This is a genomic window from Klebsiella sp. C283 (assembly GCF_048822555.1).
GTDB lineage: Bacteria > Pseudomonadota > Gammaproteobacteria > Enterobacterales > Enterobacteriaceae > Klebsiella > Klebsiella quasipneumoniae.
In genome coordinates this window covers 573011-628486 of record NZ_JBMEZS010000001.1, presented here as the reverse complement: position 1 = coordinate 628486, position 55476 = coordinate 573011, and the positions used below count along the sequence as shown (strand labels likewise).

55 protein-coding genes, 1 tRNA gene and 1 pseudogene (1 of these 57 running past the window's edge) are annotated in these 55476 nt (G+C 57.3%); 28 read left to right on the top strand and 29 right to left on the bottom strand.

The window, feature by feature from the left end:
- Positions 1-266: 266 nt before the first annotated feature.
- Together ACOI7Z_RS02890 and ACOI7Z_RS02885 are read right to left on the bottom strand one after the other, a co-directional pair.
- Positions 267-1205: a DMT family transporter gene (locus ACOI7Z_RS02890; RefSeq protein ID WP_087849009.1), complete on the bottom strand. Its 939-nt coding sequence runs from the start codon at positions 1203-1205 to the stop codon at positions 267-269.
- A 165-nt stretch (positions 1206-1370) separates the two neighbouring features.
- Positions 1371-1544 (bottom strand): general stress protein, encoded by a 174-nt coding sequence (locus ACOI7Z_RS02885; RefSeq protein WP_002898708.1) that lies wholly within the window; start codon positions 1542-1544, stop codon positions 1371-1373.
- A gap of 435 nt (positions 1545-1979) precedes the next feature.
- Here ACOI7Z_RS02885 and wrbA point away from each other — a divergent pair, with 435 nt between their 5' ends.
- Positions 1980-2576: an NAD(P)H:quinone oxidoreductase gene (wrbA, locus tag ACOI7Z_RS02880; protein ID WP_002898704.1), complete on the top strand. Its 597-nt coding sequence runs from the start codon at positions 1980-1982 to the stop codon at positions 2574-2576.
- A gap of 20 nt (positions 2577-2596) precedes the next feature.
- Entirely contained in the window at positions 2597-2824 is a 228-nt protein-coding gene (locus tag ACOI7Z_RS02875; protein WP_008805934.1) for a YccJ family protein, read from the top strand.
- 66 nt (positions 2825-2890) lie between these two features.
- Here the strand turns inward: ACOI7Z_RS02875 and agp are convergent, their stop codons facing one another.
- A complete protein-coding gene (gene agp / locus ACOI7Z_RS02870; RefSeq protein ID WP_077271457.1) occupies positions 2891-4138 on the bottom strand; it encodes a bifunctional glucose-1-phosphatase/inositol phosphatase in 1248 nt (415 codons plus the stop codon).
- A 152-nt stretch (positions 4139-4290) separates the two neighbouring features.
- Here agp and ACOI7Z_RS02865 point away from each other — a divergent pair, with 152 nt between their 5' ends.
- Positions 4291-4740: a winged helix-turn-helix transcriptional regulator gene (locus ACOI7Z_RS02865; protein WP_048334647.1), complete on the top strand. Its 450-nt coding sequence runs from the start codon at positions 4291-4293 to the stop codon at positions 4738-4740.
- 115 nt (positions 4741-4855) lie between these two features.
- A complete protein-coding gene (locus tag ACOI7Z_RS02860; RefSeq protein WP_044522002.1) occupies positions 4856-5644 on the top strand; it encodes an SDR family NAD(P)-dependent oxidoreductase in 789 nt (262 codons plus the stop codon).
- A gap of 1 nt (position 5645) precedes the next feature.
- Here the strand turns inward: ACOI7Z_RS02860 and ACOI7Z_RS02855 are convergent, their stop codons facing one another.
- A complete protein-coding gene (locus ACOI7Z_RS02855) occupies positions 5646-5867 on the bottom strand; it encodes a hypothetical protein (protein WP_023289090.1) in 222 nt (73 codons plus the stop codon).
- A 255-nt stretch (positions 5868-6122) separates the two neighbouring features.
- Here ACOI7Z_RS02855 and ACOI7Z_RS02850 point away from each other — a divergent pair, with 255 nt between their 5' ends.
- Positions 6123-6245, top strand: coding sequence for a small membrane protein (locus tag ACOI7Z_RS02850; RefSeq protein WP_002898600.1), 123 nt, complete (start codon positions 6123-6125; stop codon positions 6243-6245).
- 118 nt (positions 6246-6363) lie between these two features.
- On the opposite strand, the gene ACOI7Z_RS02845 is transcribed toward ACOI7Z_RS02850, so the two are convergent.
- The 3 genes from ACOI7Z_RS02845 to ACOI7Z_RS02835 form a co-directional block, all read right to left on the bottom strand.
- Positions 6364-7755, bottom strand: a complete 1392-nt coding sequence (locus tag ACOI7Z_RS02845) for an APC family permease (RefSeq protein WP_023289089.1) — start codon at positions 7753-7755, stop codon at positions 6364-6366.
- Positions 7745-7927: a hypothetical protein gene (locus ACOI7Z_RS02840; RefSeq protein ID WP_418887452.1), complete on the bottom strand. Its 183-nt coding sequence runs from the start codon at positions 7925-7927 to the stop codon at positions 7745-7747. Before ACOI7Z_RS02840 ends, ACOI7Z_RS02845 begins: the two co-directional genes overlap by 11 nt.
- A 181-nt stretch (positions 7928-8108) precedes the next feature.
- A complete protein-coding gene (locus ACOI7Z_RS02835; RefSeq protein WP_002898595.1) occupies positions 8109-9530 on the bottom strand; it encodes a glutamine synthetase family protein in 1422 nt (473 codons plus the stop codon).
- A 225-nt stretch (positions 9531-9755) separates the two neighbouring features.
- On the opposite strand from ACOI7Z_RS02835, the gene puuD reads away from it, so the two are divergent.
- The 4 genes from puuD (at position 9756) to ACOI7Z_RS02815 (ending at position 14182) form a co-directional block, all read left to right on the top strand.
- Positions 9756-10508 carry a gamma-glutamyl-gamma-aminobutyrate hydrolase gene (puuD, locus tag ACOI7Z_RS02830; protein ID WP_072199196.1) on the top strand — a complete coding sequence of 251 codons (753 nt, stop codon included), beginning with the start codon at positions 9756-9758 and terminating at the stop codon, positions 10506-10508.
- Between the two features lie 25 nt (positions 10509-10533).
- A complete protein-coding gene (gene puuR, locus ACOI7Z_RS02825; protein ID WP_420701947.1) occupies positions 10534-11091 on the top strand; it encodes an HTH-type transcriptional regulator PuuR in 558 nt (185 codons plus the stop codon).
- A 320-nt stretch (positions 11092-11411) separates the two neighbouring features.
- The gene (puuC, locus tag ACOI7Z_RS02820; protein ID WP_032455303.1) at positions 11412-12899 is read left to right on the top strand and encodes an aldehyde dehydrogenase PuuC; all 1488 of its coding nucleotides are present in this window, start codon (positions 11412-11414) and stop codon (positions 12897-12899) included.
- Between the two features lie 2 nt (positions 12900-12901).
- On the top strand, positions 12902-14182 hold the full coding sequence (locus ACOI7Z_RS02815) for an NAD(P)/FAD-dependent oxidoreductase (protein ID WP_023289085.1): 1281 nt from the start codon (positions 12902-12904) through the stop codon (positions 14180-14182).
- Here the strand turns inward: ACOI7Z_RS02815 and ACOI7Z_RS02810 are convergent.
- The gene (locus ACOI7Z_RS02810; protein ID WP_168380164.1) at positions 14179-15141 is read right to left on the bottom strand and encodes a LysR substrate-binding domain-containing protein; all 963 of its coding nucleotides are present in this window, start codon (positions 15139-15141) and stop codon (positions 14179-14181) included. The two genes, ACOI7Z_RS02815 and ACOI7Z_RS02810, sit on opposite strands and share 4 nt — an antisense overlap.
- Positions 15142-15223: 82 nt before the next feature.
- Between ACOI7Z_RS02810 and ACOI7Z_RS02805 the strand changes: the two genes are divergently transcribed.
- Positions 15224-16357 carry a tartrate dehydrogenase gene (locus tag ACOI7Z_RS02805; protein WP_087849011.1) on the top strand — a complete coding sequence of 378 codons (1134 nt, stop codon included), beginning with the start codon at positions 15224-15226 and terminating at the stop codon, positions 16355-16357.
- 21 nt (positions 16358-16378) lie between these two features.
- Here ACOI7Z_RS02805 and ACOI7Z_RS02800 read toward each other — a convergent pair whose 3' ends face one another.
- The 5 genes from ACOI7Z_RS02800 to ptsP all read right to left on the bottom strand — a co-directional run bounded on the left by ACOI7Z_RS02800 (position 16379) and on the right by ptsP (position 23434).
- Positions 16379-17206, bottom strand: a complete 828-nt coding sequence (locus ACOI7Z_RS02800) for an IclR family transcriptional regulator (RefSeq protein WP_170927826.1) — start codon at positions 17204-17206, stop codon at positions 16379-16381.
- Positions 17193-18056 carry an IclR family transcriptional regulator gene (locus ACOI7Z_RS02795; protein ID WP_137916177.1) on the bottom strand — a complete coding sequence of 288 codons (864 nt, stop codon included), beginning with the start codon at positions 18054-18056 and terminating at the stop codon, positions 17193-17195. Before ACOI7Z_RS02795 ends, ACOI7Z_RS02800 begins: the two co-directional genes overlap by 14 nt.
- Positions 18057-18080: 24 nt before the next feature.
- Positions 18081-18836, bottom strand: coding sequence for an SDR family NAD(P)-dependent oxidoreductase (locus ACOI7Z_RS02790; RefSeq protein ID WP_023289080.1), 756 nt, complete (start codon positions 18834-18836; stop codon positions 18081-18083).
- Positions 18837-18921: 85 nt separating this feature from the next.
- Positions 18922-20658, bottom strand: a complete 1737-nt coding sequence (locus ACOI7Z_RS02785; RefSeq protein WP_087849014.1) for an FAD-dependent oxidoreductase — start codon at positions 20656-20658, stop codon at positions 18922-18924.
- A gap of 274 nt (positions 20659-20932) precedes the next feature.
- Positions 20933-23434, bottom strand: coding sequence for a phosphoenolpyruvate--protein phosphotransferase (gene ptsP, locus ACOI7Z_RS02780; RefSeq protein WP_087849015.1), 2502 nt, complete (start codon positions 23432-23434; stop codon positions 20933-20935).
- Between the two features lie 309 nt (positions 23435-23743).
- Here ptsP and ACOI7Z_RS02775 point away from each other — a divergent pair, with 309 nt between their 5' ends.
- Genes ACOI7Z_RS02775 through ACOI7Z_RS02755 form a run of 5 tightly spaced genes read left to right on the top strand, consistent with a single transcriptional unit; the run spans position 23744 to position 28707 of the window.
- Complete coding sequence (locus ACOI7Z_RS02775) at positions 23744-24820, top strand: PTS fructose transporter subunit EIIC (RefSeq protein WP_087849016.1); 1077 nt, start codon at positions 23744-23746, stop codon at positions 24818-24820.
- 20 nt (positions 24821-24840) lie between these two features.
- Entirely contained in the window at positions 24841-25161 is a 321-nt protein-coding gene (locus ACOI7Z_RS02770) for a PTS fructose-like transporter subunit IIB (RefSeq protein WP_023289076.1), read from the top strand.
- Between the two features lie 50 nt (positions 25162-25211).
- A complete protein-coding gene (locus ACOI7Z_RS02765; protein WP_087849017.1) occupies positions 25212-27509 on the top strand; it encodes a formate C-acetyltransferase in 2298 nt (765 codons plus the stop codon).
- Positions 27475-28350, top strand: coding sequence for a [formate-C-acetyltransferase]-activating enzyme (locus ACOI7Z_RS02760; RefSeq protein ID WP_087849018.1), 876 nt, complete (start codon positions 27475-27477; stop codon positions 28348-28350). The genes ACOI7Z_RS02765 and ACOI7Z_RS02760 overlap by 35 nt, the downstream gene beginning before the upstream one ends.
- A 15-nt stretch (positions 28351-28365) precedes the next feature.
- Positions 28366-28707, top strand: a complete 342-nt coding sequence (locus tag ACOI7Z_RS02755) for a PTS fructose-like transporter subunit IIB (RefSeq protein WP_023289073.1) — start codon at positions 28366-28368, stop codon at positions 28705-28707.
- A 13-nt stretch (positions 28708-28720) separates the two neighbouring features.
- On the opposite strand, the gene ACOI7Z_RS02750 is transcribed toward ACOI7Z_RS02755, so the two are convergent.
- The gene (locus ACOI7Z_RS02750) at positions 28721-29488 is read right to left on the bottom strand and encodes a phytanoyl-CoA dioxygenase family protein (protein ID WP_023289072.1); all 768 of its coding nucleotides are present in this window, start codon (positions 29486-29488) and stop codon (positions 28721-28723) included.
- Between the two features lie 115 nt (positions 29489-29603).
- Here ACOI7Z_RS02750 and ACOI7Z_RS02745 point away from each other — a divergent pair, with 115 nt between their 5' ends.
- Both ACOI7Z_RS02745 and ACOI7Z_RS02740 read left to right on the top strand, forming a co-directional pair.
- On the top strand, positions 29604-29753 hold the full coding sequence (locus tag ACOI7Z_RS02745; RefSeq protein WP_158238152.1) for a hypothetical protein: 150 nt from the start codon (positions 29604-29606) through the stop codon (positions 29751-29753).
- Entirely contained in the window at positions 29750-30583 is an 834-nt protein-coding gene (locus ACOI7Z_RS02740) for a helix-turn-helix transcriptional regulator (protein ID WP_087849019.1), read from the top strand. The genes ACOI7Z_RS02745 and ACOI7Z_RS02740 overlap by 4 nt, the downstream gene beginning before the upstream one ends.
- Positions 30584-30600: 17 nt before the next feature.
- On the opposite strand, the gene ACOI7Z_RS02735 is transcribed toward ACOI7Z_RS02740, so the two are convergent.
- From ACOI7Z_RS02735 to ACOI7Z_RS02720, 4 genes are all read right to left on the bottom strand, one after another.
- A complete protein-coding gene (locus ACOI7Z_RS02735) occupies positions 30601-31500 on the bottom strand; it encodes a GGDEF domain-containing protein (RefSeq protein ID WP_087849020.1) in 900 nt (299 codons plus the stop codon).
- Positions 31501-31744: 244 nt separating this feature from the next.
- Positions 31745-32773 (bottom strand): ABC transporter ATP-binding protein, encoded by a 1029-nt coding sequence (locus tag ACOI7Z_RS02730; RefSeq protein WP_023289069.1) that lies wholly within the window; start codon positions 32771-32773, stop codon positions 31745-31747.
- A gap of 1 nt (position 32774) precedes the next feature.
- Entirely contained in the window at positions 32775-34349 is a 1575-nt protein-coding gene (locus tag ACOI7Z_RS02725; protein ID WP_168380165.1) for an ABC transporter permease, read from the bottom strand.
- Positions 34350-34370: 21 nt separating this feature from the next.
- The gene (locus ACOI7Z_RS02720) at positions 34371-35387 is read right to left on the bottom strand and encodes an iron ABC transporter substrate-binding protein (RefSeq protein ID WP_065881796.1); all 1017 of its coding nucleotides are present in this window, start codon (positions 35385-35387) and stop codon (positions 34371-34373) included.
- A gap of 402 nt (positions 35388-35789) precedes the next feature.
- Here ACOI7Z_RS02720 and ACOI7Z_RS02715 point away from each other — a divergent pair.
- Both ACOI7Z_RS02715 and ACOI7Z_RS02710 read left to right on the top strand, forming a co-directional pair.
- Positions 35790-36401, top strand: a pseudogene (locus tag ACOI7Z_RS02715) (CSS-motif domain-containing protein); the annotation flags it as partial.
- A gap of 114 nt (positions 36402-36515) precedes the next feature.
- The gene (locus ACOI7Z_RS02710) at positions 36516-37325 is read left to right on the top strand and encodes an EAL domain-containing protein (protein WP_223822591.1); all 810 of its coding nucleotides are present in this window, start codon (positions 36516-36518) and stop codon (positions 37323-37325) included.
- Between the two features lie 44 nt (positions 37326-37369).
- On the opposite strand, the gene ACOI7Z_RS02705 is transcribed toward ACOI7Z_RS02710, so the two are convergent.
- The 4 genes from ACOI7Z_RS02705 to ACOI7Z_RS02690 form a co-directional block, all read right to left on the bottom strand.
- On the bottom strand, positions 37370-37711 hold the full coding sequence (locus ACOI7Z_RS02705) for an STAS domain-containing protein (protein ID WP_065881799.1): 342 nt from the start codon (positions 37709-37711) through the stop codon (positions 37370-37372).
- Positions 37712-37774: 63 nt separating this feature from the next.
- Complete coding sequence (locus ACOI7Z_RS02700) at positions 37775-40201, bottom strand: glycogen/starch/alpha-glucan phosphorylase (RefSeq protein ID WP_087849022.1); 2427 nt, start codon at positions 40199-40201, stop codon at positions 37775-37777.
- 322 nt (positions 40202-40523) lie between these two features.
- Positions 40524-40611, bottom strand: a tRNA-Ser gene (locus ACOI7Z_RS02695).
- Positions 40612-40730: 119 nt separating this feature from the next.
- Positions 40731-42383, bottom strand: coding sequence for an ABC transporter substrate-binding protein (locus tag ACOI7Z_RS02690; RefSeq protein WP_087849023.1), 1653 nt, complete (start codon positions 42381-42383; stop codon positions 40731-40733).
- A 268-nt stretch (positions 42384-42651) separates the two neighbouring features.
- Here ACOI7Z_RS02690 and yccA point away from each other — a divergent pair, with 268 nt between their 5' ends.
- Positions 42652-43311, top strand: coding sequence for an FtsH protease modulator YccA (gene yccA / locus ACOI7Z_RS02685; RefSeq protein WP_002898458.1), 660 nt, complete (start codon positions 42652-42654; stop codon positions 43309-43311).
- 87 nt (positions 43312-43398) lie between these two features.
- Positions 43399-43728 carry a sulfurtransferase TusE gene (gene tusE / locus ACOI7Z_RS02680; protein ID WP_004201447.1) on the top strand — a complete coding sequence of 110 codons (330 nt, stop codon included), beginning with the start codon at positions 43399-43401 and terminating at the stop codon, positions 43726-43728.
- Here the strand turns inward: tusE and yccX are convergent.
- From yccX to ACOI7Z_RS02665, 3 genes are read right to left on the bottom strand one after another with little or no spacing between them, the layout of a single operon-like run.
- Positions 43725-44006 (bottom strand): acylphosphatase, encoded by a 282-nt coding sequence (gene yccX / locus ACOI7Z_RS02675; protein ID WP_004201446.1) that lies wholly within the window; start codon positions 44004-44006, stop codon positions 43725-43727. The two genes, tusE and yccX, sit on opposite strands and share 4 nt — an antisense overlap.
- A gap of 48 nt (positions 44007-44054) precedes the next feature.
- Positions 44055-44843, bottom strand: a complete 789-nt coding sequence (locus ACOI7Z_RS02670) for an AraC family transcriptional regulator (RefSeq protein ID WP_023289061.1) — start codon at positions 44841-44843, stop codon at positions 44055-44057.
- Positions 44844-44860: 17 nt separating this feature from the next.
- A complete protein-coding gene (locus ACOI7Z_RS02665) occupies positions 44861-45415 on the bottom strand; it encodes a YbhB/YbcL family Raf kinase inhibitor-like protein (protein ID WP_086075744.1) in 555 nt (184 codons plus the stop codon).
- A gap of 190 nt (positions 45416-45605) precedes the next feature.
- On the opposite strand from ACOI7Z_RS02665, the gene rlmI reads away from it, so the two are divergent.
- Positions 45606-46808: a 23S rRNA (cytosine(1962)-C(5))-methyltransferase RlmI gene (rlmI, locus tag ACOI7Z_RS02660; RefSeq protein WP_023289059.1), complete on the top strand. Its 1203-nt coding sequence runs from the start codon at positions 45606-45608 to the stop codon at positions 46806-46808.
- A 59-nt stretch (positions 46809-46867) separates the two neighbouring features.
- Positions 46868-47185 carry a heat shock protein HspQ gene (gene hspQ / locus ACOI7Z_RS02655; RefSeq protein WP_023289058.1) on the top strand — a complete coding sequence of 106 codons (318 nt, stop codon included), beginning with the start codon at positions 46868-46870 and terminating at the stop codon, positions 47183-47185.
- A 28-nt stretch (positions 47186-47213) separates the two neighbouring features.
- On the opposite strand, the gene ACOI7Z_RS02650 is transcribed toward hspQ, so the two are convergent.
- Positions 47214-47627: a CoA-binding protein gene (locus ACOI7Z_RS02650; protein ID WP_004201441.1), complete on the bottom strand. Its 414-nt coding sequence runs from the start codon at positions 47625-47627 to the stop codon at positions 47214-47216.
- A gap of 154 nt (positions 47628-47781) precedes the next feature.
- Between ACOI7Z_RS02650 and mgsA the strand changes: the two genes are divergently transcribed.
- Positions 47782-48240 (top strand): methylglyoxal synthase, encoded by a 459-nt coding sequence (mgsA, locus tag ACOI7Z_RS02645; protein WP_004201439.1) that lies wholly within the window; start codon positions 47782-47784, stop codon positions 48238-48240.
- Positions 48241-48251: 11 nt separating this feature from the next.
- On the opposite strand, the gene helD is transcribed toward mgsA, so the two are convergent.
- Positions 48252-50306, bottom strand: coding sequence for a DNA helicase IV (gene helD, locus ACOI7Z_RS02640; RefSeq protein ID WP_087849024.1), 2055 nt, complete (start codon positions 50304-50306; stop codon positions 48252-48254).
- Positions 50307-50430: 124 nt separating this feature from the next.
- On the opposite strand from helD, the gene ACOI7Z_RS02635 reads away from it, so the two are divergent.
- On the top strand, positions 50431-50877 hold the full coding sequence (locus tag ACOI7Z_RS02635) for a YccF domain-containing protein (RefSeq protein WP_004201437.1): 447 nt from the start codon (positions 50431-50433) through the stop codon (positions 50875-50877).
- Between the two features lie 17 nt (positions 50878-50894).
- Positions 50895-53030 carry a YccS family putative transporter gene (yccS, locus tag ACOI7Z_RS02630; protein WP_087849025.1) on the top strand — a complete coding sequence of 712 codons (2136 nt, stop codon included), beginning with the start codon at positions 50895-50897 and terminating at the stop codon, positions 53028-53030.
- Between the two features lie 10 nt (positions 53031-53040).
- Here yccS and ACOI7Z_RS02625 read toward each other — a convergent pair whose 3' ends face one another.
- Both ACOI7Z_RS02625 and ACOI7Z_RS02620 read right to left on the bottom strand, forming a co-directional pair.
- A complete protein-coding gene (locus ACOI7Z_RS02625) occupies positions 53041-53637 on the bottom strand; it encodes a TfoX/Sxy family DNA transformation protein (RefSeq protein ID WP_087849026.1) in 597 nt (198 codons plus the stop codon).
- A gap of 17 nt (positions 53638-53654) precedes the next feature.
- Positions 53655-53960, bottom strand: a complete 306-nt coding sequence (locus ACOI7Z_RS02620; protein ID WP_170927824.1) for a hypothetical protein — start codon at positions 53958-53960, stop codon at positions 53655-53657.
- A gap of 25 nt (positions 53961-53985) precedes the next feature.
- On the opposite strand from ACOI7Z_RS02620, the gene sulA reads away from it, so the two are divergent.
- A complete protein-coding gene (sulA, locus tag ACOI7Z_RS02615) occupies positions 53986-54495 on the top strand; it encodes an SOS-induced cell division inhibitor SulA (protein ID WP_023289052.1) in 510 nt (169 codons plus the stop codon).
- A 353-nt stretch (positions 54496-54848) separates the two neighbouring features.
- A protein-coding gene (ompA, locus tag ACOI7Z_RS02610; RefSeq protein WP_044521956.1) for a porin OmpA crosses the window boundary here: on the top strand, positions 54849-55476 show its 5' portion. It continues 443 nt past the right edge of the window; 628 of the gene's 1071 nt are visible here — the first part of the coding sequence; it begins with the start codon at positions 54849-54851; its stop codon lies beyond the right edge, outside the window.

Below are 55476 nucleotides of genomic sequence, written 5' to 3'. Positions count from 1 at the left end.
CATCCATGCGGGCTGCCCCGGCCTTCCGGGAACGTCTCAGCGATTTTGAGGCCGCCAGCACCGGCAGTTTCAGTCGCGCAAGTGGTTAAATTAATAACAGGTCGTACGGACGTAGGCCGGGTAAGGCGCAACCGCCACCCGGCATAAAAGCGACGCCGTGCCTGATGCCATCGCCCGGCGGCTCTGCGCTTGCGCGGGCCTACAGACAATCAGAGCCGGACGAGTACCAGCCAGAATAAGCGCCGCTGCCGGGGCACAAGGAAAGATTACGGCTCGCGACGATCGGCCAGGTCCGGGAGCGGCTGCGCATCGTTATTCGTTGACATCTGCGGCGGCGGTTTGCGCTTCCACTTCAGCTCGCTCACCAGCACTCCCGCGAGGATAAAGACGCAGCCGAGGAGGGCCAGCAGCGGCAGACGCTCACCGGCCAACCGGCCAAAAATACCGGCCCACACCGGTTCGCCGGTATAGATCAGCGTGGCCCGCGTCGGCGAGACGCTGCGCTGCGCCCAGTTCATGGTCACCTGAATGATCGCGCTGAAAATGCCCAGCCCCAGCGCCACGCCGAGCAGCGCCGGCGTCAACGGCGGCACTGACTCACCGGCCGGCTTCATGGCGGCGAAAGCCACCAGCGACGCGGTCGCCAGCTGCACCACCGTCACCCGCCGAACATCCACTTTCCCGGCCCAGGCGCTGATAAGGATAATCTCCGCGGCAATCGCCAGCGCGCTCGCCAGCGTGATCATCTCCCCCACGCCAAGCGCCAGCAGATTGTTTTCCGGCCCGGCCAGCAGGATCAAACCGATAAAGGCCAGCACAATCCCCACGCAGGACATCACCCCCGGCATACGACCCAGGCACAGCCACTGCAGCAGCGGCACCAGCGGCACATACATCGCCGTGATAAAGGCAGACTTACTGCTGGAGATCGACTGCAGTCCCCAGGTCTGCAGCCCATACCCCAGCGCAATCGCCACGCCAATCGCCACCCCCGCCTTCACCTCCAGCCATGTCATACCGTGCAGGGTGCGCAGCGAGAGCAGACCCACCGCCAGCGCGGCGGTCGCGAAACGCAGGCCGACAAAAAACAGCGGCCCGCTGAGGCTGACCGCATACTGCACGGCAAGGAAGGTCCCTCCCCAGAACATGGTGATCAAGATAAGGAGCGCTTCCTGGCGGCTAACGGAGAATTTTAACGAAGACATAAAACAGCCATGACGATTAACGGGCGACCAGTGTGCAATCGGCCCGGCGGGAGCGCAACCTCTGGCAGCTAAAAAAAAAACCGCCGGCTGATGCCGGCGGCGAGGGCGATGCGGTTGGGTCGGGGAGATTAACACCGCATCAAAGAGAACAGTGCGAGTCGCGCGTTAACTCTCACGACTACCGTGACTGTTTTTACCCCCTTTTTTACCAGCCTCTGAGGCGCGCTGAGGGTCATTTTTAAAATTCCCCCCGCTATGCTGGCCACCTTTACGTCCTGCTTCTGATGCTCTTTCACGGTCCTCAGCAAAGTTGCCAGAACCGCCACGATGGTTTGCCATTACTGACCTCCATTAGGTTAGACATCATAGTGCATTACGCGGGAGCGGCGACGCCGCTGTCCTGCCGCGTATCTATAAGGTTAGTGAATGACTGCCGCTGACGATGGCAAATGTCACATTCAGAAACAAAGCCTGGCGAAAAAAATCCCCTCGCGGCGCGTGATGGCGCTAACCTCCTCTGCTGACGAAGAAAAAATAGTTAGCGAAAATGTATCCTGATGCTACATCCTCGCCGCACCGGCCAGAATGGCGGAGGCATCGCTTCCCGCTTCTCCGCCGCTCAGGCCGCGCTGCGCAAGGAAAAGTAAATAATGCTTTGTCATTTTGTTATAAATCAAATAAATGCCCGTTGGATTTGCACTCTTCGGCAGAGGCTTTATCTTTAAAGGTACCAGCTATTTGGCTGGCTTATAATGCAACCGAGGAGTGATGGAAATGGCTAAAATTCTGGTGCTTTATTATTCCATGTATGGACACATTGAAACCATGGCTCACGCCGTCGCCGATGGGGCGAACCGGGTGGACGGCGTTGAGGTGGTTGTGAAGCGCGTGCCGGAAACCATGCAGGCAGAAGCGTTTGCCAAAGCAGGCGGTAAAACGCAAAACGCGCCTGTCGCTACGCCGCAGGAACTGGCTGAGTATGACGCCATCATCTTTGGTACCCCGACTCGTTTCGGCAATATGTCCGGACAAATGCGCACCTTCCTCGATCAGACCGGCGGCCTGTGGGCATCCGGCGCGCTGTATGGCAAGATCGCCAGCGTATTCAGCTCAACCGGCACCGGCGGCGGCCAGGAACAAACCATTACCTCCACCTGGACGACGCTGGCCCACCACGGCATGATCATCGTGCCGATCGGCTACGGCGCCCAGGAGCTGTTCGATATCTCCCAGGTCCGCGGCGGGACGCCTTATGGCGCAACCACTATTGCCGGCGGCGACGGCTCGCGTCAGCCAAGCGAGGAAGAGTTAGCCATCGCCCGCTATCAGGGTGAACATGTCGCCAAACTGGCCGTTAAACTGCACGGCTAATCTTCCGCAGGAGGAGCACTATGCCAACTCAAGAAGCAAAAGCACATCGCGTCGGCGAATGGGCAAGTTTACGTAACACCTCGCCGGAGATCGCCGAGGCGATTTTCGAAGTCGCCCACTATGATGAAAAACTGGCGGAGCAAATCTGGGAGGAAGGCAGCGACGAAGTGCTGGCGCTGGCCTTTGCCAAAACCGATAAAGATGCGCTGTTCTGGGGTGAACAGACGATTGAGCGTAAAAACGTCTAGGACGTTTATCCCTGCCGAGTCTCACCCTAACCTGCTAAAAAACCCGGATTGCTCCGGGTTTTTTCGTTATTTCGCCGCCTCGTTGATCACCTTTTTAAAGGTCTCCAGCGGACAGAAACCCTGGTCATCGACCGGGCAGCCGTTAAGCGCCAGCGTGACCCGCTGCGGCGGGGTCTGCAACGTCAATGGGTCGGCATTACGCAGCTGCTCGGTGCTCTGGTAGACATACTCAATCTTCATCAGATCGCGGTTGCTGCCGCTGTCGTGCCAGCGTTGAAACAGCAGTTTGCCGCCGATAGGCGTGCGCTCATACTGGCCGGGCAGTTGATAGGGCTTAAAGTCCAGCGCCGTCAGCAGCGAGGCAATATTCGAGTCGTGTCCCACCAGCAGCGTGACTTTCGCCTTGCTGGCCCCCTCGCCCACCAGCGCGTTATCGATATAGTTGACCAGCGGCTTGGCCACGTTTTGCGCCACCGCCACCGAAGTAAACAGACTATCCTGATAGCCGTTTTTCAGCTTCGACAGCACCTGCCACTGCTTATCGCTGGTGATCTCCCCCCACGCCACCTGGTCTTTGGGGAAGCCTTCATAATATTGCAGGGTGAAGGCGTCCACCAGCGAGTTGCCCACCTTCAGCGGCCCGGACACCCCCGGCTCCTGCTGATAACCGGCGCTAAAAGTATCTTTACCCTCGCTCAGGGAACAGACCTGCTTCTCTTTGCAGGAGGGCGAGTTGCGGTAATCGATCATCGTCTCCAGCAGCTTGTAACTCTCGGTCAACTGCAACCCCTGGCGCTCTTTTTCCATCGCCTGCAGCGCTTTCTCACGAAACGCCGGGGAGTCGTCGGTGATAACCGGGTTGAAGGTCGGGTCCATGGTGCCCATCTGCGGCTGATGATGCACCGCAATGCCGCAGCCCGGGAACGCGCCGGTGATAAAGAACTGCGCGGTGGCGACGGTGCGCTGCAGGCTGTTAGCGTAGGCGTAAACAGCGTTTTCCGGCGGGCACTCGCCGCTGGTCACCAGCTTCTGCTGCGCCAGCCATTCGCGCATATAGTGGCCCATATACACCTCCAGCACGCCACCCTTGGTGGTCAGCTGGCCGCCCGGCACATCCCATTGCGGCCAGGCTTTGGCGGTGGACTGCTCCAGCACGCTACCGTTATTGGCCAGCGGCGCGCGCAGGTTGTGACGACTCATGATCAGCACCTGCTGCAGCTGATACCCCTCCGGGGCGGCCGTGTCCTGCGCCAGAGCGCCGGCGGATAACATGACCGCGCCGGCTACGGCGGCGGCGAGTAGACGTTTTTTCATCCCTTCATCCTTAGTCATTTATTATCATCGGGTTAATTGTGACGGATTTATGCCATTTTTCCTGGCATTCGCTCGCAAACTTAGACCGCCGCCGAAAATTTCCTCTGCCGACCAAATAGTTTTATAATGAAACAACTAACCCGGAGGCTTTCGTGAAACGTACCCGTCTTGAAAACAGCTGCTGTCCTGTCGCCCGCTCCCTCGACGTTATCGGTGACTGGTGGTCGCTGCTTATCGTCCGCGATGCCCTGCGCGGGGCGTGCCGTTTTAGTGAATTCCAGAAAAACCTCGGCATTGCCAAAAATATGCTCGCCGGACGCCTGAAAATGCTGGTGGATGAAGGCATCCTGCGTCTGCAGCCGGCCTCCGACGGCAGCGCCTGGCAGGAGTACGTCCTGACGGATAAGGGCCGCGCCCTGCAGACCGTGCTGGTTGCCCTTTCCCAGTGGGCGGATGACTATCTGTTCGATCCTGACGAACCGGCAACCCGGCTCATTGACCGCCAGCAGCGCCAGCCCCTGCGTAAACTGGTCCTGCAGTCGGCGGATGGCCGTGAGCTGGCCCCGGCGGATATCACCATCGCCGTTCCGCTGAACGACTAATCGCTGCCCGCGGCAGGCAAAAATAAAAAAAGCCCGGCAAAATGGTTGCATTATTAAACCAAGTATCTCATGCTGAATTTGGTTTAATAATGCAACCTTTTAAGAGGCAATACTCATGTCCCAGTCATCGCACACTGCTTTTATCACCGGCGCTTCCTCAGGTATCGGCGCGATCTATGCCGAACGACTCGCCGCTCGCGGCTACGATCTGATCCTCGCCGCCCGCCGTGAAGATCGGCTGCAGGCGCTCGCCGGGCAGCTGCAGGCGCGCTACGCCATCCGGGCCAGCATCGTCAAGGCCGACCTGAGCGAGGAGCAAGGCATTGAAGCCGTGGAGCAGCGTCTGCAGCACGATCCCGCCATTGACCTGTTCATCAACAACGCCGGCACGGCAAAAATGGCGGGCTTTCTCGCCAGTACGCCGCGCGAGCACCAGGCGATTCATACGCTCAACACCACCGCGCTCCTGCGCCTGAGCTATGCCGCGCTGGCCGCTTTCGCTCCCCGGGGCCGCGGAACGCTGATCAATATTGCCTCTATTCTTGCGCTGCATACGCTGCCGGGCAGCGCGGTCTACAGCGCCAGCAAAGCGTGGGTGTTGAGCTTTACCCGTGGCCTGCAGGATGAGTTTGCCGACAGCGGCGTGCGTATTCAGGCGGTATTGCCGGCGGCGACCGCCACCGATCTGTGGCCGACCTCCGGCGTGGCGCTGGACGCCCTGCCCACCGGTACGGTCATGACCACCGAGGATCTGGTTGACGCCGCCCTCAGAGGACTGGAGATGGGGGAAAAGGTCACCTTACCGCCCGTGCATGACCTGGGATTGTGGGAGGCTTTCGAGCAGACGCGACTGGCGCTGTTTACCAGCGCGCGAACCGGGCAACCGGCGCCGCGATATCGCTAACTCACTCCGGCAGTGGAACCGCCGCCAGGGTACAGATCGCCTCGTGCTCGCCGCCGCGGCGATCGGTGATCACCACCTTATCGCCCGCTTTTTTACCTTCACACGGTTTCAGGACCTGCTCCACGATCCGCTCGCGGATCGCCTGACGTTCATTTTCAGCCTGACTGGCGAAGGCCGTCAGCGCCAGCGCCACACCCAGCAGGCTGAGGGTTTTCTTATACATGTCTTGCTCTCAGATCATTCTAATTCGCGTTCAGCGTAACCCGCTGCTGGCCGCACTTCTGTAAAATCACTTAACGGAGTGTTACGCCCTTTCAGCTGAAACCCAGGCTGTCACATTCCTGCGGGAAATATTTTATCACAACCCCTGCGGCGGATATTCCCGCGATGAGGCGTCATCTTTCAGACATATCCCGATGTTATCTTCAACTGAGCCCTGTATCTTTTTCCCTTTCTAAACAGAATTTTAGGTTGGTCTATGTCGGGTCTTATTCTCTTTATCGTCGCGGTGGCGCTGCTGGGCGTCGCCATCTACAGTCTGGTGTCGTACCTCAAAGAGCGGCGCGCCAGTCAGTTACCTGTCCATAAAAAGAAGAAATAATACCTTCCGTTCTCCGCCGTTTTCTGCTGATTTCTTTACCATCCTGTACTGTCCCTTACCGATGCCATAACAAAGGCAGGCCTGCGGGCCTGCCTTTGTTCGGTTTCTGCGTCAGGCTCTAGGACTCCCAGGCCTGCTCCGCCTTGGCGGCATCGAACTGCGGCGGCGGTTTACGGAAGCGACGGGTCAGATAAGCCAGATACAGCAGACCAAGCGCCGCCCAGACCAGACCGAGCGTCAGGGAAGTGGCCTCGAGGTTGATCCACAGCACCCCTACCGTCAACGCCCCGACCATCGGCAGTAGCAGATAGTGCAGTCGATCCTTCCAGGTTTTGTTGTACCCTTTGCGCCGCCAGAAGTGGTTGAACACCGACAGGTTAACGAAGGTGAAGGCCACCAGCGCGCCGAAGTTAATCAACGCGGTGGCGGTCACCAGGTCGAAGAACAGCGCCGACAGCGCGACAATACCCACCATAATCACGTTCAACGCCGGGGTGCGCCATTTCGGATGCACATAGCCGAAAATGCGCTCCGGGAAGACGTTATCCCGGCCCATCACGTACAGCAGACGGGAGACGCTGGCATGGGACGCCAGGCCGGACGCCAGGGTGTTAACAAAGGTGGTGCAGAGGAAAATTGACTGGAACAGCTTGCCGCCCACGTACAGCGCAATCTCCGGCAGCGCGGCGTCCGGGTCTTTAAAGCGATGAATATCCGGGAAAAACAGCTGCATAAAGAACGACGCGACGATGAAAATAATGCCGCCGTACATCGCGGTGAGAAAAATCGCCTTCGGGATCACCCGCGCGGCGTCAGGCGTCTCTTCCGACAGCGTGGTCACCGCGTCGAAACCGAGAAACGAAAAGCAGACGATGGTCGCCCCGGTAATAATCGGGATCAGATGCGCATTCTGGCTGATAAACGGCTGCAGCGACCAGACGGTCCCTACCCCCTCGCCTTTGTGCAGCCCCTGGACCACCAGAATGACAAACACCACCATAATCGAGATCTGCACCAACACGAACAGGGTGTTGAAGTTGGCCACCAGGTTAACGCTTTTCAGGTTCGCGGCGGTAAGAATGGCGACAAAGGTCACCACCCACACCCACGGCGGTACTTCCGGGAACAGCGCCGAGAGATAGATCTTCGCCAGCAGGACGTTGATCATCGGCAGGAACAGATAATCCAGCAGCGACGACCAGCCGACCATAAAGCCGACGTGCGGGCTGATGGATTTTTGCGCGTAGGTGTAGGCGGAGCCGGCTTCCGGGAACTGGCGCACCAGTTTGCCGTAGCTGATGGCGGTGAACAGCACGCCAGCCAGCGCCAGCAAATACGACGCCGGGACGTGGCCGTTGCTGATGCCGGAGACAATGCCGAAGGTATCAAACACCGTCATCGGCGTCAGATAGGCGAGCCCCATCATCACCACTTGCCAGAGTTTGAGGGATTTACGCAGACGCGGTCTGCCCGCCTGAGCGGCGTTATGCGCAGGAAGATTAATTGCCATCGACCATTCCCCCCTTGCGGATAACAGTTTGCGGGCACAACGTTCGCGTGACAAACCTGCTTAGCAAGGGGGTAAGGCATAAATAAAAGGGTAAGACGGACCGGTGAGCGGTTGCTGGCTGGCATCCAATGCGGCCTGAGCGGCCTCCCTCTCCCTGCGGATATTTGAACATCTGCATCATCTCATTTCCTCGTCACACACTGTGTCGTTAACTGAAGCCCCGTTGCCGCCTGCGCTCCTTAACGCGACATCCGGGAAATGGCTGGGCTCCCAGCAAAAAGGACGACCAGGCTCCGCTCAGGCCGTATGATGCTACTCATGACTCAACTCATGCGCCCCTCGCGGGGCGACCATCAGGCGTTTTTCAACATCCACTCAATTTCAGTTTCTGTGATAAGACGCTCAAACTGCAATAATTCATCATGCTTGCAGGCATGGAAAACGTGGCAGAAACGCTCGCCGAGACGCTCACGCAGGTGATCGTTCTGCATAAACTCCCACAGCGCGTCGCTCTGACGGATCGGGAACGGCAGCCCTTCTTGTTCCAGGCCGTTACCTTCCACCTCTTCCTGCAAAGGCAGCTGAGGGTTATCCAGCCCGTGCAGGATACCGGCGAAAATCGCCGCCATCACCAGATACGGGTTGGCGTCCGCTCCCGCCACGCGATACTCCACGCGGTGGTTCTGCCGCTCGCCGCACGGGATCCGCAGCGCCACGGTACGGTTGTTATGGCCCCAGGAAGCCTGCGTCGGGACATACATCCCCGGCTGGAAGCGGCGATACGAGTTCACGTTCGGCGCCAGCAGCGCCATCGAGGCCGGCATCAGATCGATCATCCCGGCCAGCGCGCGTTTGAGCAGCGCGGAGTCTTCCCCGTCGCCGTCCACCAGCACGTTTTCCCCTTTATTGTTCAGCATGCTGATGTGGATATGCATCCCGCTGCCCGCATGCTCTTCATAAGGCTTGGCCATAAAAGTGGCGTGCATCTTATGCTTCTCCGCCATTAAACGCACGAGACGTTTTAACGCCAGCGCATCATCGCAGGCGTCCAGCACGTTATCGGTATGGTGGAGATTGATTTCAAACTGGCCCGGCGAGGCTTCGGCCACCGCGCCGTCGGCGGGGATCAGCTGCAGTTTCGCCAGCTCGTCGATGTCGTTGAGCACGTCGGCAAAGTGGTTCAGGTTATCGACCGAGTAGACCTGGCTTTGGGTGTTGCGATCGTCGGTGCCCGGCGCGCACGGCGGCTGCAGGTAGCCTTCGGCATCGCGTTTGCGGTCCAGTAAATAGAACTCCAGCTCTACCGCTACCACGGGGAACAGCCCGCGCTGGCGCAGCTGCTGCCAGAGGCGGTTGAGTACGTTCCGCGGCTCAACGTCAAAGGGAGCGCCATCTTCATCAACCATGGTCAGCTGTACCTGGGCTATCGACTGCGGATCGGCCGCTGAAGGCGTTAAGGTACCGGGCACCGGGATGCAGCTGCGATCCGGCTCGCCCATCTCCTGGCCCAGACCGGCCTCTTCCACGACGTTGCCGAGAATATCCATCGCAAACACCGAGGCCGGAAAATAACAGCCTTTCTCCAGCTTGCTCAGGCCGGCAACGGGGATGCGCTTGCCGCGGAAGCAGCCGTTCAGGTCAGTAAGGAGGACATCGACATATTGGGTATCAGGGTAGGTTTCGAGGTAGCGCTTCACTTCTTTCGCGAACGCGCTGACCCGTCTCTCTTCCGTTTGCTGAACAAAATTCTCAACTTCTACGATATTGGTTTCCATGATTCACCGCCGTTGGTTTGGTTTCGGTCCTGCACTCAGACCGTTAAATATAATGTCCACCCCATCGACTGTGTATGCAAATAAATTGTTTGTCAAATGTTAAATTAAGTTTGCAAAGGGCTATTTCCACTGCTAGATTGAGAAAATATTGAACGATATGGCCGTTAAACCCGCTATAGCGGTCATAATTTAGTCCACTTTGTGAGGGCGATCATGGAAAATATAATGTACAAGCCAGTTATTGGCGTCGTGATGTGTAGAAACAGGCTTAAGGGTCACCAGACCCAGACCTTGCAAGAAAAGTACCTGAATGCAATTGTTAACGCCGGCGGACTGCCGATCGCCCTGCCGCATGCGCTGGCGGAGCCGGAGCTGCTGAACGCGTTAGTCGATAAACTGGACGGGATATACCTGCCAGGCAGCCCCAGTAACGTGCAGCCGCACCTTTATGGTGAAAACGGCGATGAGCCTGACGCCGACCCCGGGCGTGATCTTCTGAGCATGGCGCTGATTAACGCCGCACTCGAAAGGCGCATCCCCATTTTCGCCATCTGTCGTGGACTGCAGGAACTGGTTGTCGCCACCGGTGGGACTCTGTATCGTCGTCTGTTCGAGCAGCCTGAGCTGCTGGAGCATCGCGAAGATCCTGAACTGCCCGTCGAGCAGCAGTATGCCCCGTCCCATCAGGTTGAGGTTCAGGAAGGAGGATTGCTGTCGCAATTGATACCGGGCTGCAACACGTTTTGGGTAAACTCGCTACACGGACAAGGGGCAAAAACCCTGAGTCCGCAGCTGCGCGTGGAGGCGCGAGCGCCGGATGGACTGGTGGAAGCGGTCAGCGTGAACGATCACCCTTTCGCGCTGGGCGTACAGTGGCATCCTGAATGGAACAGTAGCGAATACGCCCTGTCGCGTATGTTGTTTGATGGTTTTATCACCGCCTGTCAGGGCCATCATGCTGAAAAGCGGCGGCGCTGACCACTACCGTTAAGGAAATGCAAATATGAGCGATGACGGACTGGCGCCAGGGAAACGTCTGTCAGAGATCCGCCAACAGCTGGGTCTCTCGCAGCGTCGTGCCGCCGAACTGTCTGGGTTAACACATAGTGCCATCAGCACCATAGAGCAGGACAAAGTCAGTCCCGCCATCAGTACGCTGCAAAAGCTGCTGAAAGTCTATGGGCTGTCGCTCTCGGAATTCTTTTCTGAACCCGAAAAGCCGGACGAACCCCAGGTGGTCATTAATCAGGATGACCTTATCGAAATGGGCAGTCAGGGCGTTTCCATGAAGCTGGTTCATAACGGAAATCCGAACCGTACGCTGGCGATGATTTTTGAAACTTACCAGCCTGGAACCACGACCGGGGAGAGGATTAAGCATCAGGGTGAGGAGATAGGCACCATACTGGAGGGGGAGATCGTGCTGACCATTAACGGTCAGTCGTACCACCTGGTGGCTGGACAGAGCTATGCCATTAACACCGGCATCCCGCACAGCTTCAGCAACACCGCGGCAGGCATCTGCCGCATCATCAGTGCCCACACCCCCACCACATTCTGAATAGTTAGCCTGAACGAGGTTCAGGCTTTCTTCAGACCTGCGACGGCGGAAATTTTATTTTCGTCGCCGCGAAAAACTCGCCGTCATAACGTTTGTGCCGGAAGGGGATCCTATTTCCTGCTGGCCCTGAAATAATTAACGCCGTGAATGGCGACTCGTCCCTGAATTATTCGGCATGCAGACAACCTGCCGAAATTTAGGGCAATAAAACGGTATTCAACTCCGGGGATTCACGATGCCCTGCGCCTGGCGCAGCGCCCCCGTGCAGCCTGAAAACGCCGAAATGATTAATTTGCCGATAATGTTTTTAAGGAGTCATGATGAATTTTCAGCACCTGGCTTACTGGCAGGAAAAAGCGAAAAGCCTGGCCATTGAAACACGATTATTTATTAACGGCGAATATTGCGCCGCGGTCGATAATACCACCTTTGAAACCATTGACCCTGCCGCGCAGCAAACGTTAGCCCATGTCGCCCGCGGCAAAAAAGCCGACGTCGAGCTGGCGGTGAAGGCCGCGCGCCGGGTCTTTGATAACGGCGACTGGTCACAGGCCGCCCCCGCGCAGCGTAAAGCGGTTCTCACACGCTTCGCCGACCTGATGGAGGCCCACCGCGAAGAGCTGGCGCTGCTGGAAACGCTGGATACCGGCAAACCGATTCGCCACAGCCTGCGCGACGATATTCCCGGCGCCGCCCGCGCCATCCGCTGGTATGCCGAAGCGCTGGATAAAGTCTATGGCGAAGTGGCCCCCACCGGCAGCAACGAGCTGGCGATGATCGTCCGCGAACCGATTGGCGTCATCGCCGCGGTGGTGCCATGGAACTTCCCGCTGCTGCTGGCCTGCTGGAAGCTCGGTCCGGCGCTGGCGGCAGGCAACAGCGTGATCCTTAAGCCGTCGGAAAAATCGCCGCTCACCGCCCTGCGCCTCGCCGGGCTGGCGAAAGAGGCTGGCCTGCCGGACGGCGTGCTGAACGTGGTCAGCGGCTTTGGTCACGAGGCCGGACAGGCGCTCGCCCTGCATCCTGACGTGGAGGTCATTACCTTTACCGGCTCCACCCGCACCGGCAAGCAGCTGCTGAAAGACGCCGGCGACAGCAATATGAAGCGTGTGTGGCTGGAAGCGGGCGGTAAGAGCGCCAACATCGTCTTCGCCGACTGCCCGGATCTGCAAAAAGCGGTCAGCGCCACCGCCGGCGGCATCTTCTACAACCAGGGCCAGGTGTGCATCGCCGGCACTCGCCTGCTGCTGGAGGAGAGCATCGCCGACGAGTTCCTGGCGCGACTGAAAACCGAAGCGCAACATTGGCAGCCGGGCAACCCGCTCGACCCAAACACCACCATGGGCATGCTGATTGACAACACCCATGCCGACAGCGTGCACAGTTTTATTCGCGGCGGCGAAAGTAAAAGCACGCTGTTCCTCGACGGGCGGAAAAATCCATGGCCTGCCGCCGTCGGCCCGACCATTTTCATTGACGTCGACCCGGCTTCCACCCTCAGCCGGGAAGAGATCTTCGGCCCGGTGCTGGTGGTGACGCGATTCAAAAGCGAAGACGAGGCACTGCGGCTTGCCAACGACAGCGACTACGGCCTCGGCGCCGCGGTATGGACTCGCGATCTCTCACGCGCCCACCGCATGAGCCGCCGCCTTAAGGCCGGTTCGGTCTTCGTCAACAACTATAACGATGGTGATATGACCGTCCCCTTCGGCGGTTACAAACAGAGCGGCAACGGGCGCGATAAGTCGCTGCACGCTCTGGAAAAATTCACCGAACTGAAAACCATCTGGATTGCCCTGGAGTCTTAATCATGACCGAACATACCACCAGCTATTACGCCGCCAGCGCCAACAAATATGAACCCTTTCCGACGCTGGACGAATCGATAAGCTGCGACGTCTGCGTCGTCGGCGGCGGCTACACCGGCCTCTCATCTGCCCTGCATCTTGCCGAAATGGGCTACGACGTGGTGGTGCTTGAAGGGGCGCGCATCGGCTTCGGCGCCAGCGGCCGCAACGGCGGTCAGTTGGTTAACTCCTACAGCCGCGATATCGACGTGATTGAAAAAAACTACGGCCCGGATGCAGCAAAAATGCTCGGCAGCATGATGTTCGAAGGCGGCGATATTATCCGCGAACGCATCCAGCGCTATCAGATCCAGTGCGATTACCGACCGGGCGGCCTGTTCGTGGCGATGAACCATAAACAGCTGGAGACGCTGGAAGAACAGAAAGCCAACTGGGAGCGCTACGGCAACACGCAGCTGGAGCTGCTGGACAGAGAGGCGATTCGTCGCGAAGTGGATAGCGACCGCTACGTCGGCGCCCTGCTCGACCACAGCGGCGGCCATATTCACCCGCTCAACCTCGCCATCGGCGAAGCGGACGCTATTCGCCTGAACGGCGGCCGGGTGTATGAGCAGTCGCCGGTCACCCGCATCCAGCACACCAGCCCGGCAGTGGTCAGCACCGCCCGCGGCCAGGTCACTGCCCGCTATGTGATTGTCGCCGGCAACGCCTATCTCGGTGACAAACTGGAGCCGGAGCTGGCGAAGCGCAGCATGCCGTGCGGCACCCAGGTGGTCACCACCGCGCCGCTGTCGGAGGAGGTCGCCCGCTCGCTGATCCCGAAAAACTACTGTGTGGAAGACTGTAACTACCTGCTGGACTACTACCGTCTGACCGGCGATAACCGCCTGCTGTACGGCGGCGGCGTGGTCTACGGCGCCCGCGACCCGGACGATGTGGAGCGGCTGATTATGCCAAAGCTGCTGAAAACCTTCCCACAGCTGCAGGGGGTGAAGATTGACTACCGCTGGACGGGCAACTTCCTGCTGACCTTGTCGCGGATGCCGCAGTTTGGTCGCCTGGATAGCAACATCTACTACATGCAGGGCTACAGCGGGCATGGGGTCACCTGTACCCACCTCGCCGGACGATTGATTTCGGAACTGCTGCGCGGCGACGCCGAGCGTTTCGACGCCTTTGCCAAACTGCCGCACTACCCGTTCCCGGGCGGCCGCAGCCTGCGTATCCCCTTTACCGCGATGGGCGCCGCCTACTACAGCCTGCGCGACCGCCTTGGGGTTTAATCGCCTTTGCCGACGGCCCTGGCCGTCGGCTCATGCTGCGGATAGTGTTGCTGGAAATAGTGGCGCAGAAACTCCACGGTGGTGCGAATTTTAGCCGACGTCGCCAGGCGGGAGACGTAAACCGCCCAGACGTTGGCCGGTTGCCAGTAGTCCGGCAGCACCTGCACCAGATGCCCGCTGGCGATATTCTCCCTGACGTCCCACCACGAACGGAGCGCAATCCCCTGCCCGTCCAGACACCACTGATGAACAATTTCGCCATGGTTGGACGACAGCGGCCCGGTCACTTTGATGGCGTGCTGGCCCTCTTTGCTATGCAGCTGCCAGACGCCGAACGGATGATCCCGCTCTTTAATCACCAGGCACGGCAGAGCCGCCAGATCGCTCAGCTGTTTCGGCGGCGCATGGCGGGCGAGGAACTGCGGCGACGCGCAGAGCACGCGGTGATTGCGCGCCAGCTGGCGGGCAATCAGATTCGGCGCGATATCGTCGCCGAGGCGAATATCGAGATCCACCCCTTCATTGACTAAATCCACCAGCCGGTCCTGAACATCAAAACGCAGCTCCAGCTGCGGGTACTGAAGCGCCAGCGCCGACAGCGCGGGGGCCACCACCCGGCGGCCAAAGCCGAAGCTGCTGATAATCCGCAGCGTTCCCTGCGGCACCTGACGCACATCGGAGAGCTCGTCCATCATCTCATCGACATCCTGCAGAATGCGCTGCGCCCACTCGTAGATCCGCTCTCCCTCTTCGGTAATGGTGACCCGGCGGGTGGTCCGGTGCAGCAACAGCACATTCAGGGTTTGCTCCAGCAGCGAAACCCGCTTGCTGACGAAAGCCGGCGATACGCCCAGCTCCTCAGCGGCGGCGGCAAACCCGGCCCGGCGGGCGACCAGCATAAAGACGCGTAAATCATTCAGCAGCGGCAGATTATTCATGATCTGTGTTTTATGTTTCACCAGTTAGCGTGATTAATTATGAATCAGTCAATTATAGGATAAGCAGGTGGTCAAACATCATCGCTAAAAAGTGAGAACCGGAATGAAAAAAACCTGTCGTATTGCCGCCATCCCGGGTGACGGAATTGGCAAAGAAGTTCTGCCTGAAGGGATCCGCGTACTGAAAGCCGCCGCGCAACGGTGGGATCTGGCGCTGAGCTTCGAGCAGATGGAGTGGGCAAGCTGCGAATATTATGCTCATCACGGTAAGATGATGCCGGACGACTGGCGCGAGCAGTTACAGGGGTTCGACGCCATCTACTTTGGCGCCGTCGGCTGGCCGGATACCGTCCCGGATCATATCTCGCTGTGGGGGTCGCTGCTGAAGTTCCGCCGCGAGTTCGATCAGTACGTCAACCTGCGCCCGGTGCGCCTGTTCCCCGGCGTCCCCTGCCCGCTGGCGGGGAAAAAGGCTGGCGATATCGATTTCTACGTGGTGCGCGAGAACACCGAAGGCGAATATTCCGCTCTGGGCGGGCGCGCCAATGAAGGCACCGAGCATGAAGTGGTGATTCAGGAGTCGATCTTTACCCGCCGGGGCGTTGACCGTATCCTGCGCTACGCCTTCGAGCTGGCGCAAAGCCGCCCGCGCAAAACGCTGACCTCGGCGACGAAATCCAACGGGCTGGCCATCAGCATGCCCTACTGGGATGAGCGGGTGGAGGAGATGGCCAAAAACTATCCCGAGATCCGCTGGGACAAGCAGCATATCGATATTCTCTGCGCCCGCTTCGTGCTGCAGCCGGAGCGGTTTGACGTGGTCGTCGGCTCCAATCTGTTCGGTGATATTCTCTCCGATCTCGGCCCGGCCTGCACCGGTACCATTGGTATTGCGCCATCGGCCAATCTCAACCCGGAGCGCACCTTCCCGTCGCTGTTCGAGCCGGTCCACGGTTCAGCGCCGGATATCTACGGTAAAAATATCGCCAATCCGATCGCCACCATATGGGCCGGGGCGATGATGCTTGATTTTCTCGGGAACGGCGATGCGCGCTATCACGCCGCGCACAACGGCATCCTGGCGGCAATTGAGCAGACGATCGCCAGCGGGCCGAAGACGCCGGATATGCAGGGCTCTGCCTCCACCCAACAGGTAGGCGACGCGGTTTGCCTGGCTGTGCTGAGTGAGGTCGTTCCAATGACGGCCAGGAAAACCAGCCCGAGTAGCGACCATTGATGCGAGGCACACTAGAGACACTCAACGCGTTGAGGTAACCGCTAAATCACCAGTGGGATAATCAATCCGTAGCCCCAGCGCTGCCGACAGGCAGTATGCATGATGGCGCAACACTTGTTGGGCTGCACCGCCGGGGCTCACATCAATGACCCCACTTTCATCAAACAAGGTCAACGCGTAAGCTATTGAACCACTGAGATCAAAAACCGGCGCGCTCACGGAACTCAATCCTGGCGCAGGAACATTTTGCTTGAAGTCGCACCCGGCCTGACGAACAGCCTCTAACTTCGCAAAGAATGCCGCCATAGCCGTTTTCGGCGCCGCACGGTGCTCACGTCGCCAATACTCCGCCTCCCACGCCTCGCGAACGATCTCCTCCGGCATCCAGGCGGAAAATACCTGACCAATGGAGGTCTGCTCCAGCGACATCACCGACCCGATTCGAATTTCCGGATATACGCTATAACGACTCTCTTCAACGCGCACGACCGTTGGTCCCATGTTCCCCCAAACGCTCAGGGCAGCACTATGTCCGGATTCCAGGTTTAAGATCTTCAACGTATGTTCAGCGGTATCGTAAGGGCGGTGTAAATGCAGAGCCAGCATTCCTAACTGCTGTGACAGTTCGCCGGGCAGATAAAGCCCTCGTGCATCATCCTTTGTCACCAGTCCACTACGTACCAGGCTTATAAGATACGGGAAAGCCCGTGCCGGACTCATACCGACAGCCTGGGCAATCTTTTTTAGCGGCACACCACCCTGTTGGCCTGTGAGGAACTCTAACATCAAGGCGGCTGTTTCAACCGACTGCACTCCACGCGAGTTCTTATCATTATCAACGTGATTCATAAGCGATCTCATTGCATGAAAGGGAGGCGGCGAGCGCTTGAAGAGCATTGCTCACCATCGTTAAGCGCTCACCTATCAAATCATGAGCGGCCGCAAACGCGCTGATCGTCAGGGTAAGCGAGTTGTCAGCCGCAAACACCGGGACAGCAAGGCTGGTAATTGATGCCAACGGGTAAGACTGTGCAATCGATATTTTGTCTCTCCTGATGGCGGCCAATTGTTGCTGAAAAGCCGGGGAGAGATAATCATCCAGCTTATCGCGCGTAAACATCTGCTGGTTAATTACCTCGGTACACTGTTCGCGATCGTGATAAGCGGCGAAAAGTTTTCCTGTCGCTGTCTGGGTCAGAGAAAGTACGCTTCCCAGGCGAAAACCAATATTCATCACTGCACCATGCTCACGATAGTCAATGACCAGCGGGCCAAAACGTCCCCACACGGAAAGAAACATATTGACGTTTAAACGCTGTCCCAACGCTGCAATATGAGCAATAGCCTCTTCCACTACCGACTGGCTATGTAGGGCTGCGACGCCTAAACGGAGGGCTAGTGCCCCTGGTTCAAACTTCTGACTTTGTGGGTCACGCTTAAGCAGACCCACGCGCGTCATGCTTACCAGATAGTTATGAATTTGCGCAGAAGTTGTCCCTGCCCGCTCAGCTATTTCGCTGAGCGTTAAGGGACGGGAATGGTCCACCAGTAATCGTAAAATTTGCCCGGCGATTTCCACGCTCTGGATCCCACGCGATTCTGATTTCATAGCACTTACCGCTGCTGTCAGGTTGTTATGAAGCGGTACTTTATCTTGGGCATCAGGTGCTAACAATATGTTTTGGGATGCTTCACTCACCAGCCTCAACGCAACGGTAATCCATCAGCTCACCAGATATCCTCCGTCTACAGGCAATATCACACCGGTCACATAGCTGGCAGCAGACGAAGCGAGAAAAGTCGCAGGGCCAATAAGTTCATCAGGTTGCGCGGCACGCTTCATCGGCACGTGCTGCAAAAAACGCTGCATAACCTCTTCATTATCCCTTGTACTTGCCGACATTTCTGTCGCGATCATTCCCGGAGCAATGGCGTTTACACGTATATTATCCGTCGCCAGTTCCGCAGCAAGCGTCCGGGTTAACTGCGCCAGCGCGCCTTTAGAGATGGCATAGGTGGGTGAGGTTGGTGCGGCGACAAAGGACTGGATAGAAGCAATATTAATAATATTTCCACGCCGTCTTTTTAAGGCAGGTAAAAATGCACGGGTCATATTAAAAGGACCATGAACATTCACGGCGAGCGTGACGGCAAAGGCCTCGTAAACAGATGCCGATGCAAAGGGGATCCGCTTCAACAGTCCTGCATTATTGATTAATACATCGATATCCCCTACCTCCTCAGCAAGCTGCAGACATCCTTCGATCTGGCTAACGTCAAGCCGGTACGCACTGGCTAATCGCCCTTCTGCTCTAAACGTATCTGCTAAACGCTGCACGCCTTTGTCATCGACATCGACCAATATGACTTCTGCCCCAGCATCCGACATCCCGCGCGCTAAGGCGGCACCATTACCTTTTGCCGCCCCGGTGATGAGTATTTTCTTACCGCTTAAATCAAATAATGGTGCAATTTGCATAATCGTGTTCTTCAACAAGAGTAATAACCCATCCTTCCGGATGCGTGAAAGAGCGCATCCGGAGGCAAGAAAAATCGCTAAAGCATCAGGATGCTTTTTTTATCGTCTCGGAGACTGAAGGGGTGCTGCAGTGAGCCAAATACTGACCCACGGCATATCCGAAAGTTAATGCCGGTCCCAGGGTAATACCTGCCCCCGGGTAATTACCGCCCATGATGCTAGTGGCATCGTTACCAATGGCGAACAGGCCGCGGATGGGCTTCTTCTGCTGATCCAGAACACGGTTATCCGCATCAACCGGGATACCGTTGTAGGTCCCGATATCACCAGGTAAAACCTTCACCGCATAAAAAGGCCCGCGCTCAATGGTATTGATGCAAGGATTAGGATTATGCAAAGCATCGCCCTGATAACGGTTATAGGCTTTTGAACCTTTACCAAAGATCGGATCCTGACCGTAGGCGGCATAACGGTTATATTCCTCCACCGTCGCCTTAAACTGTGCCACCTCAATGCCCGCTTTTTCCGCCAATGCTTCCAGCGTGCGCCCTTCAAGGAGATAGCCGGAGGTCAAATGGCGTTTCAACGGTAGCGGAAATGGCGCGACACATCCCAGCCCGTAGCGTCTGAGAGTTCGGCGATCGCAAACTAACCAGGCACAAACTTCACTTTTCGCATCCCTAACGTTGATCATTGCCTGCACGAAATCATGATAGGAGTTGGCTTCGTTAGTGAAACGGCGTCCCTGACGAGTCACCGCGATAACGCCTGGCTTTGCCCGATCAATAAAGTGTGGCATCACTCCCTGACCGCCGTCCGGTCGTCGGGTTAACGATATCGGTGCCCATGCGGCGGCGTTTGGCAAATGGCTATCGACTCTCCCACCGATATTTTCAAACATATTCAGGCTGTCGCCGGTATTGGTTTCGGCTGTCGGGCTCCAGTGTTCCTTCCCGGTTGGCGTATGGGGATAGTGTTCGCTTCGTCTCTTAATATCATGAGAAAAACCGCCGGCGGCCAGCACCACACCGCGCGATGCGTAGACCGTATATAACGATCCTTCCTTTTCTACCTGTGCGCCAATGACCGCCCCCTCTTTAAGGATCAACTCCCTGACGGGTGAATTCAGCCAGAGCGGCACATTCTTATCAAAGACCGATTTAGCTAATCTGCCCATCAGAGCATTACCGTTGGTTAAGGTCATGCCTCGTCCACAGGTCAACGTTTGCCAAAAATGTTTAGTTAAACGCTTCGTGGCGTAGATGGCGGACTCCAGCGAACGCGTCGCTTTCATAAAGTGGCGAATATCGTTGCCCGACCCAATCATCATGCCAAACACTGTCAATTCAGGTAGCGGAGGTTCCAATTGGGCCAAATGTTTCCCCAACTGACGAGCATCGAACGGCTTCGCCACCATGGAGCGTCCTCCCTGCGCTGCCCCGGGAGCTTCAGCATGGTAATCAGGGAAAGTGAGAGGCATTTCAAATTTGACTGCGGTATCCTGGCTAAAGAAGGCGGCGGCTTGCGGGCCATGACGCAAGAATGCATCCACTCGTTCTTCGTTATAGCTGGCACCCCCTTCATGCTTTAAGTAACGCTTCACCGACTCAATTGAATCAAGATGGCCCCAGGCTTTAGCCTGATCGCTGCCCGGGATCCATACCCACCCACCAGATCGGGCAGCAGTGCCACCGAAACGCGCTGCTTTTTCCACAATCAGTACATTCAGCCCCTGATGTGCCGCACTTACTGCCGCTGACATACCTGCCGCACCGCTACCGACCACCAGTACGTCGCAGTGAAACTCTTGCTCTTTAGTCATCGAATCCCCCTTTGTTTCTCGCCCACCCCGGACGGTCAATATGGATTTTCTTCGCAGGCAAACTAACGCTGAATTACATAATGATCAAACAATTTGTTATTGTGTAATTATAAATTTGCGATCGATGTTACAAAAATGTATAAAAAAACCACACCTTTCGGTGTGGTCTGAGGTAAGTGAGAGAGGAGTGACGGGGAATGAAATCACAGCAAAATTCATTGCAAATAAAATGGGCAGTGCAAAAAAACGATAAAAAACCCTAAAGTTCAGTAGTTTAAATCTCAAGCTCACGCTGGAGCAACGTTGCGATAGCCTCGCTGCTCTCTGCGGATACCAGCGCCTGGCGGAACTCGGCGTGCATAATGCGCCGCGCCAGACGCGAGAAGATGCGCATATGCTGGTCGCCCGCCGAATGCTTGTTTAGCGTCAGCATAATCACAAACTGCGCTTCTTCATCACCCCACTTCACCGGCTGCGCCAGGCGGGCGACGCTAATGGTCGACTGCTCAATATGCTCGGATTTACTGTGCGGAATGGCAAAACTGAAGCCCAGCCCGGTGGAGAACACCGCCTCGCGGGCCCAGAGATCGGCCTCCAGCTTGCGTGGATAGCGGCAGCGCCCGGCCAGCAGCAGGTTATCCGTCATCCCCTTCAGCACCTCCTCCTTGCTGCGCCAGTCACTGTTGAGGGTGATGCACTGGCGGCTAATCAACGGCACATCCTGCTGGCGCATGCGGAACTGGGCCAACAGATGCTCCACTTCCAGCGAGGTACGGCACTGCATCGCCTGATTCAGCAGCTGACGGCAGGCGCGGCTGTCCAGCTGCGCCAGACGCGCTTTGGTCGCCGGGATCGTCGGCGCGCTCATGCTCAGTTCATCCAGGCCGAGGCCGACCAGCAGCGGCAGCACCGAACCTTTGGCCCCCAGCTCGCCGCACAGGCCGATCCATTTCCCCTGCCGGTGCGCCGCCTGCACGGCATAGTCCAGCGCACGCAGGAAGGCCGGGTTGAGACTGTTGTAATGGCGCGTCACTTTCGCGTTATCCCGGTCGACCGCCAGCAAATACTGCGTTAAGTCATTGCTGCCGATGCTAAAGAAGTCCACCTCTTCGCAGCACTGATCGATGATGAACATCACCGACGGCACCTCCAGCATGATGCCCAGCGGGATTTTTTCATCAAACGGGATCTGTTCGACGCGCAGCGACTGTTTGGCCTCCGCCAACCGCTCTTTCACCCACAGGATTTCTTCCATTGAGGAAATCATCGGGATCATGATCTTCAGCGAGCCGTGCGCCGAAGCGCGTAGAATCGCCCGCAGCTGAGTATGAAACAGCGCCTGGTACTCTTCATAGATGCGCACCGCGCGGTAGCCGAGGAAGGGGTTATTTTCCGCCGGAATGTTGAGGTAGGCCACCGGCTTATCACCGCCGATATCCATAGTCCGCACGATAATGCTGCGCCCGGCGGCAGGCTCCAGCGCCTGGCAGAAAATGTTGTAGAGTTCGTCTTCCGATGGCGCGCCGGGCCGGTCCATATAGAGCATCTCCGTGCGAAACAGGCCAACCGACTGCGCGCCGTTGTTGAAGGCCGCCACCGCCTCTACCGAATGGGCGATGTTCGCCGCGATCTCGACGCGAATACCGTCTTCCGTCTGCCCCGCCTTATCCAGCCATACCTGCTGCTGTTGCTGGATCTGCGCCTGAACCCACGACTCCTGCTGATAGTAGCGCGCCACCGCCGGACTCAGGTCGACCACCAGTAGCCCCGCGTTGCCGTCGATCTGCACCTGGGTATCCTCCCACGGCAACAGTGCGTCGAGGTCAACCCCCACCAGGGTCGGGATATTGAATGAGCGGGCGAGGATCACGGTGTGCGACGTAGTGCCGCCGCTGCGCAGCAGCAGCCCTTTGAGATGCGTTTTATCCAGTTCGAGGAACTGACTGGGGGTGAGTTCGTCGGCAAGGCAAATGGCGGCTTCCCGCAGTTGACCCGGCGCCGGGAAACGGGCTTCGCCGTAGATATGCTGCAACAGCTGGAAGCAGACATCGCGCACATCCAGCACTCGCTCCTGCAGATAGCTGCTGCCGGAATCGCGGAACTGGGCGCAGAAGTGGTCGCTGGTGGCGACGATCGCCTGGGCGCAGCTGAGACCGGTGAGGATCCCGCCGAGCAGATGCTGGCGCAGCGAGGCATCCGTCGCCAGCGAACGGTGAGCTTCCAGTATCGCGCTGGCGGTACCGTCATTGTCCAGCAGCCGCAGTTCGATATCTTTCACCAGCAGGCGCAGGCCGTTATCCAGTGCCGCCTGCTCCTGTTCAGGACTGCTGGCGACGGGCAGTGCGCCAAGCTCGTGCAAATCGCGGGATTTTAGATGGATGAGCCTGCCCCCCGCGCTGCCGGCGCAGACCGGACTGGCATGGAACAGCGTCGGGTTCAGGCGTGAGAGTGACTCCGGCACCGGCTGGACGTCCAGCGCTTGTGCCGTAGGCAGCGGCGTGTCGCAGTGAGGAAATTCATCACGCAGAAAGGCCGTTAACGCGGCGTAAGCCTCGGCTTCATCTTCGCCGCTGATAAGCAGCTGGCAGGTGTCGCCCTTCAGGGTGTTCGTGCCGATGACCGCCAACGCGCTTTTGGCATTGCCACCGGTATCGCAGCGCAGGTTCCGCCACTCAATTGCCGATGAAAAACGGTTACACAGCGTTTCGACCAGACTGGCCGGACGCGCATGCACGCCGTTGGGCAAATCACATGTAAATTCAATGACCAAAGCCATCGCCTTCCTCCTGAGTAATCCATTAATTCCCCAAAAGGTAATGAAAGATGGTCAAGTGGACTAGGTGACAAAACTGGCAATTACTGGACTATTGTACACACGATACTTTTTTATGCCCGCCATCACAATTCCACCCTTTTAGCACTCACTCCTCCTGTCATCACTAAGATTTGAGGTTGATCGCAATTCTTTTCTAACCTTACAAATATCCAGTAAATGCACTTTTTCTCTACTGTTTTATGCGGCGCCCTTTTTCTAATGTTGAGCCATCAATACTGTCACGGGCCCTACAGCGCTCAGGAGCAAGCAATGAACGAACTGGTGCAAATACTAAAAAATACTCGCCAGCATCTGATGACCGGCGTGTCACATATGATCCCCTTCGTGGTCTCCGGCGGGATCCTGCTGGCGGTGTCCGTCATGTTGTATGGCAAAGGTGCGGTTCCGGATGCCGCCACCGATCCCAACCTGAAGAAACTGTTTGATATCGGCGTCGCCGGCCTGACGCTGATGGTCCCTTTTCTCGCCGCGTACATTGGCTACTCCATCGCCGACCGCGCCGCGCTGGCCCCCTGCGCCATCGGCGCCTGGGTAGGTAACAGCTTCGGCGCCGGCTTCTTTGGCGCGCTAATCGCTGGGATGATCGGCGGTCTGGTGGTCTATTACCTGAAAAAAATACCGGTCCACAAGGTGCTTCGCTCGGTGATGCCGATATTCATTATTCCCATCATCGGCACCTTTATTACTGCCGGGATCATGATGTGGGGGCTCGGCGAACCGGTAGGCGCGCTCACGGCAAACCTGACCAACTGGCTGCAGGGCATGCGCGAAGGCAGCATCGTGGTGCTGGCCATCATTATGGGCCTGATGCTGGCGTTTGATATGGGCGGCCCGGTGAACAAAGTGGCCTACGCCTTCATGCTGATCTGCGTTTCACAGGGGGTCTACAGCGTAGTGGCTATCGCCGCCGTCGGCATCGCCGTACCACCGCTGGGGATGGGACTGGCGACGCTGATCGGCCGCAAATATTTCACCGCCGAAGAGAGGGAAACCGGCAAAGCGGCGCTGGTGATGGGCTGCGTCGGGGTCACCGAAGGGGCGATTCCCTTTGCCGCTGCCGACCCGCTGCGCGTTATTCCGGCCAATATGATTGGCGCGGCCAGCGGCTGCGTCACCGCGGCGCTGTTGGGCGCCCAGTGTTACGCCGGCTGGGGCGGGCTCATCGTGCTGCCGGTGGTCCAGGGCAAACTCGGCTTTATCGCCGCGCTGCTGGTCGGCGCCTGCGTCAGCGCCGCCTGCGTCATTGCGCTGAAAGCGCTGGCTAAAAAGAAATCGTCTGACGCCAAAGCCGACGACGAATTAGACCTTGATTTTGAAATTAACTAACAGACTGGAAGGAACAGATTATGACCCACATTATCGCTGTCACCGCCTGCCCGTCGGGTGTGGCTCACACCTATATGGCCGCCGAATCGTTAGAAAGCGCCGCTAAGGCCAAAGGCTGGCAGGTCAAAGTTGAAACCCAGGGCTCTATCGGCATTGAAAACGAGCTGACCGCGGAAGAGATTGCCGCCGCCGATATGGTCATTCTGACCAAAGATATCGGTATCAAATTCGAAGAGCGTTTTGCCGGGAAAACTATCGTACGCGTCAATATCAGCGATGCGGTCAAACGCGCCGACGCGATCATGAACAAGATAGACAGCCACCTTTCCCAACGAGCCTGAAGCCTTAAAAGGGGCGCCCGTGCGCCCTTCGCCACAACATGGAGTTTGTCATGACGAATCGTACTCAACGCCTGAAAGCCAGCCTGTTCGCCCAACCGCGCGAAATATCACTTGAACGCGCCCTGCTGTATACCGCCAGCCATCGGCAAACGGAGGGCGAGCCGGTGATTATTCGCCGGGCGAAGGCCACCGCCTGGATCCTCGATAAGGTAGACATTTCGATTCGTGATGATGAACTGATTGCCGGCAACCGTACCATCAAACCGCGGGCCGGCATTATGTCGCCGGAGATGGATCCCTACTGGCTGCTTAACGAGCTCGACACCTTCCCGACCCGACCGCAGGACCGCTTCGCAATAAGCGAAGAAGATAAGCGCGTTTATCGGGAAACGCTGTTCCCCTACTGGGAAAAGCGCTCAATGAAAGATTTCATCAACGGCCAGATGACCGACGAGGTCAAAGCCGCCGTCAACACCCAAATATTCAGCGTGAACCAGACCGATAAAGGCCAGGGCCATATCATTATCGACTATCCGCACCTGTTGAATAATGGCCTGGACGCGCTGGTTACGGAGATGCAATCACACTGCGCCCGGCAGCCTGATAACCCTTTTTATCAGGCGGTATTGATCCTGCTGGAGGCCTCTCAGCGCCATATTCTGCGCTACGCCGCGCTGGCCGAGGAGATGGCTGGACACTGTCAGGATCCGCAGCGTCAGCGGGAGCTGTTAACCATCGCCGCGATTTCGCGCCACAATGCGCAGCACCGGCCAACGGACTTCCCCCATGCCTGCCAGCTGTTCTGGTATATGAACATCATTCTGCAGTACGAATCCAATGCCAGCTCCATTTCGCTCGGCCGTTTTGACCAGTACATGCTGCCGTTTTATCAGGCGTCGCTGAATCAAGGACAGGATCCGGCGTCGCTCAAGGAGCTGCTGGAGTCGCTTTGGGTAAAATGCAACGACATCGTCCTGCTGCGCTCCTCCAGTAGCGCACGCTATTTCGCCGGTTTTCCCACCGGGTATACCGCCCTGCTCGGTGGGCTAACGGAAACCGGGCGCAGCGCGGTCAATGTGCTGTCATTTTTATGCCTCGATGCCTATCAAAACGTGCAATTGCCGCAGCCGAATCTTGGCGTGCGAGTGAACGAGCTGATTGACCGCCCGTTCCTGCGTAAAACCGCCGAAACCATCCGCCTGGGCACCGGCATTCCACAGATTTTCAACGACGAGGTGGTGGTCCCCGCCTTCCTCAATCGCGGCGTGTCGCTGGAAGACGCCCGCGACTACGCGGTGGTCGGCTGCGTCGAGTTGTCGATCCCCGGCCGCACCTACGGCCTGCATGATATCGCCATGTTCAACCTGCTGAAGGTCATGGAACTTGTCCTGCAGGAAAATGAAGGGCAACCGGAGGTCAGCTGGGAAGGGCTTATCCGCCAGATGCGCGACAAAATTCGCTATTACATCAAGCTGATGGTCGAGGGCAGCAATATCTGCGATATCGGCCATCGCGACTGGGCGCCGGTGCCTCTCCTCTCCTCGTTCATTAAAGATTGCGTGCAGCACGGTAAAGACATCACCGCCGGCGGAGCGCGCTATAACTTCTCCGGCGTCCAGGGCATCGGGATCGCCAACCTGAGCGATTCGCTTTATGCCCTGAAGGGGATGGTCTTTGACCAGCAGCGCCTTAGCTTTGACCAACTGATGGCGGTACTGAAAGCCAACTTCCAGACGCCAGAGGGAGAGAAAATCCGCGCCCGGTTGATCAACCGTTTTGAAAAATACGGCAACGATATCGACGACGTCGATAATATCAGCGCCGATCTGCTGCGCTTTTACTGCAAAGAGGTGGAACAATATCTGAATCCGCGCGGCGGGCGTTTTACGCCCGGCTCCTATACCGTCTCGGCGCACGTGCCGCTGGGCTCGGTGGTGGGGGCTACCCCGGACGGGCGGCTGGCTGGCGAACAGTTAGCGGACGGCGGCCTGTCGCCAATGGTCGGCCAGGATGCTCAGGGGCCGACGGCGGTGCTGAAATCAGTCAGCAAGCTGGATAACTATCTGCTGTCGAACGGTACGCTGCTCAACGTTAAATTTACCCCGGCGACGCTGGCCGGCGACGGCGGGCTGAACAAGCTGGCAGACTTTTTACAGGCTTTCTGCAAGCTCAAGCTGCAGCATATTCAGTTTAACGTGGTCAATGCCGACACCCTGCGTGAAGCGCAGCAACGGCCGCAGGACTTTGCCGGCCTGGTGGTGCGCGTCGCGGGCTACAGCGCCTTCTTTGTTGAGCTGTCGAAGGAGATTCAGGATGACATTATCCGCCGCACCGCGCATCAGCTGTGAGGTGATGGAGACGCGCGCCGACCGGGCGCGCATTTTTAATCTGCAGCGCTACTCGCTCAATGATGGCCAGGGGATCCGCACGGTGGTCTTTTTCAAAGGCTGCCCCCACACCTGCCCGTGGTGCGCCAACCCGGAGTCAATGTCACCCAGGATCCAGACCCTGCGCCGGCAGAGTAAATGCCTGGGTTGCGCCCGCTGCCAGCAGGATGTCGTCGAGTGTCCCTCCGGGGCATGGGAGCAGATCGGTCGCGACATGACGCTGGATAACCTCCTTCAGGAGGTGCTGAAGGATGAAGTCTTCTTCCGCGCCTCCGGTGGCGGTGTCACCCTCTCCGGCGGTGAAGTGCTCATGCAGGCCGAATTTGTCGCCCGCTTTCTCCAGCGCCTGCGCCAGTGGGGGATCCGCACCGCCATCGAAACCGCTGGCGACGGGCCCTTCAACCGTTTTTTACCGGTGGCTGAAGCCTGCGACGAGGTGTTATTTGATTTTAAAATCATGGAACCTGAGCGGGCATTGTCGCTACTGCGAATCAATCAGCCGCGGGTACTGGATAATTTTCGCCAGCTGGCGGCTAGAGAGATCAACCTCATCCCACGCGTGCCGCTGATCCCGGGCTATACCATGAGCGTCGATAATTTTCGCCAGATTCTGAACTTTCTCGCACCTTTTAATCTTACAGAATTGCACCTGCTGCCATTTCATCAATACGGCGAGCCCAAATACCGTCTGCTGGGCAAACCCTGGGCGCTGGCCAGGGTGAAAGCGCCTGACGAAGCGGACATTCAACCTTATCGGGTAATGGCCGAAGCGGCCGGATTCCACGTCACTATCGGCGGTTAACGCCAGGAGGATGTTATGGACTTCAATATTATCGCCGTCACCGCCTGCGTCAGCGGAGTGGCGCACACCTATATGGCTGCCGAACGGCTGGAAAAGGTCGGTCATCATGAAAAATGGCATCTTAAGGTGGAAACTCAGGGCGCGCTCGGCGTTGAAAATCGCATTACCGCAGAAGATATCGCCCGCGCCGAAGTGGTGCTGCTGGTGACGGATATCGAAATTGACGACGCCCAGCGCTTTCGCGGCCTGCGGACGATTAAAACCAGCATCAAGAGCTTCCTGCTGCAGCCGCAGCAGATCGTCGAGGCCGTAAAAAGCATCATGAAAAAGCCGGTCGTCTATGTTGAACTTCCCTGACCGGCGACGGGCCTTACTCTACATCCAGCAACCACTTTTGCGCTGGCGTCAGGCGGCTGGCCGTCTCGGGCGTCAGCCAGCGCCGCTGGTCCTGCTGCGGCGTATCCGCGCGATCGATGTATAACCCATGCAGCACCCGTCGTCTGCTGCCCTCACGATTACGCGTGCCGCCGTGCCAGGCGTGAGCGTTGTAAATCATCACGCTCCCGGCCGGCGCAGCAAACACGATTTCATCAGGGTGGGCCTGCTCCGGGTCGGCCAGTACCTCTTCCGGGAGCTCAGGACGCAGGTGGGTACCGGGGATAATCCGCGGCGCGCCGTTGGCGGCGCTCAAATCGTCTATCGCCCAGATGGTATTCACCAGGTGGACTTTGGGAAAATCCGGGCGCGGCTTTTTCCAGTCGGCGTGCAGCGGCTGGTGGCCGCCGTTATATAACGCCTCGCGCGCGTTCAGGCTGGAGACTTTAAAATCGCCGTTGAAGATATAGCGGCAGGCGGAGAGGATCAGCGGATGAGCCCAGACTTTCTCCCAGATAACCCCCTTATTCACCAGGTTGGCGATCCGCGTCGCGGTCGCTTCCTGATGATGTTCCATCGCCAGATTGTCACCTTCGCGCTCAACCAGGGTATCAATTAGCCGTCGCATTTCGCTCAGCCACTGAGCGTCAACGACGTTATGCACAACGGTGTAGCCGAGGGTGTCGAGCTCGTGTTTCATTTGCGCGCTGAGCGCCAGGCTGGCGCCTAACGCATCGAGAAAGCTAGCTGATGATGAGTTCATGTTGCGTTCCTTTTTAACGTTCCGATAACACAAACAAACTCTACTGGTCCATCCGCGGCATGACAGGAGGCGAGCGCTACGAAAAACTGGACATACGTACGCGAGCCAACAAAGTGTGATGGGCGTCAACAATCACGTTTTCGGCGATGCCGGTGCTGTAGCTGACCGGGAATCCACCGCGCAAAATGGCTTAACAAACGCTGCCGGGGAGGAAAAAATAGATTATCATCAACAGGATAATGCGCATGCTGAGGGCAAAGAATGATTGAAGATCTGCCAAATATACTGCATCGGTTAATCGGTCAAAAAGATCGCTTACAGGTGAGATTTCCTGAGCCGGATATCTCCGTGCCTGCCCTTGCCTTCAACGTACCGTTTCCACGTCTGGAAATTGTGCTGGAGGGTCAGCTTAATGAACAGGGGCTGCCGCTAGCCGCTTCGACGTTAACCGCGCTGCAGGTACTCTACGTGCAGGCGGGAAAGTGGACGCTGCCGCAGTGGACCGGCCCGGCCACTACCTTGAGTATCCTGTTTGGCAGGCAGAAACTGGGATTCAGTATTCAGCGCTGGGACGGGAAAAGCCTGCACACGGAGAAGCAAAGCGTTGCCCGCCTCGGGCCGCGCGTGGGCTCTTACCTGCTGCTGAGCCTGAATGAAGTCAGCCTGCAGCCCGATCCGCTGACCGCCCGGCTGGTGGTCGCCGCGCTACTGAGCCACTGTCGCGAACAGCTGGTTGGGCTGGAAATGCGCGTCAGTCGCAGCCGGGATCTGTTTCTTGCCGTTCAGGACTATCTCGAGGAAAATCTGAGCCTGCCGCTGACGCGGGAATCAGTGGCCAGACGTTTTCACATCACGCCCAACTATCTTTCGCATATTTTTCAGAAATCAGGCTCGGTGGGATTTAACGAATATCTGACCCGGGTGCGTCTTGAAAAGGCAAAACAGTTGCTGCGCGGCTATGACCTGAAGGTGAAAGAGATCGCCCATAACTGCGGCTTTGTCGACAGCAACTATTTTTGCCGGGTCTTCAAACGCTACACCGAGCGTTCGCCGTCAGAGTATCGGCGACACTGCCGCAGCGCGCAGCAGGCCTAACCTGCCGTGTCGGAATATTACGCCCACTCCACGCGCCCGCGCCCGTTGTGCTTGGCCTTGTACAACGCCTCGTCGACTTTGCGGATAAACGTCTCCTGCGCTTCGCCCGGCCGCCAGGTTCCGACGCCAATGCTGATCGACAGCGGTGTTTGATGATTGATCAGGATGGTGCGGGCATTCTCGAGGATCGCCTGCGCCAGATCGTGCAGCTCAGGCTCCGACAGGCCATCGACGATAATGGCAAACTCTTCCCCACCGATACGCGCCGGCAGGACCTGCTCGCTGGTCAGTTTCGCCAGCTGTTTCCCCAGGGAAAATAACACTTCATCCCCCACCAGGTGGCCCCAGGTATCGTTGATTTTCTTAAAAAAATCGATATCCAGGATCATGAGCCCCAAGGCATGTCCGGACTTTTCGCGAATGGTATCGATAAAAAAGCGGCGGTTGGGCAACTGAGTGAGCTCATCTTTTAGGGATTGCGAGCGCGCGTCAACGTACAGCAGGTTGATGCGCTCAATAATTTTGTAGACGCCCACCACGGTCAGCAGCATCCCGGAGAGGCGCAGCAGATCTTCGCAGTAATAGCCCATCCAGCGCGGCTGAACCACCATCTCATCCATCACATCAAACGTGCCGCCGGCAATCCACAGCAGCAGCCCATAGCGCACCCAGTTGACGGCAATATGGCTCATCCGCACCTTCGCTGAGCTCCACAGCATAAACACCAGAAACAGCAGCGCCAGCATATCGATATAGAGCCCGGGGTTGGCCAGGATTTCTCGCCACGTGCCGATGGGCGGCGACACCAGCGCACAGCCGACAGCGACGGCGACGATAACCAGCAGCGCAGGCAGTAGCGTACCCCGCGCCAAAGCGGACGGAATGGGGCGTTTCGCAGGAATAAGGCATTCAGGCATAGCGATGTCTCATGGTAACCACAGGGCCGATCGCGGGACAGGATAGCAGTTAAGCGCAGCGGGACGAATGAAAAAGCGACGCGCCGACAAAACGGCGGTGAGGTAGACTGACCCCGCGGAATTGTTCCAACGTACTACCACTCCATGGCGACGAGGTCAGTGGCGCGGATACTATCGGCTAAATCCATCAGCTGATTAGCTTTCCGTGCGGCGCCACCGATAACCGGCGGCACCTGCTCAGAGATTAGCCGCTGAACACTCGCGCCTTGCCGCTGACCGTCAGTCGCACCGTCGCGCCGGGCTGCCACGCCGGCTGGCTTACGGTTCGCAGGACAATCGGCCGATCGTGCCCGGACATCGACAGCGTCAGTGTGGAGAGCTGGCCGGAGAAATCAACATCGCGGATGGTGGCGGTACTTTCCTGCGGCCCGCTCACGCTGACGCTCAGCTGTTCCGGACGCAACATCACCTTACCTTCACCAGCAGGATGCCCTGCGTCTGTCGCCAGGTCGCCCAGCGCGCAGCTGGCCCGCCCGGGGCTCAGCCGTGCGGGGAGGATCAGGGCATCGCCGAGAAACAGCGCCGTCTCTTCATCCACCGGCTGCGCGTAAACCGCCAGCGGGGTCCCCACCTGGGCGAAACGCCCCTGGCGCATCACCGCCACCTGTGTGGCGAACGACAGCGCTTCGGTCTGGTCATGGGTCACCAGAATCGAGGCGATACCGGTCTCCGCCAGCAGATCGGCGGTCGCTTTGCGCGTGCTGGCGCGCAGTCCGGTGTCCAGGGCAGAAAAGGGTTCATCGAGCAGCATCAGCGCCGGCTGCTGGGCCAGGGCGCGAGCCAGAGCCACACGCTGCTGCTGGCCCCCGGAGATCTCATGCGGCCAGTGGCGCGCCAGGCTGTGGTCGAGGGCGACCATCTCCATCAGCGCGCCCACCCGGCGACGTTTTTCCTCGCGGCTGGCGTCCAGCCCCCAGGCGATATTGTCCGCCACATTGAGGTGAGGAAACAGCGCCCCCTCCTGCGGAACGTAGCCGATCCGTCGCTGGTGGGCAGGAACAAACACGCCCTCGGCAAACAGCGGCGCGCCGTGCATCACGATCCGCCCGCTGTCGGGCGTTTCGAAACCGGCGAGAATGCGCAGCAGCGTGGTTTTTCCCGAACCCGACGGACCCACTATAGCCGTCCGGCTACCCGGCGCCACCTGAAGATGAATATTATCGAGGACCTGCGCGTCGGCGAAGGATTTCGAAACAGAAGACAATTCCAGCATGTTACAACCCTGCCATTTTTTTCGACTGCATATAGAGAACCGCCGTCAGCGGCAGCGAAATGACGATCATCAACAGCGCGTAGGGCGCCGCCGCCACGTAGTCGATCTCGCTGGTTAACGCCCAGAATCCGGTCGACAACGTGCGGGTGCCTAACGGCGAGAGCAGCAGCGTGGCGGTCAGCTCATTGCTGACGCCGAGGAACACCAGCGCGGCGCCGGCGGCCGCCCCCGGGGCGGCAAGCCGCATGGTGATACTCCACAGGGCGCGGGCCGGGCTGCGTCCGAGACTGCGGGCGACGTTTTCCAGCTCCACCGGCGCCTGGGCGATACCGGCGCGCAGGTTAATCAGCGCCCGCGGCATAAACATCAGCAAATAGGCCAGAAACAGCGTCACTTCGGTCTGGTACACCGGACGGGCATAGTGGATGGTGACGGTGACCAGCGCCAGCGCGGTCACGATGCCGGGCAGCGAGCTGGTGATGTAATTACACCCCTCCAGCAGGCGGAACAGCGGACGCGGATAGCGCACGCCGAGCCAGGCGATGGGGATCGCGCAGACCGTCGTCAGCAGCGCCCCGCCCGCCCCCAGCAGCAGCGTTTGACGCAGGGAATGCCACAGATCGGCATGCAGCCAGTTGTCGATACCGCCCAGCCACAGCCAGCGTCCCAGGACCAGCAACGGCACCCCCATCGCCAGCAACACCAGCAACAGAAGCAGCAGCTGCGCGCCGAAAGCGGCCCCTTTACCCAGCACCAGGCGCTTCTGCTCGCGCGCCGCCCCGGCGCCGATACGCGCATAGCGCGCTTTACCGCGCGAAGCGCTCTCCAGCAGCAGGATCGCCAGACAGCACAGAGCCAGCACGCCCGCCAGCATATTGGCGGCCGGACCGCTGAAGGTCGACTGGAACTGATCGTAAATGGCGGTAGTGAAAGTATCGAAGCGGATCATCACATACAGACCATATTCCGCCAGCAGATGCAGGGCCACCAGCAGCGCACCGCCGCAGATAGCCAGCCGCAGCTGCGGGAGCACCACCCGAAAGAACACTTTCCACGGCGGAGTGCCCAGCGATGCGGCGACATCTTCAAGCGTGGGATCGAGTCGGCGCAGCACGGCCGCTACCGGCATATAGATAAACGGATAGTAGGCCAGCACGGAAAGAAACACCCCGGCGCCCAGGCCATGCAGCGAGGGCGCAGCGCTGACCCACGCGTAGCTCTGAACAAAGGCTGGAATGGCCAGCGGGGCCACCGCCAGCGCCGACCACAACTGCCGCCCGGCCAGCACGGTACGTTCCGTCAGCCAGGCCAGCGTCACGCCAAGCACAATGCTGATGGGGACCGCCAGCACCGTCAGCCACAGGGTATTGCTGAGCAGCTCGCCTACCCGTGGGCGAAAGACCAGCGCTTTGATTGTCGGCCAGCCGGTATCGAATCCGACCGCCACCACAAACCCTAACGGCAACAGCGCCAGCAATGAAAACAGGAGCGCTAAGGCAACCATCGGAAATGCAGGACGCCTGCGCTCGGGCAGGCGTCCTGTTTTCTTTCCGAGCGACAGACTCAGAACAGACATAGCAACATCACTTCCTCAGGATCAGAGCAGGCCAGCCTGCGTCATCAGTTCAATGACCTTTTTACTGTTCAGCGAGGAAGGTTCTACCTTCGGGGCATCCAGATCTTTCAGCGGGGTCAGTTTCGGGTTAGAGGCCGCGTCTACCCCCACCGCATATTCGAAGGCGTTATTAGTGCGCAGCGCATCCTGTCCCTGCTTACCGGTGATCCATTTAATAAAGGCCTGCGCCTGCGCTTTATGTTTGCTGGAGGCCAGCACGCCGCCGCCGGAAATGCTGACGAAGGCCCCTGGATCCTGGTGTTTGAAGTAATACAGTTGGGTGTTTTTGCTGTTCTCGCCGGTTTTTGACTGGTCAACGAAGCGATAGTAATGGTAGATCACCCCGCCGTCGATCTGCCCGGCGTTGACCGCTTTCATCACCGTGCTGTTGCCTTTATAGGCGACAAAGTTGGTTTTCATCGCCTTCAGCCAGTCGAGGGTCGCCTGCTCACCCTTCAGCGCCAGCATCGCGCTGACGATAGCCTGGAAATCCGCCCCCGATGGCGAAGCCGCCCAGCGGCCCTTCCACTCCGGTTTTGCCAGATCCATCAGCGACTGCGGCAGCTGCGCCTCGCTGATTTTCGCCGGGTTATAGACGAAGACGGTGCTGCGCGCGGCGATGCCGATCCAGCGACCGTGCTGAGGGCGGTACTGCGCCGGAACCTGCTGCAGGGTAGCCGCATCCAGCGGGGCGAAAAGTTTGGCATTATCAACCAGCACCATCGACGGCGAGTTCTCGGTCAGAAACACATCGGCTGGCGACGCGGCGCCTTCCTGAACCAGCTGATTACCCAGCTCGCTGTCATCACCATTGCGCAGCGTGACTTTAATACCGGTCTCTTTCGTAAATCCATCCACCCACGACTTCACCAGATTTTCGTGTTGGGCGTTGTAGACCACAATCCCGTCCTGACCGTCAGCCGCCATCCCTTGCGGCGCCAGAAACAGAGAAGCGGCAACCAGCGCTGCCGTGCGGAGGGGCGATAAGCGAGATTTCATGAACGCATCCTTAATGAAATAGGGCAATTAATGGTAAATAGCCTGAGCGGAGAGGATTAAATCACAGCAAAAAAAGAATGATAATGAAAACAATTATCATAAACTTAAAAAAGCAAAAAATAGCGCCGGTCTGTTATTAGGGATTAGAAAATGCTTAAAACCATCCGTTCCCGAAATTTAGATTAAGAAAACATTAAGCTGCGATTATTTTATTGCCTTCGTGACAGAGCAGCCGCCTCTGCACGTTATCTGCGGTCTTTGCCGGCGGGTATTGTGATACTGATCATGTTTTTAATATGCGCCGTCATCACGAAAGATATCCTCCTTCTACGATCATTAAAAAGCCTTTACCGTCAGAGGGATGGTTAACTTTATGCACACTCACCCTGGCACGCACGATAAATGAAAGAGATAAAGCGGCGAAACGCATGGATTGCCTTTTCCCTCGCGCTGGTGGTGTTTCTGGCTGGCGTGTTCGTCATTAACTGGCAACTGTGGCATTCCGACCAGGCTGCCCATGTCGCCGCCGCCCGCCAGGCGGCGACGAAAATCGCCGTTATTCTGGATGAGGCCCGCACCGCAACGGTGACGGCGATGAACGTTAGCCGCAGCGGGTGCTCGGAGCAGGGTCAGTTTCAGCTCGGAACGGAGGCCGCCCTGCAGCCGCATCTGCGCACCATTATGCTGATAAAAGAGGGCAAGGTGTGGTGCTCGTCCCTGCCCGGCAACCGGGTCCTGACGCTCAGCCCTGTGTCATTATCTGACGAACCTCTGATGCTGCTCCCGGCCAGAATGATGGTCAATAAGCGTCCGGTACTGATCTATCAGACGCACTCAGCACAGATCCGGGTGATTGTCACTATCAGCGACGTCCATCTGCGCGATGCGCTATATAGCGATTCGGATAGCAACGGGCTGGCCCTATGGGTTCAGGATCAAATGATTGCCAGGCATGGCGATGTCCAGCCACAGGCTGCTGATCCAAGCCGGAGCGTTTTTACCTCGCCGGCCTATCCGTTTCGCATTACCTATCCCGAGTCATCTTTTTTAAGCCCCGGACGCCTGGTGAATAATGGCGCCGGTTTGCTGATTTTTATTTTCTCTGTTTCGCTGCTGTTTTATTTTCTGATGCGTAAATTTCTCAATGTTTACACCTCTGAAGAGGAAAAGTTGCGCTACGCCATCACCCAGGGCTATATCATTCCCTACTACCAGCCTTTGGTGAACGGGAAAACCGGTGAGATATACGGTGTGGAAATACTGGCACGCTGGCAAAACACCACCACGCCCTCGCGTTCACCTGCTGAATTTATACCGCTGGCCGAGCGTACCGGCTTAATTATTCCGCTGACCCGCAGCCTGATGGCGCAGGTAACCGCCCAGATGAGACCGCTCTTTAATAAACTACCGGATGGGTTTCATATCGGCCTCAACATCAGCGCGTCGCATATTAACTCCCCGACGTTTATCGATGATTGTCTGCACTTTCAGCGCGGCTTTGAGGGTAAAGCGGTAAAGCTGATGCTGGAGATCACCGAGCAGGAACCGCTGTTACTCAATGGGGCGGTGGTCGACAAGCTCAACAGGTTACACAACTGCGGGTTTTCCATCGCGCTGGACGACTTTGGTACCGGCTATTCCGGGCTTTCCTATCTGCACGAACTGGTGTTTGATTACATTAAAATCGATCAGAGCTTTGTCGGTCGCGTGACCGGAGAGACGCCGTCAAGCAAGCTGCTGGACTGCGTGATAGAGATGGCCCGAACGCTTTCACTGCGCATCATTGCCGAGGGCGTTGAAACCCAGGCCCAGCTGGATTACCTCAATCGCCAGAATATTCCTCTGCTGCAGGGCTACTTCTTCTGGAAGCCGATGCCCTACGTCGCGCTGGTGATGCTCCTGCTGAGTAAACCGAAGGCACGGATTATCGAAGAATAAGCGGGCGGTCAGTAACCCGGCGGCAATCCTGCCCTGCACACACCTTATCCCTGAGCAAACAGGTTCAGCGCCTCCTGACGGTTCTCTTTAATAGAAAAGATACGATCCATACGGGTAAGCTTGAACAGGTCCTGGATCGTCCCGTTGAGCGAACACAGCACCAGCTCTCCCTGCCCACTGACGCTCTTGAGTATGGATACCAGGGCGCCCAGGCAACTGCTGTCGATAAACTCGACATGGCTCAGATCCAGCAGTACGTTTTTCGTCTCCCCGTCGATGGCCTCGAGGACCTGCTGCTTAAACGCCGAGACAACGGAAGCATCCAGTCGACGCACCAGGGGCACGATAATTTTGACACCCTGCTCAGTATGTAATTCAACGTTCATCTTTATCCTCAATGTTGGCTGACACCTGTCAACGCGACTCAGTTCTGTTCGGCGTGTGCTTTTTTAGCGGGTAATGCCCCAGATATCCCTGGCGTAGCCGCGGATAGTTCTGTCGCTGGAAAACTCCCCCATCCGGCAAATGTTGAGCAAGGCCCGGCGGTGCCAGCGATCCGGTTGTTCAAAATCAGCCATCGCCTGCTGTTGCACCTGACAATAACTGTCGAAATCCAGCAGATGGCAATAATGATCGGCCCCCGTCAGCATCTGATGCAGCGGCGCAAACCGTTCGCGATCGGCGGTAAACTGCCCGGACACCAGGCTATCGACCACTCGCGCGATAGCCGGATTCTGATGATAGAACGCATGGTGATGCCCGAGGCGTCGGCTCTCTTCAATCTCTTCCGCCACCGCGCCAAAAAGATAAAAATTATCGATTCCCACTGCCTCGCGGATTTCGATATTCGCCCCATCATAGGTGCCGATAGTTAACGCGCCGTTCATGGCAAACTTCATATTGCTGGTGCCGGACGCCTCGGTCCCGGCGGTGGAAATTTGCTCAGAGAGATCCGTGGCGGGAATAATTTTTTCCGCCAGCGAGACTTTATAATCTTCGAGGAAAACCACTTTAAGCTGCCCGGCGACCTGCGGGTCACTGTTAATTTTTCGGGCAACGGTATTAATCAACTGAATAATCAGCTTCGCCATCCGGTAGCCCGGCGCCGCTTTACCCGCAAACAAATGGACCTTAGGCGCAATCGTTCTCCCTGCCTCTTTGATCTCCAGGTACAGCGCGATCACGTGAAGAATATTGAGTAACTGTCGTTTGTATTCGTGAATACGTTTGACCTGACAGTCAAACATGGCCAGCGGATCCAGCGGGATGCCGTAGCGTTGCGCCACCAGCTGGCTGAGCGCGGTTTTGTTGGCAAATTTTATGGCCCGGATATTGTCAATAACGGCCGGATCGTCGACCAGGTTTTCCAGACGGGAGAGCTGGGGTAAATCGGTTGGCCACCCCTCCCCCAATTGTTGGTGCAAAAATTCTGCCAGCCCAGGGTTAGCCTGCTGCACCCAACGACGCGGTGTGACGCCGTTGGTCTGATTAATGAATTTCTCCGGGGTGATAAAATAGAAGTCAGGCACCAGCTGTTTTTTGACCAATTCTGAGTGCAGCCACGCCACCCCATTCACGCGATGGCTACCGACAATGGCCAGATTAGCCATGCGGATTTGCTTATCATGATGTTCGTCAATTAAAGACAGCGAAGATAACAGATGATTTTTATCCGGCCAGCGCCGGGCCACCGCTTCGAGAAAACGGTGGTTAATCTCAAATATAATCTGCAAATGACGCGGCAGAAGTTTCTCAAACAACGACACCGGCCAGGTCTCCAGCGCTTCCGGCATCAGCGTATGATTGGTGTAGGCGCAGGTATTTTGCGTTATCTCCCACGCCTGCTCCCAGGGCAGTCGGTATTCGTCCACGAGGATCCGCATCAGCTCCACCACCGCCAATGCCGGATGGGTGTCATTAAGCTGAATAGCCACATGCTGCGCCAGCAAAGTAATGTCGTCATTAACCTCAGCGTAGTCACGAAATATATCCCGCAGCGTACAGGCCACCAGAAAATATTCTTGGGTCAGCCGCAGCTCTTTTCCGGTCAGCACCTCATCGGAAGGATAGAGTATTTTTGAAATATTCTCCGAGGCGATTTTTTCACTCACCGCCTTGATATAATCGCCGCGATTAAAAATATGGATATTAAAGGAGTCAGAGGCTACCGCGCTGTAGAGACGCAGCTTGTTGGTGGTCGTATCCCGGTAGCCGGAAACAAAATAGTCATGGGGAATACCAACGATAGTTTTCCAGCCGAGCCACATCGGGTTGTAATTACCATCAATATCTTCGCTGTGCTCGATATACCCCCCCAGCGGGATTAGAATGTGCTGGGCGTGATGCTCCACCAGCCATGGGGAATGCATGGAGTGCCAGTCATCAGGATGTTCGATCTGCTGATCGTTTTGAAAGGACTGGCGAAAAAGGCCATATTCGTATTTGATGCCATGCCCGGACGCTGCAATGTCAAGGGTGGCCATCGAGTCGATAAAGCAAGCGGCTAAGCGCCCTAACCCGCCGTTACCCAGCGCGGCGTCAGGCTCCTCGTCAAGGAGCCGTTCAAGATCAAACCCCAGGTCATTGACCACCTGGCGCATCTCCGACAGTAAATTCACATTCACCAGGTTATTACGCAGCGACTGGCCGAGTAAAAACTCCATCGACAGGTAGTAAACTCGCTTTTTTCGCGCTTCGCGCTGCCGCGCCTGGCTCGACAGAAAATGGTCCTGCTGAAAATGACGAATGGCCAGCGCCACCGCGTTAAAAATATCGCCTTGCGTGGCTTTATTTAAGCTGACACACAGCGTGTATTTTAATTGCTCTTCAACCAACGCCCGTAATTCTTTGATATCTTGCGGATTAATGACAGGCATGCTGACCTCACTGGTCTCTTTTCTGCGTAAAACCGTGGCAGGTAAATCATCATTTTTCCAAGTATAGACGAAGTTTTTTTGCGGAAAGTTTTTTATTCCTGAGCATCAATTCGCTTATATCGTGCTTCGGAACAATTAACATTCCTCCTTTTAAACGGATTGGTGGTTTTATTTTCGCCAGCTGATTACGCTGCGGCGCTGACAGAGTCAACGAGATTTCGCATGGCGGGTTTACGAAGTCGAAGGTCAGGATGAAGCGCGGTTGGGATGGTCAAAGGGAAAAGCAAAAAGGGGTTACCTTTCGGTAACCCCTTCTTTTATATGGCGGAAGCGCAGAGATTCGAACTCTGGAACCCTTTCGGGTCGCCGGTTTTCAAGACCGGTGCCTTCAACCGCTCGGCCACACTTCCGGTGTGAGGCGCACTATAAACACCTCGGCGGATGCTGTAAAGCACCATTTTGTTCAACTGCCTTAAAAACAAACAAATCTGTGTTATTCGTCTGAATTTCAGGCAGTTCGCACAGAAAATCAGCGCCCATCGCCGCTCGTGGACGGCAGTTTCTTTATGTACATATCTTTGGTGTAGTAGTACCCCAGCTTGTCCGGCGTGAAGCCGCCCACCCAGGGCTTCACTAAATGGGTACGCACATAGTGATAGACCGGAATGGCGGGGACATCCTGCGCCAGCAGATCTTCCGCCTGCTGATAGTATTTGCCGCGGGTCGCCACGTCGGCGGCTTTCGCCGCGTTGTGCAGCGCCTCATCGTATGCCGGGTTGCTGTACTGACTGGTGTTCTCGCTATCCCCGGTGCGGAAGGTATTGAGGAAGGAGGCGGCATCGTCGTAGTCGGCAATCCACGCGTAGCGGACGGCGTCAAAATTATGCGTATGCATCGTATCCAGCATCGTCTTCCACTCCTGGTTCTGCAGCTTCACCTCGACGCCGAGGTTTTTCTTCCACATAGAGCTGGCGGCGATGGCGATGCGCTGATGTGACTCGTAGGTGTTATATAGCAGGGTAAAGACCAGTGGGTGCCGCTCATCGTACCCCGCCTGCGCCAGCAGTTTTTTCGCCTCGGCAATCCGCTTCTCGCGCGGCCAGCTGGCATAGTCCGGGTTGTGTAGCGTCACGCCGCCAATATCCGGCTGACTGATCACCCAGGCCGGGCGCTGGCCCTGGCCGAGTACTTTTCCGGCAATGATATCTTTATCAAGCGCCATATTCAGCGCCCGACGCACGCGCGCGTCGTTAAACGGCGGCCGGGTGGTATTGAACTCGTAGTAATAGGTCGCCAGCTGTGGCGAAACGTCCAGCTGGTCGCCCATGGTTTTCTGCAACTGCGCAAACTGATTGATCGGCACCGTGTAAACAATATCGATCTCCCCCGCTTTGTAGCGATTAACATCGGCGGCCTCGGAAGAGACTGGCAGGTAAGTGACTTTATTGATAACCGTGTGCGCATTGTCCCAGTACTTCACATTACGTTCAGCCACCAGCCGTTCATTCACCACCCATTGGGTCAGCTTATAGGGCCCGCTGGTGACGATATGCTCTGGCCGGGTCCATTTATCGGCAAAACGCTCCACCAGCACTTTGTCGATCGGCACCAGCGCGGGGTGCGCCAGCATCGCCAGGAAGGCAGCATTCGGCTGAGTCAGGGTGACCTGCAGCGTGGTGTCGTTTAGGGCTTTCACCCCCAGCGTCTCGGGGCCCTTTTGCCCCAGGGCAATCTCTCGGGCGTTGGTGATATGCATATTGCCGGGGTAGCTTGCATAGGGGGAGGCGGTGGCCGGCGAGACCAGCCGTTGCCAGCTCCAGACGATATCCTGCGCCGTGATGGCCGTGCCGTCGGACCAGGTCAGACCGGGACGTAAATGGAAGGTCCACAGCTGGTTGTCCTTGTTTTCCCAGCGTTCCGCCAGCCGGGGCTCGACCGCCCCCGCAGGCGATACGCTGACCAGACCTTCGAAGAGATCGCTAATAATATTATTTTCAACGTCGCTCTCGACTTTGTGCGGATCGAGCGAGGCTGGTTCACTGCCGTTATTTCTGACCAGCTCCTGCTTTTCCGCCAGCTGGGTGCCCGGCGGCACCTGCGCCGCCTGCGCCCCGCCGATCATTGCTATCATACTGACTGCCAGCAGCGTTCGCGTGATGTGATTGCTTTGATGTAATGTCATTTCCCTTTGCCTTTAACGTACGGAGTTATTCCCCCTTCCACACTTAGTCGCAGAATTTCAATAAAGCAATATTTTTCAGTAACCTATAAGATTTCGATCGGCTCACCGAAGCGAAACGCGAAAACATATCGCTTTTTCCAATCCATGCAGAATTATATGCTAGTCAAAAGCGGCAAAAGCTAAGTAAAGATGGGTAAAAGCATTAGGGCTTCACGCTTGTTTTTCTTATTCTTTATACCTAATTACATCTGTCATAAGAGAGTGACTCATGGATCGCATAATTACATCATCGCGTGACCGTTCCTCGCTGCTCAGCACGCACAAGGTTCTGCGTAACACCTACTTCCTGCTCAGCCTGACGCTGGCGTTTTCCGCCATCACCGCTACCGCCAGCACGGTGCTGATGCTTCCTTCCCCGGGGCTGATTTTAACCCTCGTGGGGATGTACGGTCTGATGTTCCTGACCTATAAAACGGCGAATAAGCCCACCGGGATTATTTCCGCCTTCGCCTTCACCGGGTTCCTCGGCTATATCCTTGGACCGATGCTGAACGCGTACCTTTCTGCCGGCATGGGCGATTTGATCGGCCTGGCGCTGGGCGGTACGGCGCTGGTCTTCTTCTGCTGCTCGGCCTACGTGCTGACGACGCGCAAAGATATGTCTTTCCTCGGCGGGATGCTGATGGCCGGCGTGGTCGTGGTGCTGATTGGTATGGTCGCTAATCTGTTCCTGCAGCTGCCGGCGCTGCACCTGGCGATTAGCGCGGTGTTCATCCTGATCTCTTCGGGCGCCATCCTGTTCGAGACCAGCAACATCATCCGCGGTGGTGAAACCAACTACATTCGCGCCACGGTCAGCCTGTATGTCTCGCTGTACAACATCTTTGTCAGCCTGCTGAGCATCCTGGGCTTCGCCAGCCGGGACTAACCGTTCCCCTGCTAACAAAGGCCTCGCTTATGTGGGGCCTTTTTTTTTGCTACACTGCTGCCAGTTTCAGGCGGTATGTGAAAAATTATGTTTATTTTTGAAGGCAACGAAATTGAGACGGATAGCGAAGGCTATCTGAAAGATACCACCCAGTGGAGCGAGGCGATGGCCGACGTCATCGCCGCGCAGGAAGGGATAACGCTCGCCGTTGAGCACTGGGAAGTGGTGCGCTTTGTACGCGAGTTTTACCTTGAATTCAACACCTCACCAGCGATCCGCATGCTGGTAAAGGCGATGGCCAACAAGTTTGGCGAAGAGAAAGGCAACAGCCGCTATCTCTATCGCCTGTTTCCGAAAGGCCCCGCCAAACAAGCGACCAAAATCGCCGGTCTGCCGAAGCCGGTGAAGTGCATCTAATAGAGGATCGCGAACTTGTCCCAGCTGCGGGTGGGTTGATGGGGTTCAGTCAACACTCGGTCAACCCGCGCGCTGCGCGGCCCACCGGCTTTCAGCCAGGCGATGAGTTTCTCCACCTGCTCCGCCTCGCCGCAGGCAAGCACTTCCACGCCGCCGTCGTCCAGATTACGGGCATAGCCGGTCAATCCCAGCTGCAGCGCTTCCCGCTGTGTCGAATAGCGAAATCCTACGCCCTGAACCGAACCGTAAACCCATGCCATCGTGCAGATACTGGCCATCATCGTCTCCTTTTCGCTCACCCTTTACGCTGAGGATAGCAAATTCATTCAGCGTACGTGCTTTGGCAGTAAACCATAGTGCTGACGGAAGCGCGCGGTAAAGCGCGATCCCGACTGATATCCGCTGTTCTGCGCAATTTCCCCGATGGGCCGCGAAGTGGTCTGCAGCTGCCCCAGGGCATGGGCCATCCGCACCTCCTCGACAATCTGGCGAAAACTCTGCGATTCCTGCTGCAGCCGACGGCGCAGAGTGGACTCGCCGAGAAAGAGCATTTTCGCTACCCGCGACACGCTCCACGCTTGCGCTGGCGACAGCATGACCAGTTGTCGAACCTGCGCCGACAGATCCTGCTGCCGCTCGACGAGCAGCGGGCCGGCATAACCCGCCTCGTGCAAGGCCAGCAGCAGGCCCATGGTCTGATGCTGCTGCAGAGAGGGGGACAAGCCTTCCCGCACCGCCTGCAGAACGCTTTGCCACATAAACGCCAGCTCAGTCGTCACCGGGGCGCAGAGCGAGGTCAGACGCCCGGGCGGTGGTTCACTGACATAGCGGGTCTTGAACGCCGTCAACAGCTCGGGCGTCAGCGACAGCAGATCGGAGCAAAAGAGGCCATTCTCCGGCTGGTTAATCACCTCCAGCTCAACGTCAGCCGGCAAAACAATCAGCTGTTGCGGGGTCGCCAGCACCCGGCTCTCCCCTTGCACAATCACCTTGCTGCCGCGCTTTACCCGACAGAGCGCCGGGGCGAACAGACGCACCCGATGCAGCCTGCATAGCCGTCGGGTGGTGATCTCCGCGGCGGTCAGGGCGTTATGCTGAAAATGAATACTCTCCATCCGACCAACCTTTTATTTTAGCGCCCGGCCGTCGCCGTCAACTGGGCGCTGGCGAGAGCATGGCTGTGTAACAGATACCCGACCAGCGCCCCGCTGGCATCGGCGTTCACCGGCAGCGTGGGGATATCCAGCGCCCACACCGTAAAACGGTAGCGATGCGGTTTATCTCCCGCCGGCGGGCAGGCGCCGCCGAAGCCGGCATAGCCAAAATCGTTGCGGCCCTGTACCGCTCCGTTCGGCAGTGTAGCGCTGTTTTTATCTCCCGCGCCAGCGGGCAGAGAAGAGACGCTGCTGGCAATATTGACTAACGTCCAGTGCCACCAGCCGCTGCCGGTAGGCGCATCAGGATCCCGGACGGTGACCGCGAAGCTGCGCGTGCCTGCCGGGGCGTTTTTCCATGCCAGCTGTGGAGAGACATTGCCTCCTGTGCAGCCGAAACCGGTAAACCAGTGCTTCTGGGCCAGCGGCTGCCCGTCACGCATATCATTGCTGCTCACGCTAAACGGCGCAGCCATCGCGCCACTGCTCACTGCCGCAACCATCGCCACAACTATCCGCATACCTGTTTTCATCGTCTTCTCCTCCTGGGGGTGAGAAGACAGAGTATGAAACGCCGCGCAAAGTGAATGTGCTGAAGCGCCTGCATTTTGTGCCGAAACGCTCAACCGCGCCTGGCGGGGGAAAGATGCTTGTATGCGCCAGGTGTGCTAATCTACGCGCCATTTTTCGGTGCCGACATTCCCGTTGCTTAAAGGTAGCTCCATGACAGATTCCCTATTCCCCCGCTTAGTGTTAGCCAAAGGACGCGAAAAATCCCTGCTGCGTCGCCATCCGTGGATTTTCTCCGGCGGCGTCGCCCGCATGGAAGGTAAAGCCCGCAGCGGTGAAACCATCGATATCGTTGACCATCAGGGAAAATGGCTGGCCCGCGGCGCTTACTCGCCGTCGTCGCAGATCCGCGCCCGCGTGTGGACCTTCGATCGCAACGAAGCCATTGATAACGCCTTCTTTGAACGCCGCCTGCAGCAGGCGCAAACCTGGCGTGCCTGGCTGGCCGAGCGCGATGGCCTCGACAGCTACCGTCTGATCGCCGGCGAGTCCGATGGGCTGCCGGGCGTGACAATCGACCGCTTTGGCAACTTTTTCGTGCTGCAGCTCCTCAGCGCAGGCGCCGAATACCAGCGCGCCGCCATCATCAGCGCCCTGCAGAGCCTGTTCCCAGACTGCGCCATTTACGATCGCAGCGATGTCGCGGTGCGTAAAAAAGAGGGGCTGGAGCTGGCCCAGGGGCCGGTAGTGGGCGAACTTCCGCCAGCGCTGCTGCCGATCGCTGAGCACGGCATGAAGCTGTTGGTCGATATCCAGGGCGGGCACAAAACCGGCTACTACCTCGACCAGCGCGACAGTCGCCTGGCGACCCGTCGCTATGTGGCGGACAAACGGGTGCTGAACTGCTTCTCTTATACCGGCGGCTTTGCGGTGTCGGCGCTGATGGGCGGCTGCCGCCAGGTCACCAGCGTGGATACCTCGCAGGAGGCGCTCGACGTTGCGCGCCAGAACGTGGAGCTCAACGGACTGGATCTGTCCAAAGCGGAGTTTGTGCGCGACGACGTGTTCAAACTGCTGCGTAAATACCGCGATCAAGGGGAGAAATTCGACGTCATCGTGATGGATCCGCCGAAATTCGTAGAAAATAAAAGCCAGTTGATGGGCGCCTGCCGTGGCTATAAAGACATCAATATGCTGGCGATCCAGCTGCTGAACCCCGGCGGCGTGCTGCTGACCTTCTCCTGCTCCGGCCTGATGACCACCGATTTATTTCAGAAAATCATCGCGGATTCCGCAATTGATGCCGGACGTGATGTACAATTTATAGAACAGTTCCGTCAGGCTGCCGACCATCCGGTGATCGCAACCTATCCGGAAGGGCTGTATCTGAAGGGGTTTGCCTGTCGCGTCATGTAACTTGAAAAACGAAACATGAGCCTCATATAGGGAGTATTCATGTTTCCCAGGAGGTGCCTGTGATAGCCAGCAAATTCGGTATCGGCCAACAGGTCCGCCATACGCTCTTGGGCTACCTGGGCGTCATCGTCGATGTCGATCCCGAGTACTCGCTCGCGGAACCGGAAGAGGATGAAATTGCCGCCAATGACGAACTGCGCGCGGCCCCCTGGTACCATGTAGTGATGGAAGATGATGATGGCCAACCCATCCATACCTATCTGGCAGAAGCGCAGCTGAGCAGCGAACCCCGCGACGAACATCCGGAGCAGCCGTCCCTCGACGAGCTGGCCAAAACAATTCGTCAGCAGTTGCAGGCGCCGCGCCTTCGCAATTAAACAAAACCCCGCCAGGCGGGGTTTTTTGTTATTTTGCTAATCCCAGTCGCGGTAGCTCAATGGCCGGACAACGATCCATCACCACGTTTAACCCGGCTTCTCGGGCCAGCACCGCGGCCTGTTCATTGATCACCCCCAGCTGCAGCCACAGCGTTTTCGCGCCGATAGCAATCGCCTCCTGCGCCACGCCCCATGCCGCTTCTGAATTACGGAAGACATCAACCATGTCGACCTTTTCCGGAACATCGGCAAGCGTTCCATAGCCCTGCTGCCCCAACAGCGTCTTGCCTGCCACCTTCGGCGAAACCGGGATAACGTGATACCCCTGATCCAGCAGATACTTCATGACCCGGTAGCTCGGACGGTCAGGTTTGTCGCTGGCGCCGACCAGCGCAATCGTCCGTGTCGAGGTCAGGATATCGGCAATATCGTTCTCTTTCATGGTTTCCTCCTGCTATTTCACCTAAGTGTATGCTAATCCGCAGCAGGGGGCCATCCAGGCTAACCCGCAGATTCAGCAAAATTTTCATCCCTGATGCTTGCAGCGACAGCCACATTCAGTAATCTGTCAGCAGGTCAAAATGCGGAATGAAAATATGGAACTGACAACACGTACCCTGCCTGCGCAAAAACATATCGCGCTGGTGGCTCACGATCACTGTAAAGATATGCTGATGAAATGGGTTGCTCGCCATCAGGCGCTGCTGGCGCAACATGTTTTGTACGCCACCGGCACTACCGGCAACCTGGTCTCCCGGGCTACCGGGCTGGAGGTCAATGCCATGCTGAGCGGCCCGATGGGCGGCGACCAGCAGGTGGGTGCCCTCATTTCAGAAGGGAAAATCGACGTGCTGATCTTCTTCTGGGATCCGCTGAACGCCGTTCCCCACGACCCGGATGTCAAAGCCTTGCTGCGTCTGGCCACGGTCTGGAACATTCCGGTCGCCACTAACGTCTCCACCGCCGACTTTATTATCCAGTCGCCGCACTTCGCTCAACCGCTCGATATTCTGATCCCGGATTATCCGCGATATCTTGCCGAGCGCCTGAAATAATCGAACCGCGATCACGGCTTTCTGGCCACAGGCACATCCAGCGCCTGCAGGATCTCGACAAACGGCGACGGTTGCGCCTTGTTAAATAACAGCCACACCCGGTGACGAGCGCGGGTTATGGCCACGTACAGCAGTCGACGTTCCTCCGCATCCGGAAAATCTTCCGGTTGCGGCAGGAGCGCCTCCTCTATGATCGACTCGCGCGCTGGAGCCGGAAACGCATCCACTCCCTCCTGCAGTCCCAGCACAATGACATAGTCGGCCTGCTGACCTTTGCTGGCGTGAATAGTCATAAAATCAAGCTGGAGGTGCGGCCAGCGCGTCGCCGCTTTATCAAGCGCCTCGGGCTTCAGATGATGGTAGCGGGCAAGCAGCAGGATCCGCTGCTCGGGCTTAACGTAACCGCTCAATTTATCCAGAAGATCGTCCAGCTTATCGTCGGCTAACAGAGTGACGGCCTTTTTATCTCCCGCGGTCAGGCTGTTCAGCGGTTTGCTTAACTGATGCGGATTCTGCTGGATAAAACCATTGGCTATTTCGCCGATACGCCCGTTAAAGCGATAGGTGGTATCCAGCGCACAGCAGTCCCCTTCGCCAAAGTAGTGGTTGAACGCGGTGGTCAGGGAGAGCTGCGCCCCGCTGAACCGGTAAATCGCCTGCCAGTCATCGCCAACGGCAAAGAGCGTGGTTTGGCTATTTTGCCGGCGTAACGCGGCCAGCAGCGAGGCTCGCTGCGGCGAAATATCCTGAAATTCATCCACCAGAATGTGTTTCCACGGGCTAACAAAGCGGCCTTTATCGAGAATATTGACCGCCTGATGGATCAGACCGGAAAAATCGACCGCATTCTCCGCCTTCAGCGCCGCCTTCCACTCTTTCAGCAGGGGCGACATCAGCTTCACCCGTTTACTGAACAGATCGCGTACCGCATCCGGCGCGCCAGCGATCATCTCTGCCTGGGAGCCGCCGTGCATGCGCATCAGGCTGACCCAGCGGTCAAGCCGGCTGGCCATCCGCCGCTGCACCTTTTTATCCTGCCAGAAATCCCCCTCCGGCAGCTGCCAGCCCATCTCCTCTTCCAGCCACAGGCGCCAGCCTTTCGCCTGCGCTTTTTTCTCCTGGCACTGCTTTTGCCAGCTTTTCAGCAGCAATGCGTGGCGGGCCGCAGTATCGCTTTCCAGCTTACTGATGGTGGGCACTTTTTTGCTGCCCTGCTGGATAATATGCAGCGCCAGCGAGTGGAAGGTGCGGGCGGTAATATCGTCTGATGCCAGACGCTCGCGAATCCGCTCATCCATCTCCTGCGCCGCCTGGCGGCCGAATGCCAGCAGCAGAATTTGCTCTGCCGCCGCTTCTCCCCGCGCCAGCAGCCAGCCCGCTCGAGCCACCAGCACCGAGGTTTTACCACTGCCCGCTCCCGCCAGCACCAGCAGGGAGTGCTCGCCGTTCACCACCGCTCGCGCCTGCGACGGATTGAGCGGGGAGGATTCCACGCCGTCAAAAAAGCCGCGATACTGTTCCAGCATCGCCTCGGTAAAGGCCTGGTTATGGGCCTGACGCGCCGCTTCAACATCCCCTAACCAGCGCTGACATTCCCGCCACAGCTCCCGGCAGTTATCAAAGGCGTCAAGCCGGCTGGTGGGCATCGGCAGCCCGGTTAACGCATGGCGAATATTATCCTGAACATCCGCCACCTGCTGACGCGTCAGCCACTTACCTTCTGCCCGGGTGCGTTCGATGGCTGTCAGCTGCTGCTTCAGCACCCCGGCGGCGATACCGCTCATTTCCGTGCTCCACTGCTGCCAGAGCGTGTGTAAATGGTGATAAAAGCGCTGCGTTTCGCTCCATTCGGTACCGTGCAAACGCACGACTTTATCGTCCGGCAGCACAAACTCCAGTTCGCCCCAGACCAGACCGCGCTTACAATGCACTGACAATAACTGATTGAAAGGGATAAGATACTCATGACGATCGCCGGAAACCTTTACCCCGGCATTCAGTAACTGCACCCTGTCATAAGGATGCTGAGCCATGCGTTTGCCCAATGTTGTCGCTTTAAGTTCCATATAATGTCGATTTTCAATCAGGGTGGATTGTTTTTCAGTTTAACCGCCCCGGACCAGGTGCTCCAGCGCAAAAAAACGTTACAATTGTCAGGTCTTATTATCCACAGGGCAAAACCGAGGCTTTATGCGTACCATTCTGAATATTTTGAACTTTATCCTTGGCGGTTTCGCCACCACTTTAGGCTGGCTGCTCGCCACTCTGGTCAGCATTATGCTGATCGTCACGCTGCCGCTGACTCGTTCCTGCTGGGAAATCACTCGCCTTTCGTTATTTCCCTATGGTAACGAGGCGATTCATGTTGATGAGCTCGAGCCAGGTCGCCAAAACAGCCTGCTGAACGCCGGCGGCACCATCCTGAACATTCTGTGGTTCATTTTTTTCGGCTGGTGGTTGTGCCTGATGCATATTTTCAGCGGCATCGCCCAATGCCTGACTATCATTGGCATCCCGGTGGGGATCGCTAATTTTAAAATCGCCGCCATCGCCCTCTGGCCGGTGGGTCGCCGGGTCGTCTCTGTGGAAACCGCGCGCGCCGCACGCGAAGCCAATGCGCGTCGTCGCTTTCAGTAACCGAATGGAACACGGACATGATTAGCCCCCTGCTACGCCGCTACACCTGGAACAGCGCCTGGCTTTATAACGTACGCATTTTTATTGCGCTCTGCGGCACGACGTTGTTTCCCTGGTGGATCGGCGAAGTCAAACTGACCATCCCCCTCACCCTCGGCGTCGTGGCCGCGGCGCTGACCGACCTTGATGACCGTCTGGCGGGCCGCCTGCGCAACCTCGCTATTACTCTGGTTTGCTTTTTTATCGCCTCCGCCTCCGTGGAGCTGCTGTTTCCGTGGCCGCCGCTGTTTGCCCTTGGTCTGACCGTGTCTACCATCGGCTTTATTTTGCTTGGCGGCCTCGGACAGCGCTATGCGACCATTGCCTTCGGCGCCCTGCTTATCGCCATCTACACCATGCTCGGCGTCACGCTGTACGATCACTGGTATCTGCAGCCGTTGTTCCTGCTGGCGGGAGCCGTGTGGTACAACCTGCTGACGTTGTCCGGCCATCTGATTTTTCCAATTCGTCCACTGCAGGACAACCTGGCGCGTAGCTATGAGCAACTGGCCCGCTATCTGGAGCTCAAATCCCGGCTGTTTGATCCAGACCTTGAGGATGAGAGCCAGGCGCCGCTGTACGATCTGGCCCTCGCCAACGGCCAACTGGTGGCGACCCTTAACCAAACCAAGGTCTCACTGTTGACCCGACTACGAGGCGACCGGGGACAGCGTGGTACTCGTCGTACGCTGCAGTATTACTTTGTGGCCCAGGATATTCATGAACGCGCCAGCTCATCGCATATTCAGTACCAGACCCTGCGTGACCAGTTCCGCTACAGCGATGTGATGTTCCGTTTCCAGCGCATGCTTTCGATGCAGGCGCAGGCCTGCCAGAAACTCTCGCGGGCGATTCTGCTGCGCGAACCCTATCAGCATGATGCCCACTTCGAACGGGCGTTTATGCATCTCGATGCGGCACTTGAGCGCGTACGCGCCAGCGGCGCATCCGATGAGCAGCTCAACGCCCTTGGCTATTTACTCAATAACCTGCGCGCCATTGATGCTCAGCTGGCCACGATTGAATCGGTGCAAACCACCGCGCCCGCCGGGAGTAATACAGAGACGCTGCTGGCCGACGACAGGCTCGGCGGACTGAACGATATCTGGCTGCGCCTGCAGCGCAATATGTCGCCAGAGTCAGCCCTCTTTCGCCACGCGGTGCGTATGTCGCTGGTGCTTTGCGCCGGCTATGCCTTCATCCAGTTTACCGGTCTTCAGCACGGCTACTGGATCCTGCTGACCAGTTTGTTCGTCTGCCAGCCGAACTATAACGCCACCCGCCATCGCCTGGCGTTGCGGATCATCGGCACGCTGGTCGGGGTGGCGATCGGCCTGCCGGTCCTCCTGCTGGTACCGTCGGTTGAAGGGCAGCTGCTGCTGATCGTCCTCACCGGCGTGCTGTTCTTCGCCTTTCGTAACGTGCAGTACGCCCATGCCACCATGTTTATTACGCTGCTGGTGCTGCTGTGCTTTAACCTGCTTGGCGAAGGTTTTGAAGTCGCGCTGCCGCGCATCATTGATACGCTGATCGGCTGCGCCATCGCCTGGGCGGCGGTCAGCTTCATCTGGCCGGACTGGAAATTCCGCAACCTGCCGCGGGCGCTGGACCAGGCGCTAAACGCGAACTGCCGTTATCTGGATGCCATCCTGGAGCAGTACCACCAGGGCCGCGACAACCGGCTGGCCTACCGTGTCGCACGCCGTGACGCCTACAACCGCGATGCTGAGCTGGCTTCCGTCGTCTCGAACTTGTCGACGGAACCACGGGCGGATGCCGCCCAGCGCGAGACCGCCTTTCGCCTGCTGTGTCTCAATCATACCTTCACCAGCTACATTTCCGCTCTCGGCGCGCATCGGGAAAAACTGTCCACGCCGGACATCCTCGCCCTGCTCGATGATGCGGTCTGCTATGTGGATGATGCCCTGCATCATACCCCAGCGGATGAACAGCGGGTGCAGAAGGCGTTGACCAGCCTGCAAAGCCGGATCCACCATCTGGAGCCTCGCGCGGACAGTAAAGAGCCCCTGGTGTTACAGCAGATTGGCCTGCTGCTGGCGCTGTTGCCTGAAATCTGCCGCCTGCAGCAGCGGGTACACGCTCAAACGGAATAACCGTTGTCCATTAGCGCGCAGACGCCCATTCCAGAAGCTCCTGACGCCGTGGCGTTGGGAGCGCGGCGGCATGAACGCCAACGATAGCCCCCTCCAGCGCCAGCAAGACGTTGTGCGAAAGGGAAGCATTGTTCTCGCGCAGCTTTAGCCAGGCCTGGCGGGCGCCCACCTCCCGTAGTGCTAACACATCTGGAATGCCCGAGTGAATCAGCTGCAATTCCATATGAAAGCTGATATTGGGTAAATCCTTCAGGCGTCCCGACGACCGGCGGCGATATTTTTCACGCTGGGCGCTCTGCCACGACATCAGCGACAAGCGGAATAGCTGTTTCTCATCGCGCCACAAGGCATCGTCGATTTGATAATACTTTAGCGGCACGATGCGCCCGTGTCGGCGCAGCATCAATAAAGGATTATGGTGTTCTACCCGATAGGCAGCGCTCTGCTCGCAGGCCTTTAGATAAATATTCCCCTCTGCCACCATCGCAAACACGGTATCTTCGATAGCCAGGCTGTAGCCGCCAAACAGGGGGCGAGAGTGAAGTTGACCCAGCGAAGAGACGCAGGCCTGAAATTGCGGGAGCCGCGGACATACGAGTTTTCTCATGATCATTCCTTTGTGAATCATGTAATTAAACTTAAGTTGTTAACGGATCCGCTAAGGGAAAACATAAGGGACTTCCCTGACAGCAGCAAGATGATTTTTGCCTGCTTTTCCACCAGAATGCGGTTTTGCGAGACGCTTTCAGAAAATTGCAGCTGTTGCTGCAACTGGTAGACAGGAGAAAAAGGATTAGCCGGTGTTAAGGATGGTGTTGCGAGTAGCCGCAAACCTGTACCGTCAGGATGGCTGAAAGCGATTAAATTTCCACCAGCAAAATGACAAATTGCGGTTGATCTTTTCCCCTGGCGGATATACTGTATATGCATACAGTAACTACAGGCGGGATAGACTATGTTTACTTCAGCTCATGCAAACCGTTCAGCACAGGCCTCTGCTCCGGCAGCCCACTACGCTCATCGTTCTGGCGAACAGGCCGCCAATGGGCTGATCAGTGAAATTGTCTATCGTGAAGATCAACCCATGATGACACAGTTGTTGTTGCTACCTTTATTACAGCAGTTGGGTCAACAGTCTCGCTGGCAGCTGTGGCTTACGCCGCAACAAAAGCTTAGCCGCGAGTGGGTTCAGTCCGCCGGTCTGCCGCTGTCTAAGGTCATGCAAATCAGCCAGCTCTCCCCCAGTCACACTTTAGACTCGATGATCCGCGCCCTGCGTACCGGTAACTATAGCGTGGTTATCTGCTGGCTGGCGGAGGAGTTAACCGCTGATGAACATGAGCGTCTGGTGCATGCAGCCCAGGAAGGCTGCGCGATGGGATTCATCATGCGCCCGGTCCGAAATCAGGGCACGCTCGGCAGACAACTCAGCGGGCTAAAAATTCACTCAAATTTGTATCATTGAGTGAAATTAGGATTATTCCTGGAATTTTTTTTTACCGCTAGTAATGGCACAGCGTTTTTTAAGGTCTTTTTCGCGGAATGCCTGTCACACGGGCATTTGTGCCTTTTTTTCGTGTACGAAAATCAACCATATTTGTTAAATATTGTGTACACAACCCTTTTTTTTCATATGCCTGACAGAGTTCACACTTGTAAGTTTCGAACTAAGTTGTAGACTTTACATCGCCAGGGGTGATCGGCTTACGCTGCATGTATCAGCATAGTTAACAACAAGTCACGCCCCCGGTGAAGGATTTAACCGTGAGGTCTTTTGTAACTTCATGGCGAATTTTGGATGATAATGAGGCGCAAAAAATGAAAAAGACAGCTATCGCGATTGCAGTGGCACTGGCTGGCTTCGCTACCGTAGCGCAGGCCGCTCCGAAAGATAACACCTGGTATGCAGGTGGTAAACTGGGTTGGTCCCAGTATCACGACACCGGTTTCTACGGTAACGGTTTCCAGGGCAACAATGGTCCGACCCGTAACGATCAGCTCGGTGCTGGTGCGTTCGGTGGTTACCAGGTTAACCCGTACCTCGGTTTCGAAATGGGTTACGACTGGCTGGGCCGTATGGCATATAAAGGCAGCGTTGACAACGGTGCTTTCAAAGCTCAGGGCGTTCAGCTGACCGCTAAACTGGGTTACCCGATCACTGACGATCTGGACATCTACACCCGTCTGGGCGGCATGGTTTGGCGCGCTGACTCCAAAGGCAACTACGCTTCTACCGGCGTTTCCCGTAGCGAACACGACACTGGCGTTTCCCCAGTATTTGCTGGCGGCGTAGAGTGGGCTGTTACTCGTGACATCGCTACCCGTCTGGAATACCAGTGGGTTAACAACATCGGCGACGCGGGCACTGTGGGTACCCGTCCTGATAACGGCATGCTGAGCCTGGGCGTTTCCTACCGTTTCGGTCAGGAAGATGCTGCTCCGGTTG

Coding starts and splice junctions, on each gene's coding strand:
- puuC (WP_032455303.1), top strand. CDS start 11,412: ATGAATTTTCAGCACCTGGCTTACTGGCAGGAAAAAGCGAAAAGCCTG.
- ACOI7Z_RS02845 (WP_023289089.1), bottom strand. CDS start 7,755: ATGGCAATTAATCTTCCTGCGCATAACGCCGCTCAGGCGGGCAGACCG.
- ACOI7Z_RS02885 (WP_002898708.1), bottom strand. CDS start 1,544: ATGGCAAACCATCGTGGCGGTTCTGGCAACTTTGCTGAGGACCGTGAA.
- ptsP (WP_087849015.1), bottom strand. CDS start 23,434: ATGGCTTTGGTCATTGAATTTACATGTGATTTGCCCAACGGCGTGCAT.
- mgsA (WP_004201439.1), top strand. CDS start 47,782: ATGGAACTGACAACACGTACCCTGCCTGCGCAAAAACATATCGCGCTG.
- tusE (WP_004201447.1), top strand. CDS start 43,399: ATGTTTATTTTTGAAGGCAACGAAATTGAGACGGATAGCGAAGGCTAT.
- yccX (WP_004201446.1), bottom strand. CDS start 44,006: ATGGCCAGTATCTGCACGATGGCATGGGTTTACGGTTCGGTTCAGGGC.
- ACOI7Z_RS02730 (WP_023289069.1), bottom strand. CDS start 32,773: ATGCTGGAATTGTCTTCTGTTTCGAAATCCTTCGCCGACGCGCAGGTC.
- ACOI7Z_RS02860 (WP_044522002.1), top strand. CDS start 4,856: ATGTCCCAGTCATCGCACACTGCTTTTATCACCGGCGCTTCCTCAGGT.
- ACOI7Z_RS02805 (WP_087849011.1), top strand. CDS start 15,224: ATGAAAAAAACCTGTCGTATTGCCGCCATCCCGGGTGACGGAATTGGC.
- ACOI7Z_RS02755 (WP_023289073.1), top strand. CDS start 28,366: ATGGACTTCAATATTATCGCCGTCACCGCCTGCGTCAGCGGAGTGGCG.
- ACOI7Z_RS02790 (WP_023289080.1), bottom strand. CDS start 18,836: ATGCAAATTGCACCATTATTTGATTTAAGCGGTAAGAAAATACTCATC.
- ACOI7Z_RS02770 (WP_023289076.1), top strand. CDS start 24,841: ATGACCCACATTATCGCTGTCACCGCCTGCCCGTCGGGTGTGGCTCAC.
- ACOI7Z_RS02800 (WP_170927826.1), bottom strand. CDS start 17,206: ATGAATCACGTTGATAATGATAAGAACTCGCGTGGAGTGCAGTCGGTT.
- ACOI7Z_RS02785 (WP_087849014.1), bottom strand. CDS start 20,658: ATGACTAAAGAGCAAGAGTTTCACTGCGACGTACTGGTGGTCGGTAGC.
- ACOI7Z_RS02725 (WP_168380165.1), bottom strand. CDS start 34,349: ATGTCTGTTCTGAGTCTGTCGCTCGGAAAGAAAACAGGACGCCTGCCC.
- ACOI7Z_RS02765 (WP_087849017.1), top strand. CDS start 25,212: ATGACGAATCGTACTCAACGCCTGAAAGCCAGCCTGTTCGCCCAACCG.
- helD (WP_087849024.1), bottom strand. CDS start 50,306: ATGGAACTTAAAGCGACAACATTGGGCAAACGCATGGCTCAGCATCCT.
- ACOI7Z_RS02690 (WP_087849023.1), bottom strand. CDS start 42,383: ATGACATTACATCAAAGCAATCACATCACGCGAACGCTGCTGGCAGTC.
- ACOI7Z_RS02720 (WP_065881796.1), bottom strand. CDS start 35,387: ATGAAATCTCGCTTATCGCCCCTCCGCACGGCAGCGCTGGTTGCCGCT.
- ACOI7Z_RS02620 (WP_170927824.1), bottom strand. CDS start 53,960: ATGCATATACAGTATATCCGCCAGGGGAAAAGATCAACCGCAATTTGT.
- ACOI7Z_RS02855 (WP_023289090.1), bottom strand. CDS start 5,867: ATGTATAAGAAAACCCTCAGCCTGCTGGGTGTGGCGCTGGCGCTGACG.
- ACOI7Z_RS02875 (WP_008805934.1), top strand. CDS start 2,597: ATGCCAACTCAAGAAGCAAAAGCACATCGCGTCGGCGAATGGGCAAGT.
- ACOI7Z_RS02850 (WP_002898600.1), top strand. CDS start 6,123: ATGTCGGGTCTTATTCTCTTTATCGTCGCGGTGGCGCTGCTGGGCGTC.
- ACOI7Z_RS02760 (WP_087849018.1), top strand. CDS start 27,475: ATGACATTATCCGCCGCACCGCGCATCAGCTGTGAGGTGATGGAGACG.
- ACOI7Z_RS02735 (WP_087849020.1), bottom strand. CDS start 31,500: ATGCCTGAATGCCTTATTCCTGCGAAACGCCCCATTCCGTCCGCTTTG.
- ACOI7Z_RS02740 (WP_087849019.1), top strand. CDS start 29,750: ATGATTGAAGATCTGCCAAATATACTGCATCGGTTAATCGGTCAAAAA.
- puuR (WP_420701947.1), top strand. CDS start 10,534: ATGAGCGATGACGGACTGGCGCCAGGGAAACGTCTGTCAGAGATCCGC.
- sulA (WP_023289052.1), top strand. CDS start 53,986: ATGTTTACTTCAGCTCATGCAAACCGTTCAGCACAGGCCTCTGCTCCG.
- ACOI7Z_RS02650 (WP_004201441.1), bottom strand. CDS start 47,627: ATGAAAGAGAACGATATTGCCGATATCCTGACCTCGACACGGACGATT.
- ACOI7Z_RS02710 (WP_223822591.1), top strand. CDS start 36,516: ATGCGTAAATTTCTCAATGTTTACACCTCTGAAGAGGAAAAGTTGCGC.
- yccS (WP_087849025.1), top strand. CDS start 50,895: ATGATTAGCCCCCTGCTACGCCGCTACACCTGGAACAGCGCCTGGCTT.
- ACOI7Z_RS02835 (WP_002898595.1), bottom strand. CDS start 9,530: ATGGAAACCAATATCGTAGAAGTTGAGAATTTTGTTCAGCAAACGGAA.
- ACOI7Z_RS02670 (WP_023289061.1), bottom strand. CDS start 44,843: ATGGAGAGTATTCATTTTCAGCATAACGCCCTGACCGCCGCGGAGATC.
- ACOI7Z_RS02815 (WP_023289085.1), top strand. CDS start 12,902: ATGACCGAACATACCACCAGCTATTACGCCGCCAGCGCCAACAAATAT.
- rlmI (WP_023289059.1), top strand. CDS start 45,606: ATGACAGATTCCCTATTCCCCCGCTTAGTGTTAGCCAAAGGACGCGAA.
- ACOI7Z_RS02700 (WP_087849022.1), bottom strand. CDS start 40,201: ATGCCTGTCATTAATCCGCAAGATATCAAAGAATTACGGGCGTTGGTT.
- ACOI7Z_RS02840 (WP_418887452.1), bottom strand. CDS start 7,927: ATGTTCAAATATCCGCAGGGAGAGGGAGGCCGCTCAGGCCGCATTGGA.
- ACOI7Z_RS02705 (WP_065881799.1), bottom strand. CDS start 37,711: ATGAACGTTGAATTACATACTGAGCAGGGTGTCAAAATTATCGTGCCC.
- ACOI7Z_RS02750 (WP_023289072.1), bottom strand. CDS start 29,488: ATGAACTCATCATCAGCTAGCTTTCTCGATGCGTTAGGCGCCAGCCTG.
- agp (WP_077271457.1), bottom strand. CDS start 4,138: ATGAAAAAACGTCTACTCGCCGCCGCCGTAGCCGGCGCGGTCATGTTA.
- ACOI7Z_RS02665 (WP_086075744.1), bottom strand. CDS start 45,415: ATGAAAACAGGTATGCGGATAGTTGTGGCGATGGTTGCGGCAGTGAGC.
- puuD (WP_072199196.1), top strand. CDS start 9,756: ATGTACAAGCCAGTTATTGGCGTCGTGATGTGTAGAAACAGGCTTAAG.
- ACOI7Z_RS02775 (WP_087849016.1), top strand. CDS start 23,744: ATGAACGAACTGGTGCAAATACTAAAAAATACTCGCCAGCATCTGATG.
- yccA (WP_002898458.1), top strand. CDS start 42,652: ATGGATCGCATAATTACATCATCGCGTGACCGTTCCTCGCTGCTCAGC.
- ACOI7Z_RS02635 (WP_004201437.1), top strand. CDS start 50,431: ATGCGTACCATTCTGAATATTTTGAACTTTATCCTTGGCGGTTTCGCC.
- wrbA (WP_002898704.1), top strand. CDS start 1,980: ATGGCTAAAATTCTGGTGCTTTATTATTCCATGTATGGACACATTGAA.
- ACOI7Z_RS02625 (WP_087849026.1), bottom strand. CDS start 53,637: ATGAGAAAACTCGTATGTCCGCGGCTCCCGCAATTTCAGGCCTGCGTC.
- ACOI7Z_RS02890 (WP_087849009.1), bottom strand. CDS start 1,205: ATGTCTTCGTTAAAATTCTCCGTTAGCCGCCAGGAAGCGCTCCTTATC.